The sequence below is a fragment of the Megalodesulfovibrio paquesii genome (assembly GCF_054653055.1).
The window spans coordinates 54780-112450 of the sequence record NZ_BAAIGQ010000001.1 but is presented as its reverse complement, the minus strand read 5'-3'; the positions used below and the strand labels follow the sequence as shown (position 1 = coordinate 112450).

Sequence of the window (57671 nt, the reverse complement as noted above, 5' to 3'; positions counted from 1 at the left end):
GTCATGCGTGCGGACAAGCTGCAGGCCATGATTCTGCTTGCCGCGTTGGCGGTTCTGCTTGCCTGGCTCACGGTGCAGCATCCCGCGTGGATGCAGGCGGTGCGCCTTGAGGCGGTGAATACGGCCTTCCCACTGGAAACATTGATCTATTATCTGGTGGTGGTCGGGGCGAACTACCTTGTGTGCCCCATGCTGTTCGGCAGGCTGCTGTCGGCCCGGGATGAGCGAAGCGCCATGCTGGGGGGACTGATTGGCGCGGGTGGCCTGGCTGTGTGCGCGGCGCTGATTGTCGCCGTGGGTCTGGCCTGCAGGGGGCTGGTGCCGGCAGAGACCCCCGGCGACGCGGTGCTCACGTCAATCCTTTCCGGCATGATGCCACCGTGGATGCATCTGGTCGTCTCGTTTGCGTTGATCAGCGCCATTGTCTCTTCGGCGGATTCCTGCCTGGTGACGGCGGCCACGGTGTGCAGCCATGACCTGCTCGGTCTGCAGTCGCCCGCGGCAAGGCGCGCCAGTGTGCTGGCCCTGGGGGTGGCCGGAGCGGCCGTGAGTTTGTGGGGTAAAGGCATTCTGGGATTTTTGCTCATGGCCTACGATATGTTTGCCTGTGGCGTGGTCATGCCCTGCGTGGTGGGGTTGCTGGTGGCTCCAGCCCGACAGGTGGCTCCGCGGCAGGCCTGCACCGCGGTGGTGCTCGGGGGACTGTTCGGCCTGGCGGCCGCCATCACCGAAAACCGGGTGTTCAATTATACGGGCATGAGTGTTTCGGCCATAGTGGCCCTCATGGGTGTTGCCCGGCGTCCACTGCATGCTGCACGAGCATGACCTGCGGGCGTCCTGTCGAGACGGGCCAGCATCTATTGCAGGGCCTTGATCTTCTTGATGTCCACGGATTTGCCCAGGATCACCAGGATATCCGAATCCTTGATGCGGAAATCGGCGGGCGGGACCAGGACGAAGTTTTCGGGCACCAGCTCCTTGATGGCGATGATGTGCACGCTGTACTTGGCCCGCAGCGGCTCCACCTGCACCAGGTCGAACTCCTCGGCCAGGGGAATGAAGTCCAGGATGTTGGGACGCGAGAGACTGTGGGAAATGCGCAAGGCCATGTCCCGCTCGGGATGGATGATTTCCGTGGCCAGGGGGAGTTCCCGGCCCCAGTGCAGGGTCAGCAGGGCTGCGCCGGCAAGCTCCACGCCCAGGGTGAAATGGAAGATGCTTTTGACCAGCCCCAGAATGACCGCCGCAGGGTGTGGGAGAATAGAATCTGCATGGCCAGACGCTGCCGGAAGGAGACGCTCCGGCCCAGCCACTGGAACAGGGCCACCGGAGATGGTCACCACCCCCAGCCCGCCAATTTGGTCAGGCCCAGGAGCACCAGCTGGCCAAAGCGCGTGAACACGCTGCCATATCCACCACGGCCAGCCCGGTGACGCAGACGGCCGCGGTGGCGGTGAAGAGGGCGTCCACCCAGGAGATCTGCGCCTGGGTGGACGCCTGGGTGATGGCCTGGGGCAGGCGCAACAGGCTGGCCCCGAGCAGAATGGTCAGCACAAAGGTACCCCGCACCAGGGCGGCCTGATCGATGCCCTGAAACCGCAGCCTGTTGCAGGGAAGCAGCCTTGGCCGGCACGCGCACGCCGACCATGCGCACGCCGACCATGCGCACGCCGACCATGCGCCACACCAGAAGCCGCAGCTGCTCCGGCGTGAAGGGCTTGGCGATGAAGCCCGTGACTCCGCGGCGCATGGCCTCCACGGCGCGCTTGATGGCGGCGTGGGCGGTAATGACCACTATCTTCATCCTGGGGGAGCCAGCTAGCAGCTCTGGCAGCAGCTGCATGCCGTCGTCCTCCCCGAGCTTCAGATCCACAAAGGCCAGATCAAACCCATGCCGCCGTGCTTCATCCAGGCATGAGAATGCCAAGGGTGGCAACGGGGGGCGCGTCACTTTGCATGAGTTGCTCGGCCGAGAGGCAAGGGGGCGCAATACCGGATTGTGTTGCCGTGTAGGTCCGCGGTCAACGATCCGCTGATGCCTTTGCCCGTTGCAGCGTGAGACATCCAGGCAAGGGAAGTATATTTCCACCGGAGTTTCAGCCGGGTAGGCAAGGATGCGGGTTCTGGCAGGGCCGCCGGCATGATGAGAGGTAATAAATGATATTGACTTTCATTGTCTTACACAGTATCTGAACATAGTTCTATTTTTTGTGATTACAGCTATCTGTGTCCTCACGACCTCAAGTCCTTGAACGTCTGCGCGGCAGGGTGGATGGGGGCTGGTCAACGGGAGATGACCAGAGGCATTTGGGCATAATATCAACGTTTTTTTAGGAGACCGCTCGTGATCAGATCGATGTTGTTCATTATCGCCTGCGCAGTGTGGTTAGTCGTCGCGCAGCAGGCTGAGGCGCACAGCCGCAAGGACCTGAAGCGGATTACCCTGCAAGCGGAAACGCTGGTTCCCGACCAGGTGGCGTACTATTTGGAACCCTATGTCAACGACAGGGCCGATGAGGAAGGAACGCGCCACCGTTTCGCGATCTGGGAGTTCGGAGAGATCGTCCACCAAGGCGACCTCGCCTCGGTGCATGTGCTGGTCTATGACCAGAAGACATCCCAAAAGACCCCTGAGGTGCTCTACCTCAGGCGCAATCCCGACCAGACCTGGAATCACGTAACCGAGGCCGGCGAGGTTATCGCGGAGCGTATATACACTTACGTCAACCCCGACGGCTCGGTTTCCAGCGGCGGTCACAAGCCCAGCCAGGCCGATGACCCGATAATGACCTATGTCAGGGCAGGCGGGGTGCTGGTCCTGGGTGGGGGCGTACTGGCGCTGATGCGGCGCAGGAACAAGAAAAAGACGTCCTGATAAATAGCTGTAAGGACATGATGCAGACCCTGCGTAAAGATTTTGAAGTTCATTATCAGTATCGCGGGGTGGCTGCAAGTGTTGTTGTGAGAATGTGTCGCCCGGCGCAAAGTGGGATGCGTGTGATGCCGCGTCGCGCTGGTCAGCACAGCTTGGGGATTTGCCAGTTCCGTCGCCAGGCGATCAGTCTCAGGGCCAGCGCTGCGGCGGAAACGCACAGCAACGAGGCTGAAGTCATCAGGCTGGCGCGATGCAACCCATAGATGGCCAGTCCCTGCAGCAGTGCCACGGTGCCGTAAAATCCGCTATGCAAGACGGCAGGCATCTCCTTGACCAGGATGTCGCGGATGACGCTGCCGCCCACTGCAGTCAGCAGGGAAAGGGTGAGCACGCCGAAGCAATGGGTGTGCACTTCCAGTCCAATCAGGGCGCCTGTCAAGGCAAAGGCCACGAGACCGATACTGTCACAGACGATGAAATACCAACGGTTTTCAAAGCACTGTACCTTGTACACCCGGAAGACGGCAGCAAAAAGCAGAGCGCTTCCAGCGATGAGGAACGGTTCCGCATCGCGTATCAAGGCCAGGGGGCGGGAAAGGAGCACGTCCCGGACCACGCCGCCGCCATTGGCCGTGATGAAAGCCAGAATGAACAAGCCCATCAAATCAAGCTGCTTGCGAACGCCGATCAACACGCCGGACAGGGCAAAGGCCACGCCGCCGACGAGGGAGGCAATATAAATTATATGATGATGGTATGGTACATCCATACTGGCTCCGGATTCGGAACAGTCTCCGGGGAGTGTTTCACGGCAGGGAGCCTGCAGGGCGCAGGCTCCCAGGACAAGGTGGCGACGAGTACCAGTTTTTCTACAAAATGACGCGCACTTGCGATGCAGTGTGGATGGCCTTGGCCTTGGCGTCCTCAATGTCCTTGCCCAAAGCCAGGGCCACGCCCATGCGCCGGAGGCCGTGGACTTCGGGCTTGCCGAAGAGGCGCAGGGCGGTGTCCGGTTCGGTCAGGGCCTCGGGGGCGATTTCGTAGCGTGGAGCCGTGGAGTCGCCCTCGGCCAGGATGACGCGCGAGGCAGCGGGGCCGTACTGGCGGATGGTCGGCACAGGCAGGCCGAGGATGGCTCGGATGTGCAGGGCGAATTCGGAAAGATCCTGGGAGATCAACGTCACCATTCCCGTGTCGTGCGGGCGGGGGGAGACCTCCGAAAAGATGACTGCATCGCCTTTGATGAACAGTTCCACGCCGAACAACCCGCGTCCGCCCAGGGCCGCGGTGATGGCCTCGGCCATGCGCCGGGCCTCGGCCAGGGCGACCGGGGACATGGGGTGGGGCTGCCAGGATTCGCGGTAGTCTCCCTTTTCCTGCCGGTGCCCGATGGGGGCGCAAAAGCTGGTACCACCGGCATGCCGCACGGTGAGCAGGGTGATTTCATAGTCGAAATCCACAAATCCTTCCACAATGACCCGCCCCGCACCAGCCCGGCCGGCGGTCTGGGCGTAGTCCCAGGAGGCTTCGGCCTCGGCCTCGCTGCGGGCCACGCTCTGGCCCTTGCCCGAGGAGGACATGACCGGCTTGACCACGCAGGGGAAGCCCACGGCGCGGCAGGCCTCCTGGAATTCGGCCTTGGTATCAGCAAAGCGATAGGGGGAGGTGGTCAGGCCCAGTTCCTCGGCAGCCAGCCGGCGGATGCCTTCGCGGTCCATGGTCAGGCGGGCGGCGCGGGCCGTGGGGATGACGGTGACGCCCTCCTGCTCCAGGGCCAGCAGCTCTTCCGTGGCGATGGCCTCGATTTCCGGCACCACGTAGTCCGGTTTTTCGGCCGTAATGATGGCCCGCAGGGCGGCGGCGTCCAGCATGCTGATGACGTGGGAGCGATGGGCCACCTGCATGGCCGGGGCGTTGGGGTAGCGATCCACGGCAATGACCTCGACGCCCAGCCGCTGGGCCTCAATGGCCACTTCCTTGCCCAGCTCCCCGGCGCCCAGGAGCAGAATTCTGGTGGCAGACGACGTCAGGGGCGTGCCGATACTGGTCATTACGACCTCCGGATTGGATGTGGTGGGCACAAGAAACGTGCCCCGGGATGGCGGAGGCTACAAGGGACCGGGACGGAGGGCAAGGGGGGAGGAGGGCTTGGAGTGGGAGAAGCAATATGATCAGAAAATTGAGTCAGTTGACTAAAAATATTCATGTTGAATTCTAATATAGAAAATAATATAGTGGTAATGCTTATGATATGTTCGCGCTACAGGTGAGGCGGCCTCCTTGATGACCGACTGGCTTTGAGTTGATCCTCCTCACCGCTTCCGCCGCCGGCCCTCTGCGTCCGCAGCCTTGAGCGCGGCCAGGATCAGGGATGGGGTGGGGGCGAAGGGTTCGTTGTGGATGCTTTCGTCCGGCGCGCAGGTTTTGGTGGCCACTTCCAGGAGGGCGTCGTCGGTGATGCCGGTGGTGCCGGGGCCGGTCAGACCAAGGTCGGCAAAGGTGGTGGGCAGGCCCAGGGATTCGCACAGGGTGTAGACCTCGTCCACCAGGGCCAGGGGCCGGTCCGTGAGCACCAGCGAGGCCAGCACGCCAAAAGCGACCTTTTCCCCATGATACAGGCGGTGTACCGCAGGCAGGACGGTGAGGCCGTTGTGGATGGAGTGGGCCGCGCCCAGGCCGCCGCTTTCAAAGCCCAGGCCGCTGAGCAGGGTGTTCGCCTCCACGATGCGTTCCAGGGCCGGGGTGACCACGCCGGCCTCACAGGCCGTACGCGCGGCCAAGCCCCAGTCCCGCACGGTCTCGTAGCAGAGCCGGGCCAGGGCCAGACCGGTCATGGAGCTGGAATCCCCGGCAATATTGCGACCGCGGCCCTGGCGGCAGGAATCGGCCTCGAACCAGGTGGCCAGGGCGTCACCCATGCCGGAAACGAGGAACCGCGCCGGAGCCTTGGCGATCACCGCCGTGTCCACCAGCACCAGATCCGGGTTGCGGGGCAGGATGTCTGCCCGTTCAAACACGCCGGCAGCGGTGTACACCACGCAGATGGAGCTGCAGGGGGCGTCTGTGGAGGCGATGGTGGGCACGATGGCCACGGGCAGGCCAGCCTGCACGGCCACGGCCTTGGCGGCGTCCAGGGTCTTGCCGCCGCCGATTGCAGTCACGGTGTCGGCCCTGAAGTCCCGTACCAGACCGAGCAGCCGCTGGATTTCCGCATCCGTGCATTCCCGGTTGAAGCGCTCCACCCGCAATTCCCCGTCCTGCTCCAGCCGGGGCAGGAGGGTGGGCAGCAGATTGGCCAGCGGATGTGGTGAACTGAGGATGAAATGCCGGCCGCCCAGTCGGCCCAGTTCCGGAGCCAGACGAGAGAGGGCGCCTGCGCCCTGGATATACCGTCCTGGAAACAAGGTGGTGGTGAGCATGGGCATCTCGCTTTCCCGGCTGGATACGCAGGGGCGGAAAGGGTGTTGGCTGTTCGATAAGGTGGCCGCATCTCTACCACAGGACCGCGCCGGGCGCAAAGCACTCAGGAGGTGAAACACAGACGGCGCGCTGGGTGGCTGCGTTTTTTGGCAGCTCCGGGGAGAACTGCACCCTCAACATCCCTGCAACCATGCGTAAGTTTATGTGGCTGCCTTTGCGCCCCTGTGATATTTTACCTATATCGATGGAATCGCGAAGCAACCAGCCTGGAAAGAGGGTGTGGAATGGTGCGGAGATTCTCCCGATTGCTGCCGGCGTGCCTGTGGGCGGTGCTTTGTTTCTGGCTGTACCCGTTGCCTGCCCTTGCGCAGCAGGATGTTTCCGACGGCAACGCCACCGGCCCTGCGCTCCCTCTGCGCGTGGCCATTGAGGCGGACTATTCGCCCTTCACGGTCATCGGTCCCGAAGGGCAGCCGTATGGACTGCTCGTGGATTTGTGGAATCTGTGGTCCGAATATTCCAACCGCCCCATCGTTTTTGTGCCGGGTTCCTGGGAACAGGGGCTTCTCAAGCTGCGCAATGGCAGTGTGGATGTGCACTCCGGCGTCTTTGAGAATCAGGAGCGGGCGCAGTGGATGGCCTTTTCCAGTCCTCTCGGGCTGGTGCGCACGGGGCTCTTTGTCCGGTCAGGCAGTGAAACACCGAAGGATCTTGCGCAATTACAGGGCAAGCGCGTGGCCGTGATGGCCGGTACGTACCACGAACGGCATCTGCGGGAAGAGTATCCGGGCATAACGGTAGTTTCCAGACCGGCGCTCAAGGGCGTGGTGCGGGCCTTGCTCTCCGGGGAGGCCGACGCCCTGCTGGGAGAATCCGCCCCTGTTGAGCAGGAGCTCTCCCGCCTTGGGGTGCAAGGGGCAGTGGCGCATTCCACCGAAGCGCTGTTCACGAATGTGCTCAAGGCCGCGGTGTTACGGGAGCAGGATTCCCTGCTCAAGGAAATCAACGCCGGTCTGGCCGCCATCCCCGTGGAACGCCTGGCCGCCGCGGAGCAGGCCTGGCTGTTCAATCGCGAGGACAGGTTCTTTGCCTCCCAGCTGCTGCCGGCACGGGATGCCCTTGCCGGGACAGCGCCACAGGCGGCGGTGGCCCTCTCGGAGGCGGAGCGGGCCTGGATTGACGCGCATCCAGGCATACGGGTGGCCGTGATGGACGCTTGGCCTCCGCTGGATTTCATGGGACCCAGTGGCGAACCCGCGGGCGTGGGCGTGGATATCATGAAGCTCCTGGCCTCCCGGGCGGGGCTCACCGTGCATATTGAGGCCGGCCCGTTCAAGGAGAATCTGGAACGGGTGGGGGACAAGACCCTCGACGTGCTCATGGACGTCACCCCCAAGCCGGACCGCATGGAATACGTGCACTTCACGGCACCATATCTGGTCATCCCGCATGTCATCGTTGGCCGGGAGGGGGGGCCGATCTTCACGTCCGAGGAAAGTCTGCGCGGAAAGGTTGTAGCCTTGGAGCGCGGATTTTTCAGCGTGGCCTATTTCAGAAATAACTATCCGGACGTGAAGGTGATGGAATTGCCGGATACGGCCGCCTGTCTTGCGGCGGTTTCCCGCGGCGAAGCCGATGCCTATGTGGGCAACCGCGCCGTGGCCACGTATCTTATCACACAACAGTTGTTGACGAATCTCAAGTCCATGGGCCGGGTGGATCACCCCGGTTCCGTCCTGGCCATTGGCGTGCGCAAGGACTGGCCGGAACTGGCGGCCATTCTGGACAAGACCCTGGCCTCCCTGAGCCCGGCAGACATGGCCGGTGTGCTCCAGCGCTGGGCCGGCGAACCCGGGGACGGCCCCCAGGTACGGCTCACGGCGGAGGAGCGGACGTTCATTGCTGCCAATCCCGTGCTGCGTGTGGCTGCCACCAAGGATTGGCCGCCGTTTGAGTATCAGGATCCTTCCGGACGGTATGCGGGCATTTCCGCGGACGTGTTCCGGCTGGTGGCCCGGCGTCTGGGGCTTAATGCGGAATTCACCGTGGAAAGCTGGCCTGTGCTGCAGCAGAAGCTTGAACAGGGGGAAGTGGATGTTGTGCCCGGCATGAGCCCGACGCCCGAGCGCGAGGCGCAGTTTTTGTTCAGCACTCCATACCTCTCCTCGCTGATCGGGATCTGGGTGCCGGAGGCCAATGCGCGGGTGCACGGTCTGGCCGACCTCAAAGGCAAGAAAGTGGCCGTGGAAGAAGGATATTTCATGGCAGAGGTGCTGACCAGGGAGCATCCTGATATTGTGCAGCAGGTGGTGCCGTCCTCGCTGGAAGCCATCAAGGCCGTGGCCATCGGCAAGGCCGATGCCTATCTTGGTCCGCACGCCGTGGCGGCGTATCTGATTGATCGATACATGATTCGGGGGGTGAAACTCGCCGGGTATCTGGATCAGACACCGTTGCAGCTGGCCTTTGGCGTGCGCAAGGAGTTGCCCCTGCTGCGGGATATCCTGCAAAAGGGGCTGGAATCCATTCCGGATCAGGAAATCCGCCATATTCAGGATCTCTATACGGGCAAGGAGGGGGACTATCAGGAAGAATTCCGCCTCACCGAGATGGAACGCAGCTGGCTGGCCGAGCACCCGCAGATACGCCTGGGCGTGGACCCGGCCTGGTTGCCGTTCGAGGCCCTGGGCGCCACGGGCGAGTACATGGGGGTGGTCTCGGAATACGTGCACTGGGTGAGCGAAAGGCTGAATGCGACCATGGCGCCAGAGCCGGGCCTGAGCTGGACGGAGGTGATCCGCAAGGCCAGGGATGGAGAGCTGGACGTGCTCCCCGGGCTGACCCGCACCCCCCAGCGTGAGCAATTCCTGCGATTTACCCAGCCGTACCTGAGCATGCCCATGATTCTGGTCACCAAGGAGCAGGCGCCCTTCATCGCCGGGCTGGAGGATCTGGCCGGCCGGCGGGTGGCGGTGGTGGAAGGTTACGCCACGCATGAGCTGCTGGAGACGAGTTATCCGGCCATTGCCGTGCAGCCGTACAAGACACTAGCCCTCTGCCTGCAGGCTGTGGCGGCGGGGGAGGTGGACGCGGCGTTCGATAATCTGGGCTCGGTCACCTACACCATTCGTTCCAATAATCTATCCGGCCTGAAAGTTGCGGCCACCACGCCGGAACGGTTCGAGCTCTCCTTTGGCGTGCGCAAGGACTGGCCGGAGCTGGTGACCATTCTGGACAAAGTGCTTTCGGCCATTCCCCGGCAGACGCGCCAGTCGTTCTATGATCGCTGGGTCAATGTGCACATCCAGTCCGAGGTGGACTGGGGCGCGGTCTGGCGGGTGGGGTTGTACGTGGCCGGGGTGGCCCTGTTCATCCTTGGCGGTACACTATGGTGGAACCGCAAGCTGGCCGCGGAGATTGCCGAGCGCAAACGCGTGGAGGAAATTGTCCGCGTGGTGCGGGAGGAACTGCAGCAGATTTTTGATAATGCCCAGGTGGGCATCCTGTACCTGCGGGGCGGGGAGGTCGTGTACCGCTGCAACTCCAGGCTGGCGGAGATTCTGGGGTACGATTCTCCCAAGGATCTCGTGGGCCTGACCATGAAGGATCTGCATCCGGACATGGCGCGTTACCCAGCCTTCATCGCCCACTGTTGTTCCGAACTGGGGCATGGTAAGCTGGTGCAGACCGAGTATCAGCTCCTGCGCAAGGATGGCTCCCTCGTCTGGTGTTCCCTCTCCTGCAAGGCCCTGGACACGGTGTGTCCTTCGGACCTGGACAAGGGCGTGATCTGGGTAATCGACGACATCTCCAAGCGCAAAGCCACGGAGCAGGCCATTCAGGATCAGCTCATGTTCCAGGTGGCCCTTATAGATACCATCCCCAATCCCATTTTCATCAAGGATACGGAAGCGCGCTTCATCGGCTGCAACAAGGCCTATGAGGACGCCTTTGGCGTCACCAGGGAATTCATGCTCGGCAAGACCGTGCTGGATCTGGAATACCTGCCCATGCAGGACCGCCAGAACTACCATGCGGAAGACACCCGGCTCATCATTGATGGCGGCGTCCGGCATCATGAGTTTCCCCTGGTGTATGCCGACGGCCTGCCACACCATACCTTGTATTGGGTGGCCAGTTTTGATCTGTCCGATGGCCGGCGCGGCGGCATTATCGGCGTCATCGTGGACATTTCCGAGCTCAAGGAAGCCCAGGAGCAAGCCGAGGAAGCCACCCGGGCCAAGAGCGATTTTCTGGCCCGCATGAGCCACGAGATCCGCACCCCCATGAACGCCATCATTGGCATGAGCCACCTGGCCCTGCATACGGATCTTTCCCCAAAACAGCACGATTACGTCTCCAAAATCCGCACGGCGGCCCTCAATCTGCTGGGCATCATCAACGATATTCTGGACTTCTCCAAAATCGAAGCCGGCAAGATGGATCTGGAGCGCGTCCCCTTTCAGCTGGATGAGGTGCTGGACAACCTCGGCACCGTGGTTTCCATCAAGGCCGAGGAAAAGAATCTGGAACTCCTCTTCAAACGCCAGCCGGAAGCGCCTGCCGCCCTCATCGGCGACCCCCTGCGCCTGGGACAGGTGCTCATCAATCTGACCAATAACGCCATCAAATTCACCGAGGCAGGTGAAGTGGTCGTGACCGTTGACGTGGAAGAAGAGGGCGAGGGCAGCGTGATGTTGCGCTTTGCCGTCTCCGATACCGGCATTGGCCTCACCCCCGAACAGCAAGGCCGGCTCTTCCAGTCCTTCTCCCAGGCCGATGGCTCCACCACCCGCAAATACGGCGGCACCGGCCTGGGCCTGGCCATCTGCAAGCGGCTGGTGGAGATGATGGGAGGCCGCATCTGGGTGGAAAGCACGCCAGGGCAGGGCAGCTCCTTCCTGTTTACGGCCCGGTTTGGACTGGCCGAGGCCGCCTTGCGCAAAAACCTGATGCCTGCGGTGGATCTTCGCGGCCTCAGAGCCCTGGTGGTGGACGACAACCCCGCCGCCCGCGAGATCATGACCCAGACTCTGGAGAGCATGACCTTTGTCGTCAGCACGGCTGCCGATGGCATTGCCGGGTTGGCCTTGCTCGATGAAGCCGCGGCAGCTGGCGCGCCCTTTGATCTGGTGCTCCTGGATTGGAAAATGCCCGGCCTGGACGGCGTGGAAACGGCCAGACGGCTGTCGGAGAATCCCCGGCTGGAAACCATGCCCAAAATACTGATGGTCACGGCCTATGGGCGGGAGGAAGTCCGCACCCAGGCGGAACAGGCTCATGTGGACGCTTTTCTCATCAAGCCGGTCAAACCCTCCCTGCTGTTCGATACCATCATGGAAGTCTTCGGGCGTACGCCGGAAGGGGAGCCCGCGGCACGCTCCGGCGCCTCGCCACTCGCGCAGGTCAAGGACATGGATGGCCTGGACAAGCTGGCCACCATCCGCGGTGCGCGGGTACTGCTTGCGGAAGATAATGAAATCAATCAGCAAATTGCCGTGGAAATGCTGGAGCAGGCCGGCATGGTGGCCGTGGTGGCGGCAGATGGACTGCAGGCCGTGCAGGCCATGCAGGCCGGCGCGTTCGATCTGGTACTCATGGATATTCAAATGCCTGAAATGGATGGTCTTTCCGCAACCCGTCGCTTGCGGGAACTGGGCGTGACCACACCCATCGTGGCCATGACCGCGCACGCCATGGCCGGCGACAAGGAAAAAAGCCTGGAAGCCGGCATGAACGACCACATCACCAAACCCATCAACCCGGATGAGTTGTTGCAGACCTTGCTGCGCTGGATTCCACCGGGGGAACGTGCCTTCCCCAGCGGCTACACCCCGGCCTCCACCCTGCGCGATCAGGCCTTGCAGGACGATGGCCTGCCCCTTGACGGTACGCCGGGGTTGAACATTCGCTCCGGGCTGGCCAAGGCTTCAGGCAATCGGACGCTGTATCGCAAACTGCTGCGTCAGTTCCGCGAAAAATACCCGTCCGCCCCGCAAGAAATCCGCAGCCTCCTGCAGGCTGGCAACACCGGCGATGCCGCCCGCGCAGCCCACACCCTCAAAAGCGTGGCTGGCAACCTCGGGGCCGAGGAGCTTTCCCGGGCCGCCAGTGCCCTGGAGCGTACCCTGAAGCGAGAAGCCGCTCCTGGGCTGGCGGCGGACGCCGAACCATTAATTGAAGCCCTGGATGCAGCCCTGGGCGTGGTCCTTGACTCGTTGGGACAACTGGTCCTCGACGAGGAGACTGGTCAGGGGCCGGCTGCTGTGGCGTTTGACGCGACCGAAGCCCTGCGCCTCCTGGATGAGGTGGCCTCCACCCTGGACACCAATCTCCCTCAGGCTGTGGCGGCAGGGGAGGCCTTGCGACCTCTGCTGGCAGAAGCGGGTAGCGAGGTGCAGGATGCCCTGCGCCGCATGTGGCGCGCCCTGGATGAATTTGAATCCGACGAAGCCGCGGCTGCCGTCAACACACTCAAAGAAATGCTGCAACCGCACTAAGCGGGCGGCCAGCACCGGGGAATGCCATGATCCGACACAAAATTCTTATTGTGGATGACACGGTCGAGAACATCCAGGTACTCATGGAAACCCTGAAGGACGATTACGCCATCGTGGCCGCCAAAAATGGGGAAAAAGCCCTGACCCTGGCCCTGGCCGAGCCTCGGCCGGATCTCGTCCTGCTTGATGTGATGATGCCCGGCATGGACGGCTACGAGGTATGCGCCCGCCTGAAGCAGGATGCCCGCACCAAGGCCATTCCCGTGCTCTTCATCACTGCCCTGAGCGAAGAGGAGGATGAAGCCAAAGGCCTGGCCCTTGGCGCGGTGGATTATATCACCAAACCCTTTCGCCCCGGGCTCGTCAAAGCCAGGGTTCACAACCAGCTCGAACTCAAGCGCCACCGGGACCACCTGGAAGAGCTGGTGGAGGAGCGCACCCGGGAACTGGCCCTGACCAAGGAAGTGACCATCGAAAGTCTGGCCACCCTGGCCGAATGTCGGGACCCGGAAACCGGCGGGCACATCAAGCGCACGCAAAACTACGTCCGCCTGCTGGCCGAGGCCGTGGAGAATCATCCCCGCTTTGGCCCGGCTTTGAACAAGGACATCATCCACCTCATGTACATTTCCGCCCCGCTGCACGATGTGGGGAAAGTCGGCGTGCCGGATGCCATTCTGCTCAAGCCCGGCAAGCTTACTCCCGAGGAAATGACCACGATGAAACTGCATACCCGGTACGGCCGCGATACCCTGGCCAAGGCCGAAGACCGCCTGGGCGGGAACTCGTTTTTGCAATGCGCCAAGGAAATCGCCTATGGACACCACGAAAAGTGGGACGGCAGCGGCTACCCCGAGGGCTTGGCCGGAGAAGCCATCCCCCTTTCCGCCCGTCTCATGGCCGTGGCGGACGTATACGATGCCCTCATCAGCCGCCGGGTGTACAAGCCACCCTTTCCGCACGCCCAGGCCATTGACATCATTCAGGAAGGCCGCGCCACTCATTTCGATCCCGACTTGGTGGATGCCTTCCTGGCCATTCAGGACGACTTCCGCAAGACAGCCCTTGAGTTTGCGGACTACGAAGAAGAGCGCGTGCTGCTCTCCCGCCCCGCGTGACCCTGTCGCCTGGAGTTGGGCGGGACTGTAAAATCCATCGACAATTTGTTGGAAAGGTTTCCAGTTTTTCAGGGACTCAGGTTGTTTTTTTGCAGGTTAACTCTTGAGATAAAAGAAAATAATTTTTGGCCCCGCTTTTGCTTAAGAAGAGGCATCTTCTTGAACTCAATGCTGGAGGTCGATATGTCCCGCCTTACCACAAGCTTCCTGACGGCACTTCTGCTGATCTCCCTGACAGCCGGCCAGGCCTTCGCCGCGGCCTCTCTGCCGGGGAATGACAGTGTCTCACTGTACTTTTTCAACTGGGAACAGGTCTACCGGACCGACACTACAGCAACAGGGCAGTATGCAGTCGGTGACATTGTGTACGGCCTGCTGAATATGGATTCTGTCGGGAGCTCCATTTCCGGACAAATTTCTGGAGCATTTTTGCTGGAAGTTACGGAAATTAAGGATTCCGGCGAGGTTGTGTACGGTGCAGTGAGTGATGCTTCGTCTTTGATCGGGCTTGACACCATTGCTACTGGGATTTCAGCTGTGCTGGCAGACCTGTTCTTCTCTGATGGCGCTACTGGCAACAATGATGTCATGATACTGTTTGACGGAAGCTCCTTGAGCAAGCCTTTCTCTGGTCAGGCTGGCGCCATGGAAGCCTTTACGGATGGCACCCATTTTCTCACCTACTCCATGCTGGGGGACGACTACTGGTATGGTACAGGGACTATTGATGCCACGACAAACGGCTTCCTTTCTTACTACGGTCTGAGCATTACCTCGTACCTCGGCTCCACGGTCGACCCCGATTTCTTCACCTTGCTGGACAGCCCTTACGATACCGTGGGGACCCTGCATGAGATGGTGGGGTACACGGCTCTGTTCCTTTCGGACAAGTACAAAGGTAATCCCAACGGAGAAACGAATGTGCTTTCCGAATTGTTCCCCTACCTTAGCCGCGACCCGCAGCTTCTGGCCACGCCTGAGCCCGGCACCCTGGCCCTGCTTGGCAGCGGCATGCTGGCCCTCTTCGCCGCCCGCCGCCGCCGCCGCAATCAGGCCGCGTAACGCAGACGCAGGCTGAAAGAGACGGAAGACTTTTCAGACGGCCTCCAGACGCTTCCGACCAATCACCACGCGCCCTGCCGGCAAACCGGCAGGGCGCGTGTCGTTTTGAGTGCCGCAACACTGTGCAGCTCTCGGCTGAGGAAGAAAGTGTCAGAGTGGATCAGTCAGGCCGGGGCGTGGTCAGGACGCGTCTGGCTGATTGCTCAGGGTCTGCTGCACGGTGTGGATTTCCTGGCGCAAGGCTTCCAGTTCGTCTTGCAGGGCTGTGGCGGCCAGGGACACAGCCTCCCAGGAAGCCTGTCCCTTGGCCAGGGTTTCCAGGGTCCGGCCCAGCTGGCTGCCCCGAACCCCGCCGACCGTGCCGGCCACGGACTTGATAGTATGCCCCAGCCTGGCCAGGGTTGTCCGGTCCTGCGTGTCGAGGGCGGCGTCCAGGCCGGCATGCAATGCGCGCGCGTGGTCCAGAAAGCGGGAGCAGGCGTATTGCAGGAACTCTGCCTGGTTGCCCAGATTGGCCCGAAGCAACTCCATGTCGAACCTGGGCAGCGCAAGGGCTGGCGCGGGGGACGGCTCGGGAATATCCGCCGGGGCTGCCTGGTCGGTGGGGCGAGGTGATGCTTCGGGACTGGAGGCGGCCGAAGGGGTGGACTGCGGGCTCTGGGAGAAAAGGCCCTGGGCCTGACTGCTGCGCAAAATGGTGTGCAGCTCCTGCAATCGAAACGGTTTTGCCAAAAATCCCATCATGCCGAGGGCTTCGCATTTGGCAGGCACATCTTCCTGTCCATGGGCGCTCAGGGCGATGATGGGCAGGCTGGCAATGCGGGGATTGGCATGCGCCCGGATGCGGCGGGTGGCTTCGAAGCCATCGCAGCGCGGCATTTGCAGATCCATCAGCACCAGATCCGGGAGAAAGGCCGAGAGAAGCTCCAGCGCCTCAAGCCCGTCTCTGGCGCAGCGCACCACATGGCCTTCAAGCTCGGTCATGGCCACGATCATGTCCCGGTTGAAATCATTATCCTCCACCAGCAGGATGACCATGGGCGCAATGGGGGGGGGATATTCTGGCACATCGGACGCGGGCAATGGTTCCGGCCAGCGGGCACGCCGCAGGGGGATGGTGAAGTGGAAGACACTGCCCCGGCCGGGCGTGCTCTTGACCCAGATGCTTCCGCCCATGAGTTCCACAAGATTCTTGCTGATGGTCAGCCCCAGCCCGGTGCCTTCATACCTGCGGTTTTCCGCGCCTTCCACCTGGACAAAACGCTGGAAGATGCGGTGCACGTCGCGCTCGTGGATGCCGATGCCGCTGTCGGTTACGGCAAAATGCACCCAGAGCTGTCGCGGTTCTGTCGTCTCAGCGCCGGCCACGTCTTCGGAGAAGATCTCCTCCACCTCGTCCGCGTTCACCTCAATGCCCACGGCACCGTGGTTGGTGAATTTGATGGCATTGCTGACCAGATTGAACAGGATTTGGCGCAACCGCAAGGGTGCGCCGAGGAGGCAGTCCGGGAGCGAGGCGTCAATGGTGAAATGAAAGCCGATCTGCTTTTGTGCTGCCTTGAGGATGAACGTCTCCTTGATTTCGCTGAGGAGCGCGGCCAGGCTGAACGGTTCCTGCTCGATGCCAAGCATGCCCGCTTCCAGCTTGGAAATATCCAGCAGATCCTTGATGAGATTATCCAGCATGGCTGCGGCGGAGAGGAGCAGGTTGACGTGCAGGCGCTGGGAGGCATTGAGGGAGCCCTTGCCCAGCAGATCGGCAAACCCGACGATGGCGCTGAGGGGCGTGCGCAGTTCATGACTGATGTTGGTCAGAAACTCATTCTTCATCCGGATGCTGAGTTCCATGGCCTGCCGGGCTTCGTCCAGATAGGACTCCAGCCGCCGCAGCTCACTGTCATCGCGCCCGATGCATAATACGGCCGGGGTGTTGTTGATGCACAGCCGGCTGACGCGCAACCCCATGGGCAGGGTGCGGCCGTCCTGGACCCGGAATTCCGTGTCCAGACTCTGAAAGGCTTCCGTGGTGGCAACTGCGGCCAGGTAGATTGCCATATCCTGAGCCAGGAACTGGCCCATGGACAGTTCCCCTGCCTGCTGTCTGGGCACGCCCAGAATTCTTGAGGCCGCCTGATTCATGCGCAGGATGTCCCCATCCAGGTCATGGATGATGACCGGCTCCGCAGCATGCTCGAAAATGGCCTCGAACTGGCCGCGCGCGTCCTGCTCCCATTGTGCTGCCGGGCCGGGGCCGAGGGGCGCCAGGGCCAGAAGCGCAGCCGTCTCCACCTGGTCGGTGGTGGGGAGCAGCGGGAGCACATTCCACTGGGTGGCGCCGCCGGCCGCAGGCAGGATGACATATTCCGGCTGTTCGGAACGCAGGCAGCGTGTAATGGCGCCGTGCAACTGTTTGAAGCTTGCGGCAGGAAGGTGTTGCTGCAGGGGGCTGCCGAGCAGCGGCGCAGGCGGGGTCTGGAGCGAGTCCGCCCAGCTGAGGGAACAGGCTTCAATGCACAGGGCATTGTTGACGAGGATTAAGTGGCGGACCTCCAAATCACCCGGCAAATCACCCGGCGAATCCTGAGGGGTGGGCGTTGAGGGAGTGGAAGGCGGGGGCGCCGGGGGCGGGAGATGCATTTCCGGCAGGCGCAGCCGTTCGGTATCCTGCTGCATTTCCTGGGTGAGAGACTGCAAGGATTCCAGAATCCTGCGGGCATCTCCGAACGAAAGCCCGGGAGTATCAGCAGCATCTGGCGCTGCCAGCACATCCAGCTCGGAAGCCAGCTGTTGCAACAGGGCGTGTTGGTTGCTGAGGTGCAGGGCCTGCAGCCGCTGGGTGGCGCGGCAGCTTTGCAGCAGTTGCCGCAGCAAGGCGTTTTCCTGCGCCAGCTTTCCCTGCTGTGAACGCGGGGCGTCTGCAGCGTCGGTCATGACCAGTCCATGAGAAAACGTGCAGCCCTTTTGTTCCGCTATGGCAGCAGGGAACAGTGCGCGCGGGCCTGTTCTTCCAGGCCACTGCGGAGGGTAAGGTTATGCTTTTTGAGCAGCTGATACAGCCGCGCCCTGGAGACGCCGGAAACCTTGCAGGCTTTGTCCAGATCTGCGCCAATGTGCTGGAGCAGGCGTTCGAAATATTGCTTTTCGTAGGCGTCCACCACTTGCTGCCGGCCCCCTTTGAAGGTGGGGATTGTCTGAGGCGCCAGCAGGCAGGCAAAGGGAGTAGCCGGTGTCACCTCAACATCGCCTTCCTGCGAGGTGCGGTGCAAGGCATCCTTTTTGAGCTGGATGCGCAGGGAAACCGGCAGGTGAAACACCTCAAGCTGGCTTTCATCCGTGGCGAGTGTGAGGGCGCTGGTGATGGCATTGACCAATTCCCGCACATTCCCGGGCCAGCTGTAGGCAACAAGCGCGGCTTCGAAGGCCGGGGAGAAGGTTTTGGCTGGCAGGCCAAGTTCCTTGCAGGATTTGTCGGCCGTGTGCCGGGCCAAATGCAACACATCGGTACCGCGCTCCCGCAAAGGGGGCAGGGCGATGACGGCCGTGTTCAGCCGGTAATAAAGGTCGCGGCGGAATTCACCTGCTTCCACCATGGCCTGCAGATCGCGATTTGTGGCAGCTATCAACCTAAAATCGCTATGGATTTCCATTTTGGCGCCAATGGGGCGGAAGCGCTTTTCCTGCAGCACGCGTAGCAAGGATTTTTGGATGGAAAGATCCAGATCGCCGATTTCATCCAGAAAGAGGGTGCCCTTGTCCGCCTGTTTGATCAGCCCTTCCCGACTGTCCCGCGCATCAGTGAATGCGCCTTTCATGTGCCCAAAGAGCACACTTTCAGCCAATGATTCTGGAATGTTGGTGCAATCAACCACCACGAAATGTCTGTCCCCCCGGCTGCTGCACTCGTGCAGGGCGCGGGCAAAAAGCTCCTTGCCGGTGCCGGTTTCGCCGGTGATCAGGCAGGCGGCGGGGGTTGGGGCAATTCGGGCCAGGGTGGACAGGCAGATCTTGAGTTTGGGGCTCTCGCCAATAATAGAAAGACGGCCATTACCGCGGCCGTCTTCCACCAAATGGCGTTGCTTGGTGCGCTGGGTGAGCGCCTGGGTGCTCAGGCGGACAACTTCTTGCGAGGAAAACGGCTTGGGGATGTAGTCCCAGGCGCCGTGGGAAAGGGCGCGCTCCACATCCTCGGGATCGCCAGCACCGGTGACCACCACGATATGCGGCTCGCCTGGGGAAGCAAGGAGTGAATCCAATGCGGAAAGGCCATCCCCATCGGGCAGGACTACATCCAGAAAAACCAGATCGTATGCCGCTGCCGCAGCCATGCGCAAGCCTTCAGCCAATGAATGGGCTGTGTCGACTGCCATGTCATGATCAGAAAGCAGCCTGGCGACGAGATCGCTGAGGAATGCGTCGTCGTCAATAATCAAAACCCGCGACATATGCCCCCGCTAATCGCATTGTTTTGAATATGTTGCTGGTGGTTTCAGAAACTGGGATTCATGCCACTGAGGTATGGAGTGTCTGGTTGTATGAGAAATGTAAAATACGCTGATCAAAAAATAAGGCAATGGGGGGAAGACCCGCATTCAGACGCGAATGGAGGGGAAGAAGAACTGCACGGGCGGGGCACCGCAACCCGCGGCAGGGAAGGGATCAGAACGTTTTGGAGAGAAGCAGTTCCCAGGTATTGGTATCGTAGTGGTCGGAGTCTTCGGAGCCGGTGTTGTACTTCAGCTTGTAATTGGCCCCCAGCTTCATGTCCTGGGGCAGGGCATAGGTAAGGCCAAGGTTGCCGTAGATTGTTTGCCGGTCTGAGTCGCTGCTGTCTCGGTGCTGCAGCCGTGCGGAAGTGGCCAGGGCAAGGCGTTCGGTCAGGTCGTAGTTGAGGCCAAGCGAGATGCCATAGAGTTGGGAGGATTTTGTGTCCTCGCCCCCATAGGTGTCATACGAGATCTGGCCGGTGAGCTTGGTGCGGTCCCAATTTTTGGCAATGGTCAAGTAGGACTTGGTGTTGAGACTGGAAAGCGCTGTGGACGCGCTTTCGATAAAGTCCGCGTTGGAGCCGAGGGTGAAGGTGGTTCGGCCGAGCAGGTATTCCAGGCGGACGTCCCAATATGGCTGTAATTGCTGACCATTTTCGTCATATTCTGTCCAGATGCCGCCAGCCTTGGCGTTCAGGGACAAAGTGGAGGACATGGCCCAGGCCCAGCCGGCATAGCCCTTGACGCGGTGGAAGCCGTTGTTGTCAGACTGCTGTACCGTGCTCAGGGTCCCGAAAATCAGGTCAAAGGTGGGGGTGCACGCATGCGTCACTTCCGCCAGGAGGGAATGTGCCTGCTTGTTTATGAGCCCTTGGCCGTCATAGATTTGGTTTGTGTAGGAATATTGGAAGATTGGCGTGGTGCGGGAATGGGAGAATGGGGTGAATGCCAGGGAAGCGGTGAAGAGATTGGAGTTGACCTGGGAGGAGACGGAATCCGACTCTGACGTCTGGCCTTGTGAGGGATCGGCGAAGACGGACTTGAACTGATCGGACAGCCGCAGCGTCAGCAATTCAGGGAACAGCTGCAGTGCGCCATTCAGCAACGTGTCCGTGCGGTATTCCCGGTCGCGTGTGCCGAGGGCGTAATCGAGCACGGAAGTGTGGCTGGTGGCGGTAAAGCTGGTCCTGCTGCCGATGAAGGAAAAGCTGCTATCGATATTGAGGGACGTGATAAAATCCGCCTCATGGCGGGTGTTGTCATTGACGTTATCCGTGTATGTTTCCTTGAGCTGGACATCAAGCTTGCGTGTTGTTTCTGCAATGGCCGGCCGGATGCACTCCGGATGTGCCAGCAGGGCAAGCAAAATGGGCAGTACATGGAGCCAACGGATGCTCATGATTTGCCCCACAGAAGCCTTCGCCAGAAACCTGGCCGCCCTGATGGCCGGGGGGACTGATCAGGAAACAGGGTGCTGCGGAAAAAGTGCAGTTCCTGCTGCAGGAGATCAACAGAGTGCTGCAGTGCCCGCACTTGCTGTTGCAGTTCCTGGTGCCTGGCATTCCACTGTTCCTCTTGCATGGCAGGTGCCGGGGGCGGCAGGAGGGCTGCCTGCGCGGAAGCGGTTTCCTGCTGCAGGTGTTCCAGCCTTTCGAGCCGGGTTGTGAGTCTGGCCAGCGCATTCCCAAGCGCCTGTTGTTGTAGAGGGGGAGTTTGCGAATCCTGCTCCTGATGAGGCGAGGCAGGAGCAGGCAGGCTGGCCTCTGCGTCCGGGGCGGCGCTGGAGTGCGGCGCTGTCGGGGCGGTTGCTGCGGTGCCTGGCGGCGTGTTCCAGTATTGGGCTTCAAAGGACAAATCCTGGGCCACTGCATGCACGGCGGCCGGACCGATGGAGCGCGTGTCTGAGGCGTAGGCATCCAAAAAAAGAAAATCAAACAGGATGTTTATCAGCCGGGGAACACCGCGGGTGTATTGAAAGGCGGCCTGAAACAGGCCGGGTTCAAACCGGGCGGCGTTGCGATTGCCGGCCATTTCCAGTCGCCTGAGCACATAGGATTCCAGCTCTGCAGCCTGCAGCGGTTGCAGGTGGCAGGAGATCTGGATGCGCTGACGAAGCTGGCGGAGCTCCGGTCTGGCGAGCAGGGCGTTAAGTTCTGGCTGCCCCACCAGGATGATGCGCAGGAGCTTGTGCGTGTCGGTTTCGACATTGGAGAGCAGGCGAATCTCTTCCAGCAGCTCCGGAGTCAGGTTCTGGGCCTCGTCAATAATCAGGACACAGGGCCGGCGCATGGCGAAGCACTCAATAAAGTGCGCGTACAGTGCCTGCAACAGATCCGGCTTGTCTGCCTCATACTGCGCAATGCCGTAATCATCACAGATCATGCGCAGAAGTTGCAGTGAGTCTACCTTGGTATTGTAGATTTTGGCGATGGAGAATTCGGCCAGATGCTTGTTTTCAATTTCCCTGAGCAGCGTGGTCTTGCCGGTTCCGACCTCGCCCGTCAGCAGCATGAACCCGGTATGCTCCCGGAGACTGTAACTCAGGTAATTGAGGGCACGCTGGTGCAGCTTGCTGAGAAACAGAAAGCCGGGATTTGGCGTCAGATCGAATGGTCTTGCGGCAAGCTGGAAGAACGATTCGTACACTGCCCCCCCTTTCTACACCTATGCCAATCAGACATTCTGTGCGGCATAATGGCCGTAATAAGAATCATCATTCAAGGGAGGATTTACGGCACCGTTATACACAACGCCAAGCAACTTGTCTCCCATCAGATTGGCTGCATCAGACGCTTCCTGTAATGAGGTTTCTCCCTCCCGCACCACAAGAAGAGAGATGTCACTCAATGACAACAGAAATCGTGTTTCAGCATACAAGAGGATGGGAGGAGTGTCCATAATGATGTATCTGTCTGCATACCGGTTTTTCATTTCCAGCAAGAGATCCCGCATGTAGCGTGAGGAGATCAGCTCCACTGGATTATGCACGGGATTGCCTGCCGGGAACAAGGTGAGCTTGCCGATACCGGTTTTGATCAGTGAATCGGCAATGGTCGCTTTGCCCTGCAAGCACTCAGAAAGGCCGGCAGTGGCAGCCAAGCCAAGGTATTCATGGCAGACCGGGCGGCGGAGATCGCAATCCACCAGGAGCACGGTGTGGTCATATTGCCGGGCCAGATTGATGGCCAGATTGATGGACGTGACGCTTTTCCCTTCCCGTGGCCTGGCTGAAGTGACCAGGACCATGCTGCCGCGCGGGTTGGCAGCGGTGGCCTTGAGCACGACTTCCATGGCTTTCTTGTATTCCTCGTTGCTGCAGCTGTTGGGCAGGCTGCCTGCAAGCACCATGTGTTCCCGGATAGTGTTGGGAACGGAACCCGGGCTCATGGACTGTTGCCGGGCTGCCGCATTGAGGCCGGAGGAAGGTTGAGGGATGGACGGTGGAGCAGCTTCTTCGCTGCGTCGGGCCTCGGCCTTTGCCAGGGCGTCCGCGATTCGACTCATGGATGACGCTCGCGCGGGGTTAGGATGCCTTGATCAACAGCAGGAGCTGTTTCATAGGCAATGAGTGTTCTAGAATGTAATAGCCGGTTAACGAAAGCACGACATACAGCGCGGCCACGGCAAAGACAATTCGCCCCCTGCGGGCACGGCGCCGCTCCTGTTGCTCATCCACCACGGCAGGAATCACAGCCAGCACAGGCAAGCCCATGGCTTTGATCTGCTCTGAGGATTTCAGCTTGTTGCGCAACATGTCGAACAGGAACAGCAACCCCAGCCCCATCACCAACCCTGCCACGGGGCCCAGCAGGGCGATGTGCCGCTTGGAGGGAGGCATGGGCGCAAAGGGGGTGACAGCAGGATCCAGCACCCGGAACGTGACAGACTTGTCCTGGAGTTCCATCTGTTTGGATACCTCCGATTGCCCGTAGCGGGAAACAAGCTGATTGTAGATGATCAACTCGTTTTCCTTGGTGCGCTCCAGTTCGGCCAGGGTGGCTCTGGTGTTTGGAATCTCAGATAATAGCTTCTTGTTGCGCTCAATGGACTCTTCCTGCCGCGCTTCCAGTTCCTTGTACGCGTCAATTTCAATTTGCAACAGTTCAGGAGTCATGTGCCCGGAACCGGTGTCCACGGGCAGGCCGGCGGCCTGGTGCCTGGCGGCGTTCAGTTCGGCGCGGGCCTTGGCCACCTTGGGATGCTGGTCCGTGTATTTCTGACGCAGCGCGGCCAGCTGGGCCTGCAGCTGGGCCACCAGAGGAGAAGTGGTTTCCGTGGGTTCGCCCTCAAGGCCGAACAGGCGTTTCTTGGATTCCAATTCCCGGCGACGGATGGTCAGATCTTCGAGCTTTTTTTCAGAGTTGGAGATTTCCCCACGCAGAAAGGTCTCGTCCACTGCCAGGGTCATGCCCTGCTCTGACTTGAAGGTGTTGATTTTTGCCTCTGCCTGATCGATGCGTTTTTTGAAGTACTCGATCTGTTCAGCCAGAAAACGGGTGGCTTCCAGGGAGTCATCCCGTTTGTTGGTGATATTTTCTTCAATGTATTTGCGGACCAGGGCATTGGTGAAATCGCGGGCGAAAATGGGATCGCCATCAAAAAAGGAGATGGTGTACACACTGTCTTTTTCGCGGGAATCGAGCCGTAAACGCGTGACGAGGTCTTTGAGGTAGGCATCCTTCTGCAGTTCGTTCATGCCCACATCTTTGTTCAGCTCGGAAAGCACCTTGGAAAGCATGGTCCGGCTGGTCATGGAAACACCCAGCATTTTGGCCTTGGAATCCACCGAGGGGGTGACGGCAATGCCTTTCACCAAATCCGTGACCACGCTTTGCTCAAGATAGACTGTGGTGGAAACCTGGAATTTCTCCGGCTTCATGTACGCAAAGCCAATGGCAATGGTAGTGAAGAGGCAGATGCAACAAGCCAGAAACACCTTGTGCGTGCGAGCCAGCACCAGCAGGCGTTTGAGAATTTCCTTGATGTCCATCACAGTGCTCCGGAAACGACGACGCGTGTCATGTCCACGAATAAGGTAATACGAAGATCATCGGATTTCGTGGAGGATCGTCAGCCGAAATCCGCGTTGTTCGGCGGCCCGGTGTTGCGACCTGAGTACGAAAGAATTTTAAGGACGCAACACTAGAAGAAACTTTCTTCCACGATGATCATGTCGCCCCGCATCAGGGGGATGTTCTGCGTCATGTCGCCTTTTTCCACCAGCTTCTCTCCTTTGACCGGAATGGTCTCCTGCTTGCCGTCGCGGGTGCGGACAATCCTGGAGGAGTCCGGGCTGGCGAACTTGTTGAAACCGCCGACGGCGAGCACGGCATCCAGAAAGGTCATGCCTCCATGCCAGGTGAGGGTTGCGGGCTTTTCCACCGCGCCAACCACATACACGTTGGCATCTTTGGCCGGGGGCAAAAAGACGATATCATGCGCGGCCAGGGGCAGGTTGGCGCTGGCATTGCCCTGCTCATACAGCGTGGTGAAATCTCGGGCAATTTCCCTATTGTCCCGGATCAGCCGGGCCTGGGCCAGATCCACGGTGTTCAGGTCGCCCAGGGCGGCCAGAAGCTCCAGCAGCGTTCTGCGGGTGCGGATTTCGAACAAGGCCGATTTGACGCCGCCGCCAATGACAAACACGGCATCATTCGTTGGGGCGGCAACGGCAACCTTGACCTGCGGGTCGGTGAAATACTGCTTCAGTCGGTCCTTGAGTTCTTGAGAGAGCTGCTCAGGAGTCTTGCCGGCGGCTTCTGCCTCGCCGATGTAGCTCAAGGTGATTTTGCCGTCCGGCCGGACAATTGCCGTCCCCGAGAAGTCAGGCTCCTCGGGGATGACGATGGCAAGCTGGTCGCCGGGGGCGATGATGTAATCCTTGGCCTGCACTGCAGCGGAGCAGCTCAGCACCATGACGACTGCAATGCACCATGCGGCAACGAATTTACCTGCGGTCACGCCCATCTCCTTCGTTTACCTGCTGCCCTTGCGCAGCAGCACCACTGAGATGGTTTTGAATATAATCAGCAAATCGAAAATAAGCGAGATGTTTTTGATGTAGTACAAATCATACCGGAGCTTTTCCAGTGCGTCTTCCACCGACGCACCGTACGGGTAGCACACCTGCGCCCAGCCGGTGATGCCAGGTTTGATGAAGTGGCGTTCCGAGTAATAGGGAACCACTGCATTCAGGTTGGACACGAACTCCGGCCTTTCCGGGCGCGGGCCGACGAAGCTCATGTCTCCCTTGATCACATTGATAAGTTGCGGGATTTCGTCAATGCGGGTTTTGCGAAGAAAATTGCCCACACGAGTCACGCGCGCGTCGTTTTTGCAAGCCCATACGGCGCCATTGCGTTCGGCGTTCTGGCACATGGTGCGGAATTTATAAATGTTGAAGTCCCGTTCCCCACGTCCGACGCGGATTTGGCGGAAGAAAACCGGCCCTGGCGAGTCCAGCTTGATGGCCAGAATGACGAAGGGGGCGAGGGGTGCGAAGAGCAGCAGAATGATTGCCGAGCAGATCAGGTCCATCATCCGCTTGCCCAGACGCAGCAGCGGGGTGACGCGGAAGCCATCGCAAAAGATAAACCAGCTTGGCGTAATGTTTTCCAGGGCCAGCTTGTGGGTGAGCCGCTCATACATGCTGGGGGCGTCCAGCACTTCGATGCCGCAGAGTTTGCAGCTGAGCATTTCGCGCAGAGGGAAGGCCCCCCGGCGTTCCTTGAACGAAATGACGATCTTATTGGCACCGAGGGACTTGGCGCGTTCGAACAGGTTTTCGCAATGCTTTGCCGGGTTCAGCGGAGAGTGCGCGTCCACGTCCTGCTTGGATGCGGCAGGGTCTTCCAGAATCAGGTACTGGTGTGGGCGGGACTGCAGCAACGTTTTGATTGGCGTGATGAGGGAACCATCACCCACGAGCATCACTCTGTCCGCCACTGCCGGAAACAGCATGGCCCGCTTTTCCCGCAGGTCATACAGCAGCCGCAGGATGGTGAACATGCCTATGGCCAGGACAAGCTCAAGATACTCGACATGTGTTTGCGCATGCACGTGCTGCATTGCATCCAGCAACATCAATGATACAGCCAGGGCTGCCAGGGGCTTCAACAGCACGCAGGTCAGGGGTTCTGGCCGCAATACCGTGGCCATGAGGCGATTGAGCAGAAACGAAGGCATCACCGTGATGGCGATGTACAGGAGCAGCTTGTTGGTGTGCAGGAGTTCCTCAACGGCAGCAAGGCTGAGCCCGGAGGATTGAAAGGCCATGACCGTCAGCAGGGATATGGCGGCAAAGAGGATTTCCGAAGCCCACTCGCCAAGAAAGGGCTTGTCGTCAAATGTCTGGGCAGTGTCGAACATCATGGTGAAGCTCCTGGATTTGTCCGATTCGCCTACTGGACGGGGGCAGGGGCGGTGACGCTGGCCACGCTTTGCATGCGGGCTTTCAGGGTGGCGTCATTGGGATAGAGTTCCAACGCCTTGGAAAGAAGCTGCCGCGCCTCGTCCTGCTTGCCTTTTAGGATGAGAATGTACGCCAGGGTATCAAGCACAGCTGGGTTGTTGCCTTCGGCCTTGTAGGCAGAGATGGCCAGTTGCTCGGCCTTGGCCAGGGTGTCCTGGTGATCCGCGTAGATCATGGCCAGATTATTGAGGACCAGCCCGTAGTTGTTGCGCAGTTGCAGGGCTTGTTCATACATCTCCACAGCTTCCTTCTCCCTGCCCAGCGCCTGCAGCACTGCGCCCTTGGCGGCCAATGCCGGGACGGGTTCGGGTTGGGTGCTGATGACCCGGTCAAAGGCCTGCAAGGCTTCTTCCGAGCGGCCCTGGGTATGGAGCAGCTTGCCCAGGGACATCAGGGCATCCGGATTGTCAGGTTCTGCGGCCAGGGCCCGCTGCAGGATTGCTTCGGCGCCAGCCGGATCCTTTTGGGATTCTTTGACAAGCACCAGAGGGAAGTAGTGCCGGGCAGAATTTGGGGCAAAGCTGATGAGCCGTTCGGCTTCCCGCTCGGCGGCCTGCGGCTCATTGAAGGCCATGAGCAGACGGATGCGCTCCATGACCCCGCCTTCCTGATCCAGGGCTTCGAGCCGCTGCAAGGTATCCAGGGCCTTTTCCTTGTTCTTGGCCGCGGTCAGCAGCTGGGCTTTCTGGGCCAGCAGCGGTTTGTTGTCTGGATGTGTGGCCAGGAAGGTGTCCAGCAGGGCCACCGAGGCGTTAAAATCACCCTGGCGGGCATGCAGGGCGGCGGCTGCTGCAAATCCCTGGGGCGCACCAAGCTCCATGGCCCTGGCCAAATGCCCCTGGACAACCTCGAGATGCCCCTGGCTCTGGGCGCAGCTGGCGGCGCGCATGATCAGGTCAAGATCCTTGGGGGCCTGGGCCAGACCGGTTTCGAGCTCTGCACACGCTTCCGCCACCTGTCCTTTCCGCATGCGCATGGCGGCGAGATTGATGGAAGAAAGCGGCAGTTCCGGAGCGAGCTGCCGGGCCTCCTGCAGTAACGTTTCCGCATCCGCTTCCCTGCCTTGCCGCAGCCGGATCTTGGCCAGGGCATTCTTGGCCATGGCTGCGTTACGCCCTTCCAGGGTCGGATCGTCCAGCAGGGTTGCGGCATCGTCCAGGCGGTCCTGCCGCAACAGCAGCGTCATGAGCACCACCCGGGGTTCAAGATCCGACGGCGCCGCTGCGATGGCCAGGCGGAAGCACGCCTCTGCCTCAGCCAATTCGCCCTTGCCGGCCAGGAGCAGGCCGCGCTTGATTTGCAGCCGCGGATCCGCAGCATGCGCACTGCTGAGTTCCGTGAAGACTTCCAGGCTCTTGTCAAACTCTTTGCGGGCAAGAAAGGCCTCGCCTTGCAGAAGCTTGCCAGCCATGCTGTCCGGATTGTGGGACAGGAGCCGGTCGGATTCCCCCAAGGCCTCATCCACTCGCCCCTGCTGCAGATAAATGGCGGCAACCCGCTGACGCACAAACTGATTGTCCGGGGTGGCGCCGAGGACAGTATGAAAATGACTCAGGGCCTGCTCCAGTGTCCCTTGCTTTTGAAAAGCAAGGCCCAGATAAAAGTGCGTATCCAGTTCCCGACGAATGGTCAGGGCGCGTTGCAGGGCGGTGATGGCGGCAGCATAGTTGCCATCATGCAGATCGGCCAGGCCGTTGAGTTTGAATGGTTCTGGGATGTTCACAAACTCCTTGCCCAAGGCATCCGCTGTTGCGCGGGCCTGGGCGGCGTCCCCATTGCTTTGCAACCGCAGTCGTGCTTCCTGATATCTGGCAGCAACATCTGATTTTCGCAGTGCACCAAGCTTGGCATAGGTTTCAATGGCAGCCTGCGTTTGCCCATCCTGCAGTTGAAACAAGGCCAGTTGATGCAGCCCCTGTTTGCTTTCGGGATGTTGTTGCAGCAGTTGCTGCAGAGCGGCCCGGGCTTCATCGCCGCGCTGCATGGCAATGAGGGCACTCACTTCGCCAATGCCCGCCAGTTCATTGTTCGGACTCAACTCAAGGGCGTGCCGGAAATCGGCAAGGGCCTCTTCCAGCCGACCCTGCGTGCCCCGGGCCACACCGAGCAGCTCCCAGAGTTCCGAGTTCTGCTTTTGTTGCTCGACCGCCTTGAGGAGAAGATCCTCGGCTTCCTTGGTTTTCTTTTGCCCAAGAAGCAGCTTGGCCTGCAGGGAAGGCTTGTCGGGGTGTTCATCCTTCAGTTGTTCCAAATCCGCTGCAGCCTGGGTCAGCTTGCCCAACTCGATCTGCACCAACACCACCTTGGCCAGCGCTTCCTGGTTTTCCGGGTGGTCCTTGAGCAGGCTTTTGTAAACAACCAATGCCCCCTGCCTGTTGCCATCGGCCACCATGGCAGCGGCCTGCTGCATCAGGTCATCCTTGGATTGACCGGAACACCCGGTAACGCACAAGGCCATTGCAAGGGCAAGCGACACAAGATTCCACATCCGCCACCTCGGTACGCGTTGGTTGACAAGCTGGGTGGGCTTGGGGCTGGGAGTTTCACAGCTATGCATACACACTGCTGCGAATAGTGTTCCATGTGCGAATATTATGAAAAAGTAGGTAGATAGAACAAAATATGGAGCGAGTCCCTCAGAAAAGGAAGAGTCAGGGAGCGCGTGGCGTGCGAAGCAGCCACAACATCTAGCAGCCGATTTTGCTGCATCTTCCCAAGATGGCGCACCAATCTTGCTGAACGGTGCCGTGGTCCAACTTTTCGAGCCTGTCCAGCTTTCCTGGACAATGGAAGAGGCAATACTGGAGCGAAAAAGATTTTGTTAACTATTATAGTGGGATTACGTGAGTCAGACCCAAGAGAGGCAAGGACGCATCCCCGCGGGAACATGGCGGAGGGCAGAATCCGAAAAAACTGGACAAAAAATCAGATACAGCCAAGCAGGCCGGAATGACGGGATTTTTCTCATGGCGCGAAACTTGCGTGGTAGCAAAGAGTCCCTCGACTCTGAACTCTTAGCTGTTTGGAAGGACCGCATGAAGCGCACCATTCTTGTCACTGGCGGCTGTGGCTATATCGGGAGCCACACCTGTCTCGATTTGCTCCAGCACGGGCATGATGTGGTAGTGGTGGATAATTTGTGCAATAGCAGTCGGCAGGCTCTGGGGTATGTTGCTGATATTGCAGGAAGAAAAATTCCACTACATGAGATAGATTTGCGTGATGGTGCGGCACTGCGGGCTCTGTTTTTACTCTACTCTGTTGATGCGGTGCTTCACTTTGCCGGACTCAAGGCCGTTGGAGAGTCCATTGAAAAGCCCTTGGAGTATTACCACAATAATCTGGTCGGCACGTTGGAACTGTTGCAGGTGATGCGCGAACATGGCGTCAAGAGATTTGTCTTCAGTTCTTCCGCCACGGTATATGGGGTTCCGGATGCAGTCCCCATTGCCGAAGACGCACCTGTGCGGGTCACCAACCCCTATGGGCGGACCAAGCTGATGGTGGAAGAAATACTCCAGGATGTACACCAGGCAGACCCAGAGTGGAGTATCGCCTTGTTGCGGTACTTCAATCCCGTTGGTGGTCATGCAAGCGGCCTCTTGGGTGAGCGGCCGCATGGTGTGCCAAATAATCTGATGCCGTACATCTGCCAGGTCGCTTCGGGAAGGCTGGCGCAGTTACGCGTGTTTGGTGCCGACTATCCCACCCGGGACGGTACCGGGGTACGCGATTACATCCACGTGCAGGATTTGGCAGAAGGCCATACCCTGGCCGTGGAACAACTCATGGCCCAGCCAGGCCTGCGTATCTGGAACCTTGGCACTGGAACAGGCTATAGCGTGCTGGAAATGGTTCGGGCTTTTGAGCAGATCAATAACGTTGCGGTACCATATCAGATTTCCCCCCGCCGCGATGGCGATGTGGCCGAGTGTTATGCCAATCCGAATAAGGCCCGCACGGAATTGAAATGGGTCGCAAAACGCGGCCTGGAAGAAATGGTTCGCGATGCCTGGGCCGGGGAACGGATGCAGCAAGTGGCGGAAAGAACGCAAGAGGTGTGATGTAATATGCATGATTCAAGATATGGAACGTTTGCGCATACACTAATCCTTCTTCAGGTAGTATTATGGCTGATTGCAACGCAGACGGCACAAGCAGAAGTCACTCCCATAATTTGGGCAAATGACGGGCATGACAAAATCACCCAAGACGAGATGCGCGCTTCTGAAGGCAGAAATGTACGAAACAGCATTTGGGATGGCAGCCGCGTGCATGTCTTTGGTGCGAAAAATGAAGTCGTATCATTCAATATTATTATTGAAGAAAAGGACTCTTCACAAGGGTATTACGCGGTTGAGGCAGAAAATCTGGATCATATCAATGGCAAGGACTCGATCTACAAAAAGCAGACCAGTTCAGACGTATTTTCTTATCAAGGTCGGAATATCGAACTGTTTTATGTGCGGTATCTACAAATAAAAGGTCTTTCGCAGCTGACTTATACTCCGGCCTATGATGAACGCCACGTCCCAGCACGCTTCCGACTGCCGTTTTCTTTGCCAAAGGGGACTTCCCGCGGCAGGTTTGTGGACCGTCCTGATGCGAACAAGATGTATCCTGATATTGCAGTACCTATGGAGCTGGTGCAGTTTTTCCCCATCGCACCACACACAAACCAAAGTGTCTGGGTCGATATTTACATCCCGGAAACGGCAACGGCCGGTGACTATGCGGGGAGTATCACAATCACGCGAAATGGAAGATCAATTGCCACTGTTCCCGTATCGTTGGAGGTACTTGATTTCGCGTTGCCCAATACGATGTCTGCCAAGACAATGGTGTGGATGAACGAGCCTGATGTAAATGCGCGTTATACTGGCATTCGTTGGTATGATGCCGGAAGTGTAACCCCTGCAATTCAACAAAAAATGCACGAAGTTTGGCTTAACCATCATCTTGTTGCAAGGAGACATCGTATCTCTTTGATTACAGACGGCAATGACTTGTTTCAAAATAAAAGAATGCCACGTTGGGCATCCATTCTCGACGGGTCACTGTTCACAAAAGAACACGGATATGTCGGCCCTTGCATGGGCGCGCCTGCGGATGTGTATTCCATTGGCACCTATGGGAGTTGGCGCTCTTTCGCGGACTGGGGCAAAGGCGAATCTGAAGAAAAGATGCATGCAGGCGCAGACAAGTGGTTGCGCTATTTCGCAGACAACTACCCCAGGGCAGAGCTGTTTTTGTATCTCCTGGATGAACCGCGACAACAGGACTTTGAAAAGGTGGAGCGGTGGGCCTCCTGGTTGAAATCCAACCCGGGCCCGGGCCGCGCCATGAAGTCACTGTGTACGACGTCATTGGTCAAGAAAATGGAATTTATGCCTTCACTCGATATTTCATTTGTTATGTGGGGAGACGCAGATCAATGGCGTGCAGTGTTGAAGCGCGAACAATCAGCACCAGCTGAAACAATGATATACAATGGATGGCGCCCTGCCTCTGGGACGTTTATGACGGAAGACGATGGAGTAGCCCTCAGGGTGAATGGCTGGATACAGTACAAGCATGCCGTCTCACGTTGGTTTTATTGGGCCGGTACGAATTATAAAAATCCATCGTTCGTCAATAAAGAGGTTAATGTATTCCGTGAAGCCGTGACATTCGGAAGGGTTTCAGAAAAGTATCATGAAAAATATGGCGAAACAGGCGCCAACTACGGGAATGGCGACGGGGTGCTCTTTTATCCGGGCACGGATGTGCTGTTTCCCGCGGACAGTTACGGCATCCCGGGGCCAATTGCCAGCCTTCGTTTGAAAATGTGGCGAAGAGGGCTGCAGGATTATGAATATCTCAAGCTCGCAGCAACCAGGCAACCCGCTGCCGTGGAGGAACTGGTGCGGCAAATGGTGCCCAAAAGCATGTGGGAACTCGGCGTGACCGACAAGGCAGATCCCTCCTATGTGCATGCGGACATCAGCTGGTCGACGAATCCTGATGATTGGGAGGCGGCACGTAGGAGGCTGGCCGAGATGATTGGGGCGAGGTAGTAAAATAGTCAGATTGCGTAATGGTATGGTTACATTGTAATCGTCTGTCTGAGAAGGAACAGTATCTTCTTTGGCATCAGCACCATTCCAGCCAGTGCATATGCGCCTATTCCAATTCCGAGTTTTATCAGTACAGCACTCCAGGGAGAGGCTGGCAACACAGGCCATATGCCGGCCAGGGCGGTAATCATCACTAGCTGCGCCACAAAAATTGGCCAGACTACGCGTAAGACCTCCCGCCAGCCCAGACCAATGATACGCATGAGGGTGCGGGTGAACATGCAGCTTAAGATCGGATAGATTGTAATCCACACATACATGGACGCTTCCGCGTTCTGTGTGGCCCAGAGCAACAGCATTCCTGCACTGATGCATGCGAATAGCAACAGCATGTATCGTATTTGGGCTGATATCTTTCCGATGGCGGTAAGGCAATTCATGTTGTAGCTTTCCGCGAGTTTGAATATGTTTGCGATGCAAAATATCTTTAATGGCAATACAGCTCCAGCCCAGCCGGCGCCCAGAAGAATGCCGACGGCTTCTTCAGCGCATGCAAAGAGCAAAATGAAAAACGGGGTAATGAACAATAACTGCAATTCCGCAACACGGATGGTCCAGCTTCTGATGGCCGAAAAATCTCCCTGCATTTTTGCGAGATACGGGTACAATACCTGGTTTATAATACGAATGATTTTTTCAAACGGCAAGTTGGTGAGCTGCTTGGCGAATCCATAGGCTCCGAGGAATTGGGCAGAGGCGATTTTCCCGAGGATGGCTGTGTCGGCCATAAAATACAATTGGCCAACCATGCTTTTGATCATGACTCCCACGCCGAAACGCAACACTTCGCGAAGTTCCGAAATATGCAATTGCCTGGTTGGCCTGATGCGTTTGATCCGGACGAACAACACAAACTGAAAGAGTTCGATCCATAGCCCTTGTGCTGCGATAGCCCAATAGCCTGCCCCGAGCCAGGCCAGGAGCAGGGTGACTCCCGATGTGGCGATGCGGGAAATGGTTTCTGCTTTGCCTATTAGGTCAAAGCGCGTCTCCCGAACCAACAGATTGCGTTGCATGGATTTGGCGGCAGTCAGTACAAATACGAGACTTTGGAATGCAACAAGATTGCTCAGCCGCGGTTCTTTAAAAAACCACGCCATAATTGGACCGGCCAACACTCCCACTCCAGTCATCCCGAGGCCGATAAGGAGCGAAATGCTGTACAGCGAGGCGCACTGCGATTCTGTAATGTTTTGACGTTGGATGACTGCAGCGCCTACTCCCATCTCACTCACCGTTTGCGCAAAGACTGTGAACAGGCCGGACAATGCCACCAAGCCATAATCTTCAGGTGTAAGCATGCGCGCCACCAGAATGGTGGCAGACCAGGTGACTATCTGGCCGAGGAGGGCGGAACCTCCCATCCAGGCCAGACTGGAAGCAATGCTGCGTTGGCTCATGATCACTGCATACCAGAGTTACGCACGGGAAGTAACATTGAGGTTTGCTGACTCAAATCCGTTGAACAACATTCCGGTTTCTTTGAGGCCATCGCGATGCACAGCCTCAAGCATCGCTGTGACGTGCCTGGAATACTGCTCCTCTGAAAAAGTCGATCTGGCCAGTTGAGCGCCAGCGGCCCCCATGCGCTCCCGCAGGAATGAATCTGCAAGTAGTACATGGAGTTTCTCTGCCAATGCATCTACATTTTCTGGCTCCACAAGAAATCCATTGATTCCATCCTGGATGACATTAGGAATGCCGCCCACTCGCGTTCCTACCAGTGGTTTTCCGCAGGCCATGGCTTCAATAAATATCCGCGGCACTCCCTCTGTTCGCGAAGGCATGGCAAAAATATCACAAGCTTGCACGGTCCCAGGCATCTGATCATACGGTACCGGCTTGCGGAGTTCCGCCCCCGGCACGGCCTCAACCCTGGTCCGCCACTGACTCAACTCTGGTTCCCGTCCATGGCCCATGACGACGAGCCGCGCATTCGGATGGGCGGGTTTGAGACGCGCAAAGGCATCTAGAAGCAAGTCCACGCCTTTCAGTTGAAAGGGAAACCCTGCTGTGAGGATGGTGTGTCCTTTGCTCTCCTGTTGAGGAAAGAAAGAGACGGGAACAAAATCGTGAAAGAAAACATATTTTTTTCTCGATAATATGCTGTGCCATTCGCATAATTGTTCTGGGCTGAGCAATTTGACCAGATCTGCGAATGACAATACAGTGCGACAGCAAGTGTTAAAGGCCATTTTTGTTGCCGAAGAAGGCGTTTGACCACTTAAAGTAAGAGCTTTGGCATCACGATAATGTCCATTCACTTCCACAATCAGCTTGCAGCCGGTCATCAGTTTGATGGCGCTGGCGATGAGTCCCAACTTTAACGGGTCATAGGCTATGACTGTGTCAAGTCCTTCCTGGCGCACGATGCGGGCGCCATGGCGAATCATGCGCAGCGTGTGCAACAGCTTATGCGTGACGTTGTGGTGCTGCAATGGCGGGAGCACATGCAGAGTGCCCCAGGGAAAGCGTGTATTGTTCAGGCTCGGGTCCCCGGTAAAGAGAACATGGGATTCAACGGTGTCCTGCAAATGCTCAAATCTGGACGTGAAGTGTGGCAGATGGGCGAAGTAACAGTGCGGAAGAATAAATAATACTTTGAACTTCATTGTAGTTCCTCTGCCTTTTTCACATCGAGGGCAGCCAGATATTGATCCACCATGTGATCCCAGGAATACCGCTGTCTGATACGGTGCATGGCTTCGACACCGAGGGAGGCCGCTACTGCCCGGTTTTTGGTGAGTCGCCCAAGGGCTTCGGCCACTGCTTCGGCATCTCGTTCCCGCACCAGAGCACCGACCCTGGCATCAACCACTCTGGCCACGGAGCCCACATCCACAGCAACCACAGGCAACCCCGAGGCCATGGCCTCCATCAGCGAAAGGGGCAATCCTTCGTTCTGCGACGTCAGGGCGTAGGCATCGCAGGCATTGAGCCAGTCTTGCACATTGTCTGCCATGCCGACAAAGTGAACGCGTCCGCCCACCCCAAGTTCGGCCGCAAGCCGTTCCAATGGGGCACGCTGCGAACCATCGCCCACCAGGAGCAGTTGCAATCTGCCGCTGCCGTGCAGGTGTGCCGGAAGCAGGGCAATGGCCTGAATCAGCAAATCGAGCCCTTTGACCGGCTCCAGCCGGGCGCAGCTGCCAATAAGAAAATCGTTGTCCTCAAGCTGCAGCCGGCTGCGATGACTGGCACGGACTGCAGGATTGGGATGAAAGCGGCTGGTATCCACCCCATTGGGGATGGCGAGGGCCTTTGGAGCCATTTGTGGCAGGCGTTCAACAAACCATTTTTTAATAATTTCAGATACAAAAACGAAACGGTGCACCAGAGGGGCCATCAGCCCCATCTTGCGTATGATATCCGGTCGTTTTTCATATGAATGATAGTCATGCTCCACATGCACCAACGGTCTGCGCAGCAGGGTTGCCGCGGGCAGGGCATGTACCAGTTGACGGAAATGATGCGTCAGGATGCCAGTGCTGTGATGGGTCCTCACGAGCTGGCCGATGCGGAGCATGGCCCGGGGCTGGATGCCAGTGGGACAATCGAGATTCAGTGTCGGGATCTCTTGTTCATCCAGCCTGTTACGCAGAGGTCCGTCCTGTCCTAGCCCGCAAACAAGATTGCGGTGGCCCCGGATGGTGAAGGCGGTGGCCAACGTGGCGGTCAGGGATTCGGAACCGCCGATGTGCAGTGAATCTATCAGGTGGAAAACATTCACGAATGCAGTCCCCCTTACCTGGAAACGGTGTTGCAGGTCTGGTCGTGCGAAGATGCCTGCTGCCAGAGACTTCCGCCGCCAAAGAGCCAGTGTTTCCAGGCCAGAACCACCGCGGCATTGAGCAGCAGAAAGCCGGAAAGCGCCCGCCATGGAGTGCTTGTTGCGCCTGTGCGCCATGCGAGCGCCGCAGCGATCCAGGTGAACAATTGCATCATTCCAAACGCGAAAAGCCAGCCATGGCCAACCAGGCTTGCAGTCAGGCTCAGCGCCAAGAACCATGGCAGGAACAGCCGCAACAGTTTGTGCGAAACAAAGCGAAACCAAAGTGGATTGCGCCAGGGAGAAAACAACATCGGCGCCAGGGTCCACAACTGCAGGTTGCCATACAGCGTACGGACTTTGCGGGCCAATTCACCACGGTCATGGATGGGCTTTTCGTCCACGGCAATGGCCGTGGCATCGAAAAGCACGCGCCGGCCTTGCAGGGCAATACGCATGGGAACGAGCACGTCATCAAGGATAGTGCCTGCAGGCAAGGGCGAGACATGGGATTTCCGTACCATATAAATGGCGCCGGTCGCCCCGACAACCGAGCCGCTGGCGGCCTCATCGGCCCGCAGTCGCGCTTCAATATTCCAGTAGGATCCCACGGCGCTGGCAGCGCCGCTTGCCTGGCGGGCATTGGCGGGTTGAATCACCAGACGCCCGGACACGGCGCCTACGGATGCATCCCCGAACCAGGCCATGAGCCGGCGGGCAACATCCGGTGCAAAGCGTTGCCTGGCGTCGCAGAGCAACAGGAACTCGTGGGACGCCAGGGCGATGCCGGTATTGAGGGCCGCGGCCTTTCCGGCCGCGGGTTCCTGACGCGCCAGAATGACACCTCGCGAACTGTAGCTGCGGACGATGGCATCGGTCTCATCTGTTGATCCGTCAGAAATGACAATGATTTCGAGGCATCCTTCCGGTACATCCATGGCCAGCAGATTGTCCAGCCGTGCGGCGATCCGGCGCGCCTCATCCCGTACGCAGAGCACCACGCTGACGGGGTGCGGCGTTGCATCCTTGTAGGTCGGCAGTGGCCGCCATCGGGCCAGCATCCGCATGAGCAACGGGTAGCCCACGAGGGTGTAGGCCAGCAAGAGCAGGGAGATGAGAGTCAGGGCTTCAGGCATGTTCACCCCCTTCCCTGATTCTCGTGTCATTCGGCGCGCCATGCATCACGAGCGAGGTGAGATGCTCGGCCAGGATGGAGGTATGCTTCTGGAGAGAATGACCGGCCCAGGCAACCTCATGGGCCTTGCAACCGATTCGGGCACGCAGGGTGGGGTCCTGTATCAGGGCTGCCACAGCAGTCTCAAATTCTTCAACTGTCCTGACAAACATGGCTGTTTCACCATGCGAGGCAATTTGTTTCTCGGATTCCGTGGGATGGACCACCGCCGGCAACCCCGCGGCCATGTACCCAAGCAGTTTGTTGGGATCCTTGAAACGTTGCATGGAGGATGTGTCGCGCCATCGAAAGGCAATGTCGGCATCCAGTATATCCAAATCCCAGGTATCGGGGTTGAATGAACGGTATTCAATCCAGTCATGGTTTCCAGGAGCATCAGTGTCGTAGAGGATCCGACAACCATATTGCTTTTTGAGCTGGCGCAGGACTGGCAGTATGGGATCGTTTTGCTGCTGATTGAGAGAAACACCAGTCCAGTATAAGGTAACACCATGCGTTTGTGAGGAATGCGACTTCCAGTGTGACGCGCTGCGATCATTATAAATTTGTCGTGGCAAAAACAGGGGCCGCAGGCCCGTGCGGCGCAACACCGGTTCGAGCTGGGGGGCGGCATACAGACAGCCGTCCAGTAAGCGAAAGGCCGCGGAAAGCTGACGTTCCGTGCGGGCGTAATAAATCTGTTTGAGCATTCGCCGGGGCAGCCCGGGTTCGTACACGCTGGGGTAGAGAAACGTGTCCTGATAATCCAGGAGCATGCGCACGCCCTGCGCGTTGAGCTTCTTGAGAATTGAGAATTCTGGGATATACTTAATGAAAATCAAAATATCAAAAGACGCAAGCTCCTCATACATAAATGGCTGCCACTGGAAGTAATCACATGTTGCCCCAGTAAGTTCCTGGAGCATACGCGAAACCTTAAGGCCAGATTGGCGAAAGGAATTGCTTGCAGTGACAGGTCCAAAGCCAATGCGTAAGGTCCGCAATGCATTCGCTGGCGGCACTACAGCAGTCATGTGGTCACCTCTGTAAGAGTTCCAGCAGCATCCGACCCATGCGTGCCGTGATGGCGGGCCATGTGTAGCGGGCCAGGGCCAGGGCGTGGGCCTGTTGGCTCAACTGCCGGGCCAGCTCCGGGGATTCCAACAGCTGCAGGCAGGCCAAAGCCACCTCCTCCGCGGGGTTTCGAATCAGCAAGTGCTCCCCGTCCCTGCAGGCGATGCCCTCACAGCCCTGAGCCGTAGAAACAACGGGCGTGCCCATGGCGAATGCCTCCAGTATTTTCAAACGGGTACCTCCGCCAAACCGCAATGGAGCCAAAGCCACGCGTGCCCCATGCACGTATGGCCGAACGTCATCCACCGCTCCCGTTACCACCACGCCTTGTGCCGGGCGGTGCAGAGCCAGCACTTCAGGACGGGGGGTTCGGCCCACGATGGTCAGGCTGGCATTTGGACGAACCGCCTGAATGCGCGGCAAAATCTCCCGGCAAAACCAGACCATGCCATCGACATTGGGTGCCCAGTCCATGGAACCCGTAAACACCATGGCGTCCTGGCGTGGGGAGAATTGGCGGGGCTGATGAAAATATTCTGTATCCACACCATTTTCCACCACAACTGCGCGATTGGCCTCTCCGCTCATATGGGCAACCTGCGCGGCATCCTCTGCAGACACCGCCAAAACCAGATCACAGGCGCGAAAGGCCCGCTCCTCGTAACGGCGCATGAGCAATGCATGCAAAGCCAGGGCCGTCTTGCGAACCCGTGAGGTTTCCACCTCTGCCATGCGTCTGGCGATGGTCCATTCAATATTGTGCGCATCCAGACTGATGCGCGGTCGGATTGATTTGGATTGTGACAGTATCCTGCTGGATATCATTCCTGCGAGGTGGATATGTTCAACATGGATCAGCTGCGGCTGGTGCATGAGCTCTGCCTGCAGCGCTGCGGAAAATGCTGCCGTCTGATATTTCAAGACGGTGCCGGGTACTCCTCGTAACAGTCCGGCTGCAAACAATCTGGAAGAAAGTGGCTGATCCAACGTGGGATGCCGCACGATTTCCACATGTTCCACACCCAGGGCCGCAGCCTGATCAAGCCAGGTTGGGGATACGCTGGCCGAGGCATAGGTAAGCACGCGGACACGAAAGGCGCGGACCAGGCCGGAAAGCACCTGAAGTGCGCGAATGGTGGCGCCTGTGTTCGTCGGCCACGGCGGGCGGGCCATGGCCACCAGCGCAAGGGGTTTGTCCGAAATGTTTGTGGAAGCTGCGGGTTGATTCATGCCGGGGGCATCCTGTCCAACTGCTCAAGCACGGCATCCGTAATCACTCCCACGCAATGCTCGGGCAAAAAACGGCTGCGTTCCCGAAGACAGGCCTCACGCATTGCGAAGAGCCGTGCAGGATCCCCCAGCAGGGCATCCACCGTTTCTGCCCACTCAACGCAGTCCAGTTTTTTCAGAATTAGTCCTGTGTGGCCATGGAGCACGATCTCCGGAATGCCCATGGAGTCGGAAGCTACTGCCGGCAGGCCACAGGCTTGCGCCTCCTTGAGCACATTGGGGAACGCATCGTGTCGGGCCGGATGGAGAATCAAGGCGCTGGATAGGTAGAGCTTCTGGAGCGAGGTCTGGGACAGTGTTCCCAGGTGCCGGGCTCCCTCCGGCAAGGGGTGCGGCGCCGGCCCTCCAACCATCAGCAGTTCCAGGGTGGGGCGCCGGGTGCGAAGCCGTTGAAACACCTCCAGTACGATGTCGCCGCCCTTTCTCCAAAAGTCGGTGCTGGCAAAGAGAATCGCCTCTCGCCGAGGAGCCATCACTTCTGCAACGGTAGGAAAGGGCATTTTGCATGCGGTATGGGCCACCCGGACGCGCAATGGGTCGAGCCCGTACGTTGCAATCATGGAGTGCCGAGTACATGCACTGTATGTCAATACAAGGTGTTTTGATTGCAGAACAGATCGTTCATATTGATACCATCTGTCATTATACTGCGTAAAATTTTCAGGAAGCCATGCCGGCCAGTATTGCTCAACTTGGCTGACATTTTGATCATGATACGATACGTGCAAGCATGCATCAATGGATAACGGGCCGAAAAGATCGCCAATTTGCAACAGAATATTTGGATGCTGCGCCAAGGACTGCACGCGCTTTCGAAATCGTTTTGTTCTTGCTTTGCATGCCGCGAGCCGCTTGGGAGCCCACTCCTGCTCAAGGTGATAGTGTTTCCGAAATGTTATGGGGTGCGAAAAAAAGGCGCGTGTCAGATTGCATAGTTGCTGGTACTTTGACGGAAATCCGAGATCTGCATTGATGATTTCGACGGTGAAAGCCTTTTCAAGTCCAGCATAGAGCCAGTTTTTACTGGTGCCCAACGCCGTATTCTGGCTGGCCCATTGATCCAATACACACAAAAATGGGCGCTTCATACAGTTGTCCGGCGCATGCAGTCAGAATGTAATCTGGAATAAAACTGCATGTGCTGCTCCACCCAACGTTGTGTGTTGAAGGTGTTTCGGACATGGGCATGCCCGGCACAGCCGTGCTGCTCGCGCAAGGCGGCTGAGTATAAATATTCTGTTGTGTACTGAGTCAGTGTCTGCAATTGATTAATAGGATAAAGCATTCCAGTCTCGTTATGGGCAACAACGTCTGGATTGCCACCAACGTGAGGCGCCACAACGGGCAGGCCGCATTCCATGGCTTCCAGAAGGCACATTGGGGTTCCTTCCCAAATTGAGGTTTGGACAAGTAAGTCTGCGGCTTGATATATTGATTGCATGTCTGCGTAAAATCCGGTGAAGCGAATGTGCTCAGCAATGCCAAGCTGGTGAGCTTCGAAAAGAAGTTGCGATTCAAGTTCGCCACTTCCGACAATGAGAAATATGCAGGGGGGATGATGGGTAGATTGACGCATCAACGCGTGAATCATCTGTAAATACAGAATGAAGTTTTTTTGATGCGACAATCGTCCAACATTTATAATGACGGTGTGGTCCGGGGTAAAATCGAATTGAGCAGCAAGCCGTTGTTTGCAGCCCTCGGAATTGCTTCGGATCTCTTCGTATGTTGCATCGCGACTTTTAATGGCGTTAATAATGGAGGTTTGAGGCTGTGTTGCTGGAAGATCCTTGCATGAAGAGGACAAGACTTCTTTTGAGCAGCCGATGACACCATCAATATGTCGAATGGCATATCTTTGAAAATTTATGATAACATTTGATTTGAAATGAGTAGGAAGGAGGAGGCCATGCAATGTAAAGGTAATAATACCTGAGAATAACCCAAGTTTCCGCATGAATAATGCATAGCCAAGCGACTTGTAACAGTGACAATGCAGGATGCCAATGCGGGATTCGGAAATATGCTTGGAAATCTGCCGCGCAAGGAGCAATGAAAAACGGGAAGATGTTGCGTACAATTTGACCGGGATATTTGACTTTTCAATGGCTTGAAGGAGGTTGGCGTTCCGAGTTGTGCCTGCTCGCTCTTCAATGCCGAGTATGAGCACACAGGGTACGCCCGCATGCACCATGCTTCGTGTCAACTGCATCGCCACTTGTTCGCGGCCGCCAAAATCACCGGAAAAACTGAAGTGTGCAATGCGTATAGCTGGAGAAGAGTCCATAGGGTGTGACGAGTTATGCTGGATTTGTAGTTAGATTTTTTCCGGTCGTTACAGCTGTGGATTCGACGTGCAACCGTTCATTAAGCATCGCCAATGCAATGAAAAAGAAGGGAACAAAATGATAGGCCCAGGACAGGAACATTCCACCGGTGAAATATCCTATTAATGCCAGTCGAATACCCCGTCCAACCCAATCCTGTTCCGATGTTGGACGGGACAGCTTAAAGGCATAATATAGCATGATAATGAAACAAATAAACGCTGGGATGCCGAGATCAGCGGCGAGTTCAATAAAGCTGTTGTGTGCGCGAAGCCATTTGCCTTCATGTAGTTGACCATCAACAACAATAAAAGCGCCCAAACCAACACCTATGAGCGGGTTATCCAGGATAATATCCAGACCACGCCCCCATATCTGCAGCCGCCCTGTTTGAGATGTGTTGTTGTAATCTTCCGAGTAATTGAGAATGGTTTCGTAGCGTTCCAGATATTCAGGTCCAAGGAATACAAAGGAGACATATAAGGCAACGGCACCACTTGCTGTAAGTCTGATTGCGCGCCAGAAATTTTTGGAAAACACTTCATATAAAAACACACAGGCTGCCGCTATCATTCCACCCCTGGACTGAGTAAGGATCAATACAACAATAGCCAACAGTAGTGTGCCATACTGGAGATATTTCTTCACGGGGTGTTGTTTGTTGATGCCTGGATAGAATAACCCGCAGGTCATGATGATAAACAAGGCAAAATCGTTGGGGTCAAGTGAATATGCCCCGGAAACTCTTCCTTCGATGTATATTGGGTTTATGATGGCAACGATCATCAGAACCAGTACAGAAATCCAGGCCGCGCTGACAATGTTCTCAAGGTGTTTTTTAGTGCGAACGTATGTGTTGAGGGTAAGCAATAGAATGGTATTGAGCTGAATAAATGTTTCTAAAAGAATGCCGAAGGATTTTGAACGGTACGCACTAAAGGGGATGCCAATGCAAGCGATGGAAACTATTGATGCATAATATTTGAATATTTTGCAGCGTAATAATGGTCCAAGCATTTCTTTTGAAAAGCCGCGCTGTTGAATAATATAGATGCATGCAATGATGATTGTAACAAGTGTCAAGCGAAAGGGGCCTAGGATGCTGAAAAATGGCTCCTGAACCCGGCCATACATCAGGAGTACAATGCAATACATTATCACAGAAGGCCATGCGTCCCTGGACAAGGCCGCAGCGGGCACTGCCTGACCATCTCTGGAAGAGTGCGTTATGCTCGGAGGTGGTGATTCAGGACGCCGCGGAGTGTCTGTTCCGGGGAAGATGTTCGCCTTTGGCCTTGCCGGCCGACGAGGCAGCGATGTGCTACGTGCAGGCAATGGAGAAGTGCGCATGGCTAAGCCATTAGCAAAAAATGTACCCCGCCCAGGCGGCTAGTTTGGGGTGATGCATTGTGCGCACGCCTGCCGCGTTGTTTTTGGATAGAGACGATGCTCCCTTAATGCCCGTAGAGCAGGGCGAGGCGTTTATAGTCGCTGAAGCTGCTATTGATGAAGTCCAATCCTGCCACCAAACTATCTCCCTGCTCTGTGGCATGGCGCAGGGAGCAGTGGAAGGAAACTGGCGTGGATCCCTGAGGAAGCTGAATGATGATTTCCAGCTGTTGCGCATCGCGGATAAACTCAATGCCAGACTTGGCAGAAAGATGAATTCTGGCTCCTGCGAGGGAAATGTCTTTTATGATGACAGGCTTTGCAATAAATGTTCTTCCTCGTTCACAAATGCTCTGGACAAGGGCGTTTAAGTGAACGGTAGTGCGAGGCGAGCACCGTTTCTCGGCTCCAGAGTATTCGACCGCTGCAGTGCCAGGCGAATAATTCTCTGCATTATCAGTTGAAGAACATTCACTGGATTTGTCCATGAATTGCTCCTGATTGTTGCAGCGCTGAAGGTTGGTTGGGCACATGGCAACGGACGATACGCTGTGATTTCCTGTTGGGGTGGTGCTCAACATATGGCCGCCATTTGATTGGAATTGTGTAATAACGATGAGATCATTGCATCAAAAGGTGCATTGCTTCCATTGCGCATCTCAAAATGGATGCCGAGCTGATACTTGAATTGCTCCGATTCATGAGGGGCACTGCGAACTACAAGTCCCTTTCTTGTTCCATCCCATGATGTTGGTGAGAAAACCTCAATCTGAATTCCTTTCGATATGGGATTGTCACAGGCAACGCAGGCACCATTGCGACTGATATTTATCATTTCTGCATTGATAGAGTGCGTGCTGGACTGTGGGATCCGGATTTTGGCCTGGGCCTTGAATGGGAATCGAGGATTACTGCGGAGGTCTTTATCGAACATGGAGATTCTGTTTCTGCCATTTTGCTTGGCCCGATACAGGGCCCGATCGCTTTGGTGCAGCAGTTCTTCCAGGGATACACCGGGTTGATAGGTGGCCATGCCTATGCTCAGGGTCAGGGGGCGGGAAAGGGATGTCTGGGAGGCAATGATTGAACGAATGCGCTCTGCAACCAAAAGTGCTTTCTGTTCCCGGGTGTCGGGCAGCATGATGAGAAATTCCTCGCCGCCATAGCGAGCAACTCGGTCCATGTGGCGGCACCCCTGCAACAAGAGAGCGGCAACATGATGCAGGGCTTCATCTCCTGCGGCATGGCCGAATGTATCGTTGAATTCTTTGAAATGATCCAGGTCTGCCATCAAAATGGACATGGTTGAATTTGTGTGCTGTACCCTGTTGTATTCTCTGGAAAGTGCTTCCATGATGTAGCGTCTGTTATATAATCCAGTCAGATCATCAATAATGGCATTTTTTTCCATTTGCCGCAGGGTTTCAGAATCAATGCTGGTGATTGTATTCGGGAGCAAGCCTTTTTTGGTGCAGTAGTCTAATAGACTGACGATGAATGAAGGCTCTCTTCCAAGCACGTCCGTCAAGGACTTATGGTGGCGCGAAGCAGAAAGCAGGATCAAGCAAGGGTCGGTGCCATGGATGCTGCTGTAATGCAGTGTGTGCATGATATGTTCGCACACATCCTTTCCTGAGAATTTGCTCGCAATCGAGGAGAGAGACGGGGCATTGCGAAAAATCTCCTCAAGCGTTGCAGCAACATCATCCATGGCACTTCTCCGGTGTCGGCATGGGTAGGTCAGACGTTGTGCCGGGCCCAGCGCTTTCTCCCTGCAGCCACTGCCAGAGCCCCCAGGGCAGTCAGGAGCATGGTAGCTGGCTCGGGTGAAGGGACCGGGGCATTTTCGCCATACAGCACATCATTGGCGCAGCTGACAGTGAAATAGTAAGTGAAGGTATCGCTACCACCTGCCAACGCATGAAAGTCAAGGTCGCCGGTGATGTCCCAGGTGAGCGTTGTGGAGCGATTGTCCTTGGTGAAACTATCCACCCACCCGTCGAAGCTGGCGGTAACAGCAACGCCATTCGCGTCGAGGTAGGGCGTGGTGAGGTAGCTGTCCTTGACCCCAATGGGCTGATTGGGCCGCGGATCGGAACTCACAGTGGAGTAGGATTTCTCATAGTAACTTGGAAGGCGGGTCGAGGCATAGTCATCATCACGAAAAACGGCCAGGTGCACGCTATATGCCGTCCAGGTACTGGAATAGGTGCCTGGATCTCGTGCGCCAAGGGCGTCGTTGTGGAAGACGATGTCCCAGAAACCATCCTGGTCCAGGTCAAAGAACCAGTCGCCCGGTTCAATCAGGGACCACCAATAGTTTGCACTGGAGAGGCTCATGCCGGAGACTGTCAGGTCTACCGAAATGCTGGAAAGGGAATCCCCCTCAAAGGTGAAGGTGCCACCCAGGAGGTTCGGAATGCCGTTCTGATCCTGTGAAGCCAAGGATGGCACGCCGCCCCAGGTCTGCCCATTGCTCAATTCATAGCTTGAGCCCTGGCCGAAGTAGTTGGCGGTGTCCCCAAAAGTGACCACTTCAGCCCAGGCAACCGAGGCTTGAAGCAGTGCCAAAGACAGCATCAATGTCGCAAAGAAAGTATGCATAGGAACCCCTCGCATGTATGAGTAACAATACCACATAGCAGGATTCATGCCTGCGATGAGAAGATGGTTGTGATATATAACCAGCTTATTTTACGACTGAAATGAATAAAAAACTGGCAAGGGCGCTGCGCAGACTGTAAGATACGGCATCCGAGCTGTCGGGAATCTTTACAATGTTCCCGGCAGGCAGGATCAGGCGGAAACGCCGTGTTTGCGCATGAGGTCGTACAATGTGGGGCGGCTGATGCCCAGGGCGTCCGCGGTGCGCTGAATGTTGCCGTCGTGCCGCCTGAGGGCGTCTTCGATCATCTTGCGTTCGACGATGGAGCGTGCCTCACGCAAGGTTTTGGCTTCCAGCTCCAGCGCCTGGGGGGCGGCGGTGTCGGGCAGGTCCAGGTCTGCCGGGGTCAGCCTGGCGCTGCGCGTCAGGATGCAGGCCCTGCGGATGCAGTTTTCCAGCTCGCGGACATTGCCGGGCCAGGGGTAGGCGGTGATGAGTTTTTCTGTTTCCGGCGCCAGGCTCAGGCGCGGCTTGCTGGCATCGCTCCCATATTTCTCCAGAAAATGCCGGGCCAGTTCAAGAATGTCTTCTCCGCGCTGTCGCAGGGGAGGCATGTGCACGGAAACAACGCCCAGGCGGTAGTATAAATCTTCCCGGAATCTTGCCTCGGCGATTTGCTGTTTCACGTCGGCATTGGTGGCTGCCACGATGCGCACATTCACGTTGAGCGTTTTGCGGCCGCCCACGCGCATGAAGGCCATCTCCTGAAGAAAACGGAGGAACTTCACCTGCATTTGGATGGGCATTTCGCCGATTTCATCCAGAAACAGGGTGGAGTTGTGCGCGTATTCCAGCTTGCCGCGGACCGTGGCATTGGCACCGGTGAAGGCGCCTTTCTCGTGTCCAAAAAATTCAGACTCGACTAGGTTTTCTGGAATGGCACCACAATTTACAGAAATCATTTCATTTTTGTGACGATGGCTCCCGGCATGTATGGCGCGGGCCACCAGTTCCTTGCCTGTTCCAGATTCGCCGGTAATGAGCACTGGTGCGTCGGAGGCGGCGACCTTGTCCACCAGGGAAAACACCTGGCGCATGGCGGCGCAGTTGCCCACCAGCCCGACGCGGTGTGTGGCAACCGGGTGAGGGTGGACTTCGGCGCGGCTTTCGCTTTCGATCTGGTGCAGTTGAAAGGCCCGGCGGATCATGACCCGCAAGTCACCAAGGTCCACTGGTTTTCGGAAAAAATCATACGCTCCGGATTCCACAGCAATGCGGGCGTGTTCGGCATCTTCAAAGCCGGTGATGACAATGATCTTTGACGAGATGCCCAGGGAGAGCATTTCCGTCAGGCAGCGCAGGCCCTCCCGCGCGTCTTCCTGGTGCGGAGGCAGGCCAAGATCCAGGGTGACAACTGGCGGTTGATGCTGGCGAAAGAGGGCCACAGCCTGTTGGGCGTTTTCCGCGAAAAGGATGTTGTAGGATTCGCGGCCCAGGCCCCAGCGTAGCTGCTGGCGGATGTCTTCGTTGTCGTCGACGATGAGCAGTGTGTTCATGAATGCGCTGCTGCAGCGGCGCCTGATGGTGCCAGGCCGGCCGGCAAGCTGATGGTGAATTCCGATCCCGCGCCTGGCGTGCTGCGGACTTCGATGCGACCGCCCAGGGCCTCCACAATCTGCCGACTCTGATACAGGCCGATGCCCATGCCGTTTGGCTTGGTGGTGTTGAATGGCTGGAACAGACGATTGCGGACAAACTCTTCCTGCATCCCGCAACCCATATCGCAAATCTTGATGAAAGGCGAGCTGTTGGAACCGATTTCCACAATGACTTCCTGCCCCTCGCCGGAGGCTTCCATGGCATTGAGCAGCAGGTTTGTGAGCACTTTGCGCAAGGATTCGCGGTCTGCCAGGGCCATCACCGCCGGGCCACGCACCGAGACGCGGCCAGGGTTGATATCCATTGCCGCTTCCCGGGCCAGGGCGGTCAGATCCACAGGCTGCACCTGAAGTTCCCCCACCGCAGGCACTGGCCGCAGTTGCGAGATGAGTGTTTTCATCCGGGCCACGGTATTGGTCAGGGAGCGCAGCATATCTTCCTGAAATTCAGGTTCATGCAGATAGGTCCGGGCGTTTTCGACAGTCAGGGAAAGGGTATAGACCAGATTTTTCAGGTCATGGACAATAAAAGTGGACACGCGGCCCAGAATCTCGGATTCCCGTATGGCCGCAAGTTGTTCAGTGAACCGTATGTTCAAAATGGCCAGCGAGGTCTGCCGCGCAAAGGCGTCCATGAGGTCCCGATCCTCCTCGTCATACACCTCATTTTTGACGATGGGCCGGCACAGGATGATCACTCCCATCAAGAGCTCTTCAAAGAACAACGGCACGGCAAAGGCGGCCCTGGCAGCCTGCAGGCTGGCCACAGTCGCGGCGTCGAACTGGCGCTCCTGATGCCGCAAATCCACGGGCTGGCGCTCCGCAGCCAGGAGCCTGGCCAGTGCGTCGCCCTGCTGCAGGTCCAGGGGGGCGATATCCATCTCCACCAGAGCGGCAGTGCGGAAGTCCGGCCGGTCATCCGCCTGCAGCAGCAACACTGCGCCGCCAAAGCCCAACGTCTCGCAAAAACCTGTCAGGGCGGCTTCGTACGTGCTTGCGCCGGTGCGTCCGGAGGTCAGGCGCCGGGTAAAATCCAACCACTGGACACGATAATCGTATTTGTCTTTGTAAAAATGATGCTTGAGGAATAGCAGCGCCTTGCGCCGCACTCCCTGCGAAAGAAGAAACGCTCCCAGCCCAATGCCGCTTACCAGCACCGCGGACCAGATGGCGGTCCTGTCCAGGGATAAATGATACGCCTTGGCAATGTAGGCTGCCAGGGCCAGAAACAATAAGAAGACCCCGCCGGCCAGCAGCACAAACGATTTGTAGACCAGCCGCCGGGAGATGACCACCCGCGCCTCGGGGCCACGGAAGAAGATGGAATAGCCCACCAGCAGCAGCCCCAGCAGGGAGCCCGTGCTGCGCATAGGGCCGAAGGCGGGATCCGGCATGCGATACAGCACACTCTGACTGAAGATAAAGAGCAGGGCGATGAGCATGGAAAACACGCCCAGCACCGTGAATTTGATACGCCAGCGCAGGCCCAGGGCCGCGTTGGCCAGCGTGGCTTCCAGATTGTACATGGCCATGACCGTGGCCACCAGCAATGCAGCCTGGCCAGCCAGTCCCAAGGAAGTGAACATGGGGCTGCCTGTTCCTTCTGACCAATGGGACGGTGGCACGATGAACACCCACTCCCCGGGCGCCAGGCCCATGGCCACGCCCAGCACCGCGCAGGCCCAGGCAGCCAGCAACTGCGCGGCGGGGCGTGCGTCTAGTGCATAATTGCGGGCGTACAACAGGCTGAAACCCAGCAGCGCGGCCACCAGCACCCCGTGCAGACCCAGCATGATCCGCATCGCCGCCGAAGGAGTCAGCTGGCCCTGCAACGGCCCCAGTTCCAGCAAATCCAGCCCCGCGCTGCAGAGCACCACGGCAACCAACAGCCAATCGGAACGCTGCAACGACCTCCGCACCGCGAAGCCAATCAGGATGCCGCATGCTGTCACCAGCGAGGCGATGAGGAGTGTCTGTTGGATCATGCTGCTCACGGTCTGGCAGGCAGGGCCTGTTGAATGTCTGGAAATGCCAGTTCCAGAAAGGCCACCGCCGTTGCCATGGCGGTGGCAGAGTCCCCGGAAAGGGGAACGTTGACGCGGACCAGGGCGCTATCCTGTCTGGAGTGCAGGATGGAGTTGAGCACATTGGCAATCTTGAACCGGTATTCATCCTGGTACACCTCGCCGGAGGCCATGAACCAGTAGATGAACAACTCCCGCTGGGCGCCCTGGGAAAAGATCGCCTTGGCCAGGGAGGCCGCCCCATTGGGCGTTTTCAGTTGGATGAAACCGGAATCCTCCCGGTACCATCCACCACCGGGCAGGCAGTTGCGCGGAGAGTGCAGGGGGCCGGCATCCTGGCCGCCATCGTGGTAGCCGATGTAGAGTTCCACGATCTCCCCGGCATCATTGGCATACCGACGGACCAGATAGTCCGTGGGCCGGAGGGTCTGCAGCTCCGAAGGGGTAAACGCCACATCGCGGGTACTGCGCCACGGGCCGATGGAATTGGGAAACGCCGCCAGCGGCTCGGGCAGCGGGCTGGGCGTGATGCGGTGGGTGTTCAGGAAGACCGCCGTGCCAATCAGCATGGCGCATACCAGCGCACATCCAAAGATTCTTGCGGCCAGGCTGCCACCGGTGCAGGCCTGTGGGGTCGGTATGGCCGTGGGCTGCATCGGGTTGTTCATGGGTGTACCCTCCGCAACATCCGCCAGGCCAGGAAATAGATGGCCAGGGCCATGCCGAATACGGCAAGCCCGGCAAATTCATGAAAAAATCCTTCCGCTGCCGCCGCGCCGATGTGTCTGGCCAGTAGCCCCGTGATGACCACCCGGCCGATGTTGGTGACGATGGACACGGGCAGGGCCAGCAACACCAGGATGATCCGATTGCTCAGCCGCGGTTCCAGCAGCAGGGCCATGGCAGTTCCGATGGCAAACATGGACACGATGGACCGCAGTCCGCTGCAGGCATTGACCACTTCGAGCGTGATGTTGGGGAAGAGCATGACATTGCCTTCGCGAAGCACCATCACGCCCAGGCCATGCAGCAGCATCACGGAAATCTTGGTGACAAAGAGTTTGAGCGGAAAGGCGATGGTATCCATGATGACCGCAGGAATGGGAATCATGAACAACAGATAGGCCAGGGGTACCCACAGCAGTCTGAATATCGCCGTTCCGCCGAAGTACAGTGTCATCCCCGTCAGCACCACCACGAACGAGGCCCGCTGGGTGAAGTACTCCGTGGCGAAATGCCCGGCGCACAGCAGGGACAGTCCGAAAAGGATGACCGGCAGACCCCAGAAGCAGCTCCGCACGGGCGCGCGGGCCAGTTCCTCCCGGCGGATCCAGGCCAGGTAGCCGGAAATGGCCGGGATAAGAAAGCCGTGCGAGCTGTTTTCATCGTGCATCCATTCCTGCACCATGCGGAACAGGACGGTCTGGTACAGGTACAGCAGGGCCGCCAGCAGCACCAGCGCCAGTACCACGGCGACGCCGCGGTTGCCCCCTGACAACGCTGTCGGCGCCAGGGGAGAGTTTGTCTGTTGAGTTGTGGAACAATGTCCGGATGACGCCATGCACACCCTCGATGCTCTCGTGTTGCCGTGGTCAATGGCCCAACCCACTGGCCGGCGCACGGGGAGGCGCTGCCGGCCAGTGGGATTTGCAAGATGAAGGCCAAGACCAGTGTTCGAGAGGGGAGTGCAATTGCCCAACCGCACATCTCCAATCGGCAACCGGCAATCGTGCTTTGGTGTGCTATGGCCAGGGGGGCAGGGTGAGGGCCAGGATGGTTCCCTGGCCTGAGGATTCATCTGTCTTGCTGTTCGGGGAACTTCCTCCCCATGTCGCCACGTAGAGTCGCCCGTCTGGGCCCATGGTCAGGCCCACGGGGTTGACCAATCCTTCGGCCAGCGTTGAGACTTCGCCATCCAGCGTCACCCGGTACACGGCGCCACCCTGGTAGTCCGCAACCGCCACACTGCGGGCATCCAGGGCCACAATGCCCGCCGCGGGCCGGCGCAGGGCCGTGGTGAGCGGCCGCAGCTGCCCATCCGGCAACCGGCAGGAGACGCGGCCATCATATTCCGAAATGACGATGCAGCCATCCGGCAGCATCACCGCGCCAGCCGGCCGGGCCAGGCCCCGGGCCAGCACCTCGACATCGCCGTCGTGCAGGTGCAGCAGTTCGCCTGTGTCCCGAACTGCCAGGAGCACGCCGCCTGCCGCATGCCGGGCAAGCCCGACCGGATAGCGCAACCCTTCCAGGATGGAATGCTGGTGTCCGTCTGCCAGGCGCAGCACACGGCCCGAGTTGGAGGAGGCAACCAGCAGCGAGGCGGGCTCGTGCGGCGAGTCCGGGGCCACAAGCACCAGTCCCGCGGGGGCGTCCAGGTGCGCTTGCACGGTGGCCCTGCTCCCATCAGGGGCGATGCGGATCACGCGGTCCGCAGTCCATTCCGCAATGAACAAGGCCCCTTGCACATCAAAGGCCAGCCCCACTGGCGCGTGCAGTCCTTCGGCAATGCACTCCAGCAACTGCGCATGCCCTGCGCGTGGTGCGAGCAGGACCCAGCAAGCCAGCAGGCAGGCGGGAAGTCCTCGCGTCAGCCCTCTCCATTTTCCGGGTACAGAAGGCAGACGCCACAGAGGAATCATGGTCAGGCCCCCTGGTGTTCCGCGTGTTGCTCAAAGGCCCGCTGCGCGGTGAACGCAGCGTTCAGCGCTGCCGGGAATCCGGCGTACACTGCTATCTGCATGATGACCTCCAGAATTTCTTCCTGCGTCAGCCCCACGCGCAAGCCGGCGCGCACATGCACCTGCAGCTGCGGCTGGGCATGGCCCAGGGCGGCCAGGGCGGCGATGGTGGCCAGTTCGCGGTCCCGGAGGCTCAGGCCGGGCCGGGAGTAGATGTCTCCAAATGGAAACTCGATCATGTACCGGGCCAGATCCGGGCAGACGGTGGCCAGGGAGGCTGCCACCTCCTCGCCCGCCCGCCCGTCTATTTCCTGCAACTTTGCCAATCCGCGCGCATACCGGTTCGAATCCATGAAATCCTCCTTTGTTGTGATGGGAATAGGCCGGCTCACTTGATATGAAAAATATGAATTTACGCGATTGTTCATATGGAATACATATGGATGATGGATTTCAAGGATATGGAACTTTGCGTCGTGCTTGCGGAGGAACGGCATTTTGGCCGGGCCTCGGCCCGTCTGCACATGACCCAGCCTCCCTTCAGCCAGCGGCTGTCACGTCTGGAAGAAGAACTGGGCGTGCGGCTGTTTGAGCGCTCCAATCGTGAGGTGGCCGTGACACCGGCCGGCGAGGCTTTTCTGGAAGAGGCCAGGGTGGCGCTGGATGCTGCCCGTCGTGCGGTGCTCAAGTCCCGTCAGGCTGCCGCCGGGGAGATTGGCCGGGTGCGCCTGGGTTTTGTGGGGCCGTCCCTGGAAGGCTCCTTGCCCGTACTGCTCCGGCGCTGCCGGGAGGCGTATCCAGGTATTGTTCTGGAATTGAAGGAATTGCACACTGGCCCGCAACTGGAGCAGCTGCGGGCCGGCAATCTGGACGCCGGGTTTGTCCGGCTGTATGGCGAGCAGCCCCCGGGCCTGGATTCGGTTGTGGTGATGCAGGACGAGTATATGCTGGCTGTCCCGGCAGGGCATGCCCTGGAAGGAGGGGAGAGCATCCCCCTGGCCGCAGTGCGGGGGGAGCCCTGGATCATGTACCCGAGGCAGATCCAGCCGCAGCTGTATGACGCCGTCAGCGCGGCGTTTGCCAGGGCTGGCGCGCCCATGCAGGTGGTACAGGAGGCCGTGGGCAAACGGACCACCCTGGCCCTGGTGGCTGCCGGGTTTGGGGTGGCCTTGATGCCGCGCACCATGTCTGATGGAGGGCGGCCGGGGGTCTCCTTTGTGTCGCTGGGACCAGGCCTGCCGCAGGTGCAGATCCACCTTGCCTGGCCCAGTGGAGCGCAGAGCCCGGCCTTGCGGCGGGTGTTGGAAATGTTACTGCTGAAGGACTGACCCGCCTTGGCCATCTTGTGTTGCAGGCAACAGACCGCCATGCCGTCCGTTGTCGATTCACGCGATTTGTCATACACTTTTTTGAGCGGCCGGTGCTGGCATGCAGTATCAACGCAATATATGATCCGAAAAATTCGGCAGTCCATCTTCTCTCTAAACCATGGCAAGAGACATGCAACTTTCACGAGGCAACATTGCCGGTGTCCTGGGTCTGGCAGTCTATTTCGTCTTTGAATATGTCTGTTACTGGGCTGGTCGGGCCTATGCAGGAATGGAACAGCCCATTATTCTGATGCTTGGGGCCAATATGAGCGGGGTACTGCTGGGGGCGGTCGCCGACTGGCGGACCTCGGTTCACGGCAGGAGCACCGGGACTGGTGCATCGGACGGGCAATGGCCCCGCGCCGGCGTGCTGGTGGGGGTCACGGCGGCGTTGCTGGGAGCGGCCGCATGCCTGGCCGCTCAAGTACAGGCAGACCAGGGACGTTGGCTGTTCATTCTGGGGGCAATGTTTGCGGGGGTGCAACTGCCCGGCGTGTTGCGGGCCTTTTTTCAGGTGGTGCCGCGCCCTCGTCAGGGACTGGCCATGGGGCTGGCCTTGGCCGCGGCAGAGGTGTTTTGGATCTTTTTACTGGCTCGTCCCGGTGAGGCAGCAGGGTTTCCCATTGGGTATTATCTGGCGGCCATCCAGCTGGCAATGGGGGGGATGGTGCTGCTGCGCTCCAGGGCGGAAGTCACCGCAGAACCGCCTCACCCAACGGTGGGCTGCCCTCCACAGCTGCTCCGCAAATCCCTGGTGTATCTCCTGGGTATTGGAGTGATTTTCTTTCTGTTGGACGCCTTTCTGGACATCATATTTTTCAGATATGACAAAGTGGACAGCCCAATCCCGAAAGAAATCGGCCTGTATATTTGGATTTCTTACCCTCTTGTCGGCATGCTGCTGGACAAGAAGGGGTTGGGTGTCAAAATATTCCTGTTCTTTTTGGCATGTTGCATAATGTCACCTGGCCTGACAGCCTTGTCCCAGAGCTCGCCAATGTATTGGGTGGTGTTTTCTCTGGATATTATTGGCCGGCACGGGGCCTTTTTGTTTTTGACCATCATCGCCGCACATCTGGCGAATAAATTCGTCTGGCATGGCCTGATGCGCTGCGTGCCATATTTGTTGCAGCATGCGAGCTATCTTGCAGCGTACTGGTTTGTGGACATCGTGCATCCCGGCACGGCCTGCATTTTGCTTGTTTCGCTGTTTTTATGCTGTACCTTTAGTTATCTTTCCTTGAAGATCAGGTATGTTGTGGCCATATCCGGCTATGAGGACAACCGGATCGACCCGCCGCCAATGCCCAAAGACCCGGACTGCGCAGGAGAGGCCGCCACCGGCTGTGTACTGACCGTGACCCGCCTTGCCTGGTTTGTGGAAAAATACGGGCTGACGACCAGGGAATCGGACGTGATGGGCCTGATCATGCGCGGCATGAACGGGCAGGAGATGGGACAGAGGCTTTTTATTTCCGAGCACACCATCAAGTCGCACATCCGCAATATTCTGCGCAAAACCAACACCTCCAGCCGCAGCACGCTGATGGCGCTGTTCATCAACGAAAAAATGCCCGGCAGCCAGCGGTATACCCGGCCGGAATCGGTCATTTCGGAAAAAGCGGTCGTCCCTCAATGAAATAAATGGCAGGGATGTCCGGCCGTTTGTGCCTGAGCAGCTTGCTGGCATTGATGGAACGATACCCGAGGCCGCAATACAAGATCAGAGGCACGCCGGCTGGTATTTCCCCATGGCGGGTTTCCAGCTCCTTGACGGGGATGTTGATTGCGCCTTCCAGATGGCCGAGGGAGAATTCCCGGCTGGTGCGCAGGTCCACCACCACAGTTTTCGGCTGCTCCACAAGAAACTGCTGCACCTCCTCAGGGCTGAGCGGCCCACCTTGTGCGTCCCATGCGCGGGCATTGCCGGACAGCAGGGCCATCCACAGTGCACCTGCCAACACGCAGACCTTGAGTGCAGATGTGTTGCCTGTTTGTTGCTGGTTCATCTGATTAAACTTGTAATCATGTGATGTTTCAGGTGTTTTCCTGCGTGTCTGCCAGGGCGCAGTGCAGGTTTCCCCCTGGCAAAATCCGGCAAACCAAGGGCCGTCCATTTTGCGCGATTTGTTGCATCCTTTTTTATTACACTAAGTTGAACTGGATATCAAACTTTAGGGTGAGGCATTTGTCGTCAGGTTCATGCTTCCGGGCGATGGCTGGATTCCATGGCGCGTGTATCAGGCGTTTGCACAGACGCAACACATAAGCTCAAGGAAGCGAGAGGGATGGATTTCACGACATCAATTAAAACTTGTTTTGGGAAGTATGCAACGTTCAAGGGGCGGGCCAGCCGCGCGGAGTTTTGGTATTGGGCGTTGTTTGTCTGGTTGTTGTCACTGGCGGCCATGGCTGTGGACACGTTTCTGGCCAATGGTGCGAGTCCGGAGCCCGGGATGCAGTTGTGCTCCACACTGGTATCCCTGGCGACAATGCTGCCCGGCCTGGCGGTAACCGTGCGGCGGCTGCACGATGTAAACCGTTCTGGCTGGTGGTTTCTCGTGGCATTTACAGTGGTTGGCTGTCTCCTGCTGTTGTATTGGGCCGTGATGCCCAGCAAGGATGACGGCAATCGATATTAGTGGCGTGGGGGCGTGATTAGGAAGTGCGCCGCGCATCACGCACGGCGCACTTCCTTTGATCTCGAACATCTGAACTACAGCATCCGGCAAGAACGAAAAGGAGTTGATGTACCATGATGAAGAAAATGTGCATGTCCACAGTGATGACACTGTGTATTTCCATGCTGACCATTGGCGTGGCCATGGCCAAGGAAGTGGTGGTGATGAACGGCTGTTCCTTTGAACTGCACGGCCTGGCCCTGTCCCCCAGCGAATCCAATAACTGGGGCGACGATCTGCTCGGCAATGACATTCTGAAGCCCGGGGAAGGGGTGCGAATTAATATCCAGGGTGATGCCAACAACTGGGATATGGCTGTGGTGGATGATGACGGCACCCAGCTGGAGTTCACCAATCTGGATCTGCGCAAGGTCAACAAGGTCACCCTGCGCAACGATGGCACTGCAGATTTGGAATAATTGACCGTTCTGGATCATGCGAAAGGCCGGGCGTTGCTGACGTCTGGCCTTGTTGTTTGTTGTATGCGTTCCGGTACAAGGGAATGATCCTGATCGGGCCAGTGTATCAGGATGGGCTGATTGCATTCAGGGCAGTAACGGCTGCAGTATGGTGACCAGCCGTT

General features: G+C 58.1%; 45 protein-coding genes (2 of these 45 cut by a window edge). 11 read left to right on the top strand and 34 right to left on the bottom strand.

The window, feature by feature from the left end:
• Positions 1-825, top strand: the 3' portion of a protein-coding gene (locus ACYQ00_RS00520; RefSeq protein ID WP_460030279.1) for a sodium:solute symporter family transporter. 498 nt of this gene lie to the left of the window's left edge; only the last 825 of its 1323 coding nucleotides appear in the window; the start codon falls outside the window, past its left edge; the stop codon is at positions 823-825.
• A 32-nt stretch (positions 826-857) separates the two neighbouring features.
• On the opposite strand, the gene ACYQ00_RS00515 is transcribed toward ACYQ00_RS00520, so the two are convergent.
• Positions 858-1343 (bottom strand): potassium channel family protein, encoded by a 486-nt coding sequence (locus tag ACYQ00_RS00515; RefSeq protein WP_460030278.1) that lies wholly within the window; start codon positions 1341-1343, stop codon positions 858-860.
• The gene (locus ACYQ00_RS00510) at positions 1337-1927 is read right to left on the bottom strand and encodes a response regulator (protein ID WP_460030277.1); all 591 of its coding nucleotides are present in this window, start codon (positions 1925-1927) and stop codon (positions 1337-1339) included. The genes ACYQ00_RS00515 and ACYQ00_RS00510 overlap by 7 nt, the downstream gene beginning before the upstream one ends.
• A gap of 417 nt (positions 1928-2344) precedes the next feature.
• Between ACYQ00_RS00510 and ACYQ00_RS00505 the strand changes: the two genes are divergently transcribed.
• Positions 2345-2875: a hypothetical protein gene (locus ACYQ00_RS00505; RefSeq protein ID WP_460030276.1), complete on the top strand. Its 531-nt coding sequence runs from the start codon at positions 2345-2347 to the stop codon at positions 2873-2875.
• A 142-nt stretch (positions 2876-3017) separates the two neighbouring features.
• Here ACYQ00_RS00505 and ACYQ00_RS00500 read toward each other — a convergent pair whose 3' ends face one another.
• From ACYQ00_RS00500 to ACYQ00_RS00490, 3 genes are all read right to left on the bottom strand, one after another.
• Positions 3018-3644 (bottom strand): trimeric intracellular cation channel family protein, encoded by a 627-nt coding sequence (locus ACYQ00_RS00500; protein ID WP_460030275.1) that lies wholly within the window; start codon positions 3642-3644, stop codon positions 3018-3020.
• A gap of 100 nt (positions 3645-3744) precedes the next feature.
• A complete protein-coding gene (purT, locus tag ACYQ00_RS00495) occupies positions 3745-4926 on the bottom strand; it encodes a formate-dependent phosphoribosylglycinamide formyltransferase (RefSeq protein WP_460030274.1) in 1182 nt (393 codons plus the stop codon).
• A 261-nt stretch (positions 4927-5187) separates the two neighbouring features.
• Entirely contained in the window at positions 5188-6294 is a 1107-nt protein-coding gene (locus ACYQ00_RS00490) for a glycerol dehydrogenase (RefSeq protein WP_460030273.1), read from the bottom strand.
• A 285-nt stretch (positions 6295-6579) separates the two neighbouring features.
• Here ACYQ00_RS00490 and ACYQ00_RS00485 point away from each other — a divergent pair, with 285 nt between their 5' ends.
• The 3 genes from ACYQ00_RS00485 to ACYQ00_RS00475 all read left to right on the top strand — a co-directional run bounded on the left by ACYQ00_RS00485 (position 6580) and on the right by ACYQ00_RS00475 (position 14975).
• Positions 6580-12795, top strand: coding sequence for a transporter substrate-binding domain-containing protein (locus ACYQ00_RS00485; protein WP_460030272.1), 6216 nt, complete (start codon positions 6580-6582; stop codon positions 12793-12795).
• Positions 12796-12821: 26 nt separating this feature from the next.
• Complete coding sequence (locus tag ACYQ00_RS00480; RefSeq protein ID WP_460030271.1) at positions 12822-13913, top strand: response regulator; 1092 nt, start codon at positions 12822-12824, stop codon at positions 13911-13913.
• A gap of 183 nt (positions 13914-14096) precedes the next feature.
• Entirely contained in the window at positions 14097-14975 is an 879-nt protein-coding gene (locus ACYQ00_RS00475; RefSeq protein ID WP_460030270.1) for a PEP-CTERM sorting domain-containing protein, read from the top strand.
• Between the two features lie 180 nt (positions 14976-15155).
• Here the strand turns inward: ACYQ00_RS00475 and ACYQ00_RS00470 are convergent, their stop codons facing one another.
• The 9 genes from ACYQ00_RS00470 to ACYQ00_RS00430 all read right to left on the bottom strand — a co-directional run bounded on the left by ACYQ00_RS00470 (position 15156) and on the right by ACYQ00_RS00430 (position 29340).
• Positions 15156-17906 (bottom strand): ATP-binding protein, encoded by a 2751-nt coding sequence (locus ACYQ00_RS00470; protein WP_460030269.1) that lies wholly within the window; start codon positions 17904-17906, stop codon positions 15156-15158.
• Between the two features lie 38 nt (positions 17907-17944).
• Positions 17945-19417, bottom strand: a complete 1473-nt coding sequence (locus tag ACYQ00_RS00465; protein ID WP_460030268.1) for a sigma-54-dependent transcriptional regulator — start codon at positions 19415-19417, stop codon at positions 17945-17947.
• Positions 19418-19631: 214 nt separating this feature from the next.
• Positions 19632-20858, bottom strand: coding sequence for a hypothetical protein (locus ACYQ00_RS00460; RefSeq protein WP_460030267.1), 1227 nt, complete (start codon positions 20856-20858; stop codon positions 19632-19634).
• Positions 20855-22105, bottom strand: a complete 1251-nt coding sequence (locus ACYQ00_RS00455) for an XrtA/PEP-CTERM system-associated ATPase (protein ID WP_460030266.1) — start codon at positions 22103-22105, stop codon at positions 20855-20857. Before ACYQ00_RS00455 ends, ACYQ00_RS00460 begins: the two co-directional genes overlap by 4 nt.
• A 27-nt stretch (positions 22106-22132) precedes the next feature.
• Positions 22133-22807: a polysaccharide biosynthesis tyrosine autokinase gene (locus tag ACYQ00_RS00450; protein ID WP_460030265.1), complete on the bottom strand. Its 675-nt coding sequence runs from the start codon at positions 22805-22807 to the stop codon at positions 22133-22135.
• A 175-nt stretch (positions 22808-22982) separates the two neighbouring features.
• The gene (locus ACYQ00_RS00445) at positions 22983-24449 is read right to left on the bottom strand and encodes an XrtA system polysaccharide chain length determinant (protein WP_460030264.1); all 1467 of its coding nucleotides are present in this window, start codon (positions 24447-24449) and stop codon (positions 22983-22985) included.
• Between the two features lie 152 nt (positions 24450-24601).
• Positions 24602-25420: a polysaccharide biosynthesis/export family protein gene (locus ACYQ00_RS00440; RefSeq protein ID WP_460030263.1), complete on the bottom strand. Its 819-nt coding sequence runs from the start codon at positions 25418-25420 to the stop codon at positions 24602-24604.
• Positions 25421-25435: 15 nt separating this feature from the next.
• The gene (locus ACYQ00_RS00435; protein WP_460030262.1) at positions 25436-26830 is read right to left on the bottom strand and encodes a TIGR03013 family XrtA/PEP-CTERM system glycosyltransferase; all 1395 of its coding nucleotides are present in this window, start codon (positions 26828-26830) and stop codon (positions 25436-25438) included.
• Positions 26831-26859: 29 nt separating this feature from the next.
• The gene (locus ACYQ00_RS00430) at positions 26860-29340 is read right to left on the bottom strand and encodes a tetratricopeptide repeat protein (RefSeq protein WP_460030261.1); all 2481 of its coding nucleotides are present in this window, start codon (positions 29338-29340) and stop codon (positions 26860-26862) included.
• A 625-nt stretch (positions 29341-29965) separates the two neighbouring features.
• On the opposite strand from ACYQ00_RS00430, the gene galE reads away from it, so the two are divergent.
• The gene (gene galE / locus ACYQ00_RS00425; protein ID WP_460030260.1) at positions 29966-30994 is read left to right on the top strand and encodes a UDP-glucose 4-epimerase GalE; all 1029 of its coding nucleotides are present in this window, start codon (positions 29966-29968) and stop codon (positions 30992-30994) included.
• Positions 30995-31000: 6 nt separating this feature from the next.
• Complete coding sequence (locus tag ACYQ00_RS00420; protein ID WP_460030259.1) at positions 31001-32986, top strand: DUF4091 domain-containing protein; 1986 nt, start codon at positions 31001-31003, stop codon at positions 32984-32986.
• A 29-nt stretch (positions 32987-33015) separates the two neighbouring features.
• Here ACYQ00_RS00420 and ACYQ00_RS00415 read toward each other — a convergent pair whose 3' ends face one another.
• The 18 genes from ACYQ00_RS00415 to ACYQ00_RS00330 form a co-directional block, all read right to left on the bottom strand.
• Positions 33016-34446, bottom strand: coding sequence for a lipopolysaccharide biosynthesis protein (locus tag ACYQ00_RS00415; RefSeq protein ID WP_460030258.1), 1431 nt, complete (start codon positions 34444-34446; stop codon positions 33016-33018).
• A gap of 18 nt (positions 34447-34464) precedes the next feature.
• Positions 34465-35658, bottom strand: coding sequence for a glycosyltransferase family 4 protein (locus ACYQ00_RS00410; protein ID WP_460030257.1), 1194 nt, complete (start codon positions 35656-35658; stop codon positions 34465-34467).
• The gene (locus tag ACYQ00_RS00405) at positions 35655-36776 is read right to left on the bottom strand and encodes a glycosyltransferase (protein WP_460030560.1); all 1122 of its coding nucleotides are present in this window, start codon (positions 36774-36776) and stop codon (positions 35655-35657) included. Before ACYQ00_RS00405 ends, ACYQ00_RS00410 begins: the two co-directional genes overlap by 4 nt.
• A gap of 14 nt (positions 36777-36790) precedes the next feature.
• Positions 36791-37951 carry a glycosyltransferase family 2 protein gene (locus tag ACYQ00_RS00400; RefSeq protein ID WP_460030256.1) on the bottom strand — a complete coding sequence of 387 codons (1161 nt, stop codon included), beginning with the start codon at positions 37949-37951 and terminating at the stop codon, positions 36791-36793.
• Complete coding sequence (locus tag ACYQ00_RS00395) at positions 37944-38915, bottom strand: glycosyltransferase (protein WP_460030255.1); 972 nt, start codon at positions 38913-38915, stop codon at positions 37944-37946. The genes ACYQ00_RS00400 and ACYQ00_RS00395 overlap by 8 nt, the downstream gene beginning before the upstream one ends.
• A 112-nt stretch (positions 38916-39027) precedes the next feature.
• Entirely contained in the window at positions 39028-40074 is a 1047-nt protein-coding gene (locus ACYQ00_RS00390; RefSeq protein WP_460030254.1) for a glycosyltransferase, read from the bottom strand.
• A 215-nt stretch (positions 40075-40289) separates the two neighbouring features.
• On the bottom strand, positions 40290-41441 hold the full coding sequence (locus ACYQ00_RS00385) for a glycosyltransferase family 4 protein (RefSeq protein WP_460030253.1): 1152 nt from the start codon (positions 41439-41441) through the stop codon (positions 40290-40292).
• The gene (locus tag ACYQ00_RS00380) at positions 41438-42640 is read right to left on the bottom strand and encodes a glycosyltransferase family 4 protein (RefSeq protein ID WP_460030252.1); all 1203 of its coding nucleotides are present in this window, start codon (positions 42638-42640) and stop codon (positions 41438-41440) included. Before ACYQ00_RS00380 ends, ACYQ00_RS00385 begins: the two co-directional genes overlap by 4 nt.
• 13 nt (positions 42641-42653) lie before the next feature.
• Positions 42654-44030 (bottom strand): O-antigen ligase family protein, encoded by a 1377-nt coding sequence (locus tag ACYQ00_RS00375; RefSeq protein ID WP_460030251.1) that lies wholly within the window; start codon positions 44028-44030, stop codon positions 42654-42656.
• A 104-nt stretch (positions 44031-44134) separates the two neighbouring features.
• Positions 44135-44557, bottom strand: a complete 423-nt coding sequence (locus tag ACYQ00_RS00370; RefSeq protein WP_460030250.1) for a PilZ domain-containing protein — start codon at positions 44555-44557, stop codon at positions 44135-44137.
• Positions 44558-44643: 86 nt separating this feature from the next.
• Positions 44644-45780, bottom strand: a complete 1137-nt coding sequence (locus ACYQ00_RS00365; protein ID WP_460030249.1) for a diguanylate cyclase — start codon at positions 45778-45780, stop codon at positions 44644-44646.
• A gap of 29 nt (positions 45781-45809) precedes the next feature.
• Positions 45810-46673 (bottom strand): PEP-CTERM sorting domain-containing protein, encoded by an 864-nt coding sequence (locus tag ACYQ00_RS00360; protein WP_460030248.1) that lies wholly within the window; start codon positions 46671-46673, stop codon positions 45810-45812.
• Between the two features lie 192 nt (positions 46674-46865).
• Positions 46866-48230 (bottom strand): PEP-CTERM-box response regulator transcription factor, encoded by a 1365-nt coding sequence (gene prsR, locus ACYQ00_RS00355; RefSeq protein ID WP_460030247.1) that lies wholly within the window; start codon positions 48228-48230, stop codon positions 46866-46868.
• Positions 48227-50317: an XrtA/PEP-CTERM system histidine kinase PrsK gene (gene prsK / locus ACYQ00_RS00350; protein ID WP_460030246.1), complete on the bottom strand. Its 2091-nt coding sequence runs from the start codon at positions 50315-50317 to the stop codon at positions 48227-48229. The genes prsR and prsK overlap by 4 nt, the downstream gene beginning before the upstream one ends.
• Before the next feature lie 5 nt (positions 50318-50322).
• Positions 50323-51024 (bottom strand): exosortase C-terminal domain/associated protein EpsI, encoded by a 702-nt coding sequence (locus tag ACYQ00_RS00345; RefSeq protein WP_460030245.1) that lies wholly within the window; start codon positions 51022-51024, stop codon positions 50323-50325.
• A complete protein-coding gene (locus ACYQ00_RS00340) occupies positions 51021-51827 on the bottom strand; it encodes an exosortase/archaeosortase family protein (RefSeq protein WP_460030244.1) in 807 nt (268 codons plus the stop codon). The genes ACYQ00_RS00345 and ACYQ00_RS00340 overlap by 4 nt, the downstream gene beginning before the upstream one ends.
• Positions 51828-52098: 271 nt before the next feature.
• Complete coding sequence (locus ACYQ00_RS00335) at positions 52099-52878, bottom strand: NHL repeat-containing protein (protein ID WP_460030243.1); 780 nt, start codon at positions 52876-52878, stop codon at positions 52099-52101.
• 122 nt (positions 52879-53000) lie between these two features.
• Positions 53001-53390, bottom strand: a complete 390-nt coding sequence (locus ACYQ00_RS00330) for a carboxymuconolactone decarboxylase family protein (protein WP_460030242.1) — start codon at positions 53388-53390, stop codon at positions 53001-53003.
• A 108-nt stretch (positions 53391-53498) separates the two neighbouring features.
• Between ACYQ00_RS00330 and ACYQ00_RS00325 the strand changes: the two genes are divergently transcribed.
• Positions 53499-54365 (top strand): LysR family transcriptional regulator, encoded by an 867-nt coding sequence (locus tag ACYQ00_RS00325; RefSeq protein WP_460030241.1) that lies wholly within the window; start codon positions 53499-53501, stop codon positions 54363-54365.
• A 160-nt stretch (positions 54366-54525) separates the two neighbouring features.
• Positions 54526-56046: a LuxR C-terminal-related transcriptional regulator gene (locus ACYQ00_RS00320; RefSeq protein WP_460030240.1), complete on the top strand. Its 1521-nt coding sequence runs from the start codon at positions 54526-54528 to the stop codon at positions 56044-56046.
• Here ACYQ00_RS00320 and ACYQ00_RS00315 read toward each other — a convergent pair.
• Positions 56015-56350, bottom strand: a complete 336-nt coding sequence (locus ACYQ00_RS00315) for a rhodanese-like domain-containing protein (protein ID WP_460030239.1) — start codon at positions 56348-56350, stop codon at positions 56015-56017. The two genes, ACYQ00_RS00320 and ACYQ00_RS00315, sit on opposite strands and share 32 nt — an antisense overlap.
• A 345-nt stretch (positions 56351-56695) precedes the next feature.
• Here ACYQ00_RS00315 and ACYQ00_RS00310 point away from each other — a divergent pair, with 345 nt between their 5' ends.
• Positions 56696-57049, top strand: coding sequence for a DUF805 domain-containing protein (locus ACYQ00_RS00310; RefSeq protein ID WP_460030238.1), 354 nt, complete (start codon positions 56696-56698; stop codon positions 57047-57049).
• Positions 57050-57162: 113 nt separating this feature from the next.
• Positions 57163-57507 (top strand): hypothetical protein, encoded by a 345-nt coding sequence (locus ACYQ00_RS00305; protein ID WP_460030237.1) that lies wholly within the window; start codon positions 57163-57165, stop codon positions 57505-57507.
• A gap of 126 nt (positions 57508-57633) precedes the next feature.
• Here the strand turns inward: ACYQ00_RS00305 and ACYQ00_RS00300 are convergent, their stop codons facing one another.
• Positions 57634-57671, bottom strand: partial view of an SGNH/GDSL hydrolase family protein gene (locus ACYQ00_RS00300; RefSeq protein WP_460030236.1) — the final stretch only. The gene runs 850 nt beyond the window's last position; the window shows 38 of its 888 coding nt (coding positions 851-888); its start codon lies off the right edge, out of view — the gene reads right to left on this strand; it ends in the stop codon at positions 57634-57636.

What these genes read in the sequence shown, in the direction of transcription:
- ACYQ00_RS00500 (WP_460030275.1), bottom strand. Translation starts at nt 3,644, where the DNA reads ATGGATGTACCATACCATCATCATATAATTTATATTGCCTCCCTCGTC.
- purT (WP_460030274.1), bottom strand. Translation starts at nt 4,926, where the DNA reads ATGACCAGTATCGGCACGCCCCTGACGTCGTCTGCCACCAGAATTCTG.
- ACYQ00_RS00490 (WP_460030273.1), bottom strand. Translation starts at nt 6,294, where the DNA reads ATGCTCACCACCACCTTGTTTCCAGGACGGTATATCCAGGGCGCAGGC.
- ACYQ00_RS00485 (WP_460030272.1), top strand. Translation starts at nt 6,580, where the DNA reads ATGGTGCGGAGATTCTCCCGATTGCTGCCGGCGTGCCTGTGGGCGGTG.
- ACYQ00_RS00480 (WP_460030271.1), top strand. Translation starts at nt 12,822, where the DNA reads ATGATCCGACACAAAATTCTTATTGTGGATGACACGGTCGAGAACATC.
- ACYQ00_RS00475 (WP_460030270.1), top strand. Translation starts at nt 14,097, where the DNA reads ATGTCCCGCCTTACCACAAGCTTCCTGACGGCACTTCTGCTGATCTCC.
- ACYQ00_RS00470 (WP_460030269.1), bottom strand. Translation starts at nt 17,906, where the DNA reads ATGACCGACGCTGCAGACGCCCCGCGTTCACAGCAGGGAAAGCTGGCG.
- ACYQ00_RS00465 (WP_460030268.1), bottom strand. Translation starts at nt 19,417, where the DNA reads ATGTCGCGGGTTTTGATTATTGACGACGACGCATTCCTCAGCGATCTC.
- ACYQ00_RS00460 (WP_460030267.1), bottom strand. Translation starts at nt 20,858, where the DNA reads ATGAGCATCCGTTGGCTCCATGTACTGCCCATTTTGCTTGCCCTGCTG.
- ACYQ00_RS00450 (WP_460030265.1), bottom strand. Translation starts at nt 22,807, where the DNA reads ATGGTGCTTGCAGGCAGCCTGCCCAACAGCTGCAGCAACGAGGAATAC.
- ACYQ00_RS00445 (WP_460030264.1), bottom strand. Translation starts at nt 24,449, where the DNA reads ATGGACATCAAGGAAATTCTCAAACGCCTGCTGGTGCTGGCTCGCACG.
- ACYQ00_RS00435 (WP_460030262.1), bottom strand. Translation starts at nt 26,830, where the DNA reads ATGATGTTCGACACTGCCCAGACATTTGACGACAAGCCCTTTCTTGGC.
- ACYQ00_RS00430 (WP_460030261.1), bottom strand. Translation starts at nt 29,340, where the DNA reads ATGCAGCAGGCCGCTGCCATGGTGGCCGATGGCAACAGGCAGGGGGCA.
- galE (WP_460030260.1), top strand. Translation starts at nt 29,966, where the DNA reads ATGAAGCGCACCATTCTTGTCACTGGCGGCTGTGGCTATATCGGGAGC.
- ACYQ00_RS00420 (WP_460030259.1), top strand. Translation starts at nt 31,001, where the DNA reads ATGCATGATTCAAGATATGGAACGTTTGCGCATACACTAATCCTTCTT.
- ACYQ00_RS00415 (WP_460030258.1), bottom strand. Translation starts at nt 34,446, where the DNA reads ATGAGCCAACGCAGCATTGCTTCCAGTCTGGCCTGGATGGGAGGTTCC.
- ACYQ00_RS00410 (WP_460030257.1), bottom strand. Translation starts at nt 35,658, where the DNA reads ATGAAGTTCAAAGTATTATTTATTCTTCCGCACTGTTACTTCGCCCAT.
- ACYQ00_RS00400 (WP_460030256.1), bottom strand. Translation starts at nt 37,951, where the DNA reads ATGCCTGAAGCCCTGACTCTCATCTCCCTGCTCTTGCTGGCCTACACC.
- ACYQ00_RS00395 (WP_460030255.1), bottom strand. Translation starts at nt 38,915, where the DNA reads ATGCTCCAGGAACTTACTGGGGCAACATGTGATTACTTCCAGTGGCAG.
- ACYQ00_RS00385 (WP_460030253.1), bottom strand. Translation starts at nt 41,441, where the DNA reads ATGAAGCGCCCATTTTTGTGTGTATTGGATCAATGGGCCAGCCAGAAT.
- ACYQ00_RS00380 (WP_460030252.1), bottom strand. Translation starts at nt 42,640, where the DNA reads ATGGACTCTTCTCCAGCTATACGCATTGCACACTTCAGTTTTTCCGGT.
- ACYQ00_RS00375 (WP_460030251.1), bottom strand. Translation starts at nt 44,030, where the DNA reads ATGCGCACTTCTCCATTGCCTGCACGTAGCACATCGCTGCCTCGTCGG.
- ACYQ00_RS00370 (WP_460030250.1), bottom strand. Translation starts at nt 44,557, where the DNA reads ATGGACAAATCCAGTGAATGTTCTTCAACTGATAATGCAGAGAATTAT.
- ACYQ00_RS00365 (WP_460030249.1), bottom strand. Translation starts at nt 45,780, where the DNA reads ATGGATGATGTTGCTGCAACGCTTGAGGAGATTTTTCGCAATGCCCCG.
- ACYQ00_RS00360 (WP_460030248.1), bottom strand. Translation starts at nt 46,673, where the DNA reads ATGCATACTTTCTTTGCGACATTGATGCTGTCTTTGGCACTGCTTCAA.
- prsR (WP_460030247.1), bottom strand. Translation starts at nt 48,230, where the DNA reads ATGAACACACTGCTCATCGTCGACGACAACGAAGACATCCGCCAGCAG.
- prsK (WP_460030246.1), bottom strand. Translation starts at nt 50,317, where the DNA reads ATGATCCAACAGACACTCCTCATCGCCTCGCTGGTGACAGCATGCGGC.
- ACYQ00_RS00345 (WP_460030245.1), bottom strand. Translation starts at nt 51,024, where the DNA reads ATGAACAACCCGATGCAGCCCACGGCCATACCGACCCCACAGGCCTGC.
- ACYQ00_RS00330 (WP_460030242.1), bottom strand. Translation starts at nt 53,390, where the DNA reads ATGGATTCGAACCGGTATGCGCGCGGATTGGCAAAGTTGCAGGAAATA.
- ACYQ00_RS00325 (WP_460030241.1), top strand. Translation starts at nt 53,499, where the DNA reads ATGGAACTTTGCGTCGTGCTTGCGGAGGAACGGCATTTTGGCCGGGCC.
- ACYQ00_RS00320 (WP_460030240.1), top strand. Translation starts at nt 54,526, where the DNA reads ATGGCAAGAGACATGCAACTTTCACGAGGCAACATTGCCGGTGTCCTG.
- ACYQ00_RS00315 (WP_460030239.1), bottom strand. Translation starts at nt 56,350, where the DNA reads ATGGCCCTGCTGTCCGGCAATGCCCGCGCATGGGACGCACAAGGTGGG.
- ACYQ00_RS00310 (WP_460030238.1), top strand. Translation starts at nt 56,696, where the DNA reads ATGGATTTCACGACATCAATTAAAACTTGTTTTGGGAAGTATGCAACG.
- ACYQ00_RS00305 (WP_460030237.1), top strand. Translation starts at nt 57,163, where the DNA reads ATGATGAAGAAAATGTGCATGTCCACAGTGATGACACTGTGTATTTCC.